Source organism: Flavobacterium sp. HTF, assembly GCF_003105115.1.
In the GTDB taxonomy this organism is placed as follows: Bacteria; Bacteroidota; Bacteroidia; order Flavobacteriales; family Flavobacteriaceae; genus Flavobacterium.
The window spans coordinates 1-44786 of sequence record NZ_QETH01000035.1 but is presented as its reverse complement, the minus strand read 5'-3'; the positions used below and the strand labels follow the sequence as shown (position 1 = coordinate 44786).

At 34.1% G+C, this 44786-nt stretch carries 38 protein-coding genes and 1 pseudogene; 16 read left to right on the top strand and 23 right to left on the bottom strand.

Annotation, left to right across the window (positions count from 1 at the left end; all coding sequences use genetic code 11):
* Nucleotides 1–78: 78 nt before the first annotated feature.
* From rpsJ to rpsL, 4 genes are all read right to left on the bottom strand, one after another.
* Nucleotides 79–384 carry a 30S ribosomal protein S10 gene (gene rpsJ / locus DCO46_RS12325; RefSeq protein WP_007803605.1) on the bottom strand — a complete coding sequence of 102 codons (306 nt, stop codon included), beginning with the start codon at nt 382–384 and terminating at the stop codon, nt 79–81.
* Nucleotides 385–395: 11 nt separating this feature from the next.
* Nucleotides 396–2552: an elongation factor G gene (gene fusA / locus DCO46_RS12320; protein WP_056245966.1), complete on the bottom strand. Its 2157-nt coding sequence runs from the start codon at nt 2550–2552 to the stop codon at nt 396–398.
* Nucleotides 2553–2562: 10 nt separating this feature from the next.
* Nucleotides 2563–3039 carry a 30S ribosomal protein S7 gene (rpsG, locus tag DCO46_RS12315; RefSeq protein WP_007803600.1) on the bottom strand — a complete coding sequence of 159 codons (477 nt, stop codon included), beginning with the start codon at nt 3037–3039 and terminating at the stop codon, nt 2563–2565.
* Between the two features lie 118 nt (nt 3040–3157).
* Complete coding sequence (gene rpsL, locus DCO46_RS12310) at nt 3158–3541, bottom strand: 30S ribosomal protein S12 (protein WP_007136570.1); 384 nt, start codon at nt 3539–3541, stop codon at nt 3158–3160.
* Between the two features lie 181 nt (nt 3542–3722).
* Between rpsL and DCO46_RS12305 the strand changes: the two genes are divergently transcribed.
* The 6 genes from DCO46_RS12305 (at nt 3723) to DCO46_RS12280 (ending at nt 13203) form a co-directional block, all read left to right on the top strand.
* Nucleotides 3723–5423 carry a hypothetical protein gene (locus tag DCO46_RS12305; RefSeq protein WP_243416304.1) on the top strand — a complete coding sequence of 567 codons (1701 nt, stop codon included), beginning with the start codon at nt 3723–3725 and terminating at the stop codon, nt 5421–5423.
* Between the two features lie 84 nt (nt 5424–5507).
* Nucleotides 5508–8765, top strand: a complete 3258-nt coding sequence (locus tag DCO46_RS12300; RefSeq protein WP_116752828.1) for a SusC/RagA family TonB-linked outer membrane protein — start codon at nt 5508–5510, stop codon at nt 8763–8765.
* Nucleotides 8766–8768: 3 nt separating this feature from the next.
* Complete coding sequence (locus DCO46_RS12295; protein WP_116752827.1) at nt 8769–10223, top strand: SusD/RagB family nutrient-binding outer membrane lipoprotein; 1455 nt, start codon at nt 8769–8771, stop codon at nt 10221–10223.
* 17 nt (nt 10224–10240) lie between these two features.
* Nucleotides 10241–11524, top strand: a complete 1284-nt coding sequence (locus DCO46_RS12290) for a hypothetical protein (protein WP_116752826.1) — start codon at nt 10241–10243, stop codon at nt 11522–11524.
* A gap of 91 nt (nt 11525–11615) precedes the next feature.
* Entirely contained in the window at nt 11616–12350 is a 735-nt protein-coding gene (gene rlmB / locus DCO46_RS12285) for a 23S rRNA (guanosine(2251)-2'-O)-methyltransferase RlmB (RefSeq protein WP_116752825.1), read from the top strand.
* Nucleotides 12351–12393: 43 nt separating this feature from the next.
* A complete protein-coding gene (locus DCO46_RS12280; RefSeq protein WP_116752824.1) occupies nt 12394–13203 on the top strand; it encodes a DUF2490 domain-containing protein in 810 nt (269 codons plus the stop codon).
* On the opposite strand, the gene DCO46_RS12275 is transcribed toward DCO46_RS12280, so the two are convergent.
* Both DCO46_RS12275 and DCO46_RS12270 read right to left on the bottom strand, forming a co-directional pair.
* Nucleotides 13204–13689 carry a hypothetical protein gene (locus DCO46_RS12275; protein WP_116752823.1) on the bottom strand — a complete coding sequence of 162 codons (486 nt, stop codon included), beginning with the start codon at nt 13687–13689 and terminating at the stop codon, nt 13204–13206. It lies immediately after the preceding gene.
* A 73-nt stretch (nt 13690–13762) separates the two neighbouring features.
* Entirely contained in the window at nt 13763–14533 is a 771-nt protein-coding gene (locus DCO46_RS12270) for a rhomboid family intramembrane serine protease (RefSeq protein ID WP_116752822.1), read from the bottom strand.
* 157 nt (nt 14534–14690) lie between these two features.
* Here DCO46_RS12270 and DCO46_RS12265 point away from each other — a divergent pair, with 157 nt between their 5' ends.
* Nucleotides 14691–15968 carry a replication-associated recombination protein A gene (locus tag DCO46_RS12265; RefSeq protein ID WP_116752821.1) on the top strand — a complete coding sequence of 426 codons (1278 nt, stop codon included), beginning with the start codon at nt 14691–14693 and terminating at the stop codon, nt 15966–15968.
* Nucleotides 15969–15983: 15 nt separating this feature from the next.
* On the opposite strand, the gene DCO46_RS12260 is transcribed toward DCO46_RS12265, so the two are convergent.
* The 10 genes from DCO46_RS12260 to DCO46_RS12215 all read right to left on the bottom strand — a co-directional run bounded on the left by DCO46_RS12260 (nt 15984) and on the right by DCO46_RS12215 (nt 26606).
* Complete coding sequence (locus tag DCO46_RS12260) at nt 15984–16724, bottom strand: hypothetical protein (RefSeq protein ID WP_116752820.1); 741 nt, start codon at nt 16722–16724, stop codon at nt 15984–15986.
* A 2-nt stretch (nt 16725–16726) separates the two neighbouring features.
* Nucleotides 16727–17413 carry a YjjG family noncanonical pyrimidine nucleotidase gene (locus DCO46_RS12255; protein ID WP_116752819.1) on the bottom strand — a complete coding sequence of 229 codons (687 nt, stop codon included), beginning with the start codon at nt 17411–17413 and terminating at the stop codon, nt 16727–16729.
* A 3-nt stretch (nt 17414–17416) separates the two neighbouring features.
* A complete protein-coding gene (gene radC, locus DCO46_RS12250) occupies nt 17417–18106 on the bottom strand; it encodes a RadC family protein (protein WP_116752818.1) in 690 nt (229 codons plus the stop codon).
* 141 nt (nt 18107–18247) lie between these two features.
* Nucleotides 18248–19603 carry a UDP-N-acetylmuramate--L-alanine ligase gene (locus DCO46_RS12245; RefSeq protein WP_116752817.1) on the bottom strand — a complete coding sequence of 452 codons (1356 nt, stop codon included), beginning with the start codon at nt 19601–19603 and terminating at the stop codon, nt 18248–18250.
* 66 nt (nt 19604–19669) lie between these two features.
* Nucleotides 19670–20359 carry a tetratricopeptide repeat protein gene (locus DCO46_RS12240; RefSeq protein WP_116752816.1) on the bottom strand — a complete coding sequence of 230 codons (690 nt, stop codon included), beginning with the start codon at nt 20357–20359 and terminating at the stop codon, nt 19670–19672.
* Nucleotides 20360–20502: 143 nt separating this feature from the next.
* Complete coding sequence (locus DCO46_RS12235) at nt 20503–22647, bottom strand: S46 family peptidase (protein WP_116752815.1); 2145 nt, start codon at nt 22645–22647, stop codon at nt 20503–20505.
* Nucleotides 22648–22824: 177 nt separating this feature from the next.
* Nucleotides 22825–23826, bottom strand: a complete 1002-nt coding sequence (obgE, locus tag DCO46_RS12230) for a GTPase ObgE (protein ID WP_116752814.1) — start codon at nt 23824–23826, stop codon at nt 22825–22827.
* A gap of 108 nt (nt 23827–23934) precedes the next feature.
* Complete coding sequence (locus DCO46_RS12225) at nt 23935–25209, bottom strand: hemolysin family protein (RefSeq protein ID WP_116752813.1); 1275 nt, start codon at nt 25207–25209, stop codon at nt 23935–23937.
* Nucleotides 25210–25425: 216 nt separating this feature from the next.
* Entirely contained in the window at nt 25426–25998 is a 573-nt protein-coding gene (locus DCO46_RS12220) for an adenylate kinase (RefSeq protein WP_116752812.1), read from the bottom strand.
* Between the two features lie 77 nt (nt 25999–26075).
* The gene (locus DCO46_RS12215) at nt 26076–26606 is read right to left on the bottom strand and encodes a phosphoribosyltransferase (protein ID WP_116752811.1); all 531 of its coding nucleotides are present in this window, start codon (nt 26604–26606) and stop codon (nt 26076–26078) included.
* A 184-nt stretch (nt 26607–26790) separates the two neighbouring features.
* On the opposite strand from DCO46_RS12215, the gene DCO46_RS12210 reads away from it, so the two are divergent.
* From DCO46_RS12210 to purE, 5 genes are all read left to right on the top strand, one after another.
* Nucleotides 26791–28062, top strand: a complete 1272-nt coding sequence (locus tag DCO46_RS12210; RefSeq protein ID WP_116752810.1) for a PQQ-dependent sugar dehydrogenase — start codon at nt 26791–26793, stop codon at nt 28060–28062.
* A 124-nt stretch (nt 28063–28186) separates the two neighbouring features.
* Entirely contained in the window at nt 28187–30292 is a 2106-nt protein-coding gene (locus DCO46_RS12205) for a TonB-dependent receptor (RefSeq protein WP_243416302.1), read from the top strand.
* A gap of 30 nt (nt 30293–30322) precedes the next feature.
* Nucleotides 30323–30874, top strand: coding sequence for a hypothetical protein (locus DCO46_RS12200; protein WP_116752829.1), 552 nt, complete (start codon nt 30323–30325; stop codon nt 30872–30874).
* Nucleotides 30875–30968: 94 nt separating this feature from the next.
* Nucleotides 30969–32123, top strand: a complete 1155-nt coding sequence (locus tag DCO46_RS12195) for a 5-(carboxyamino)imidazole ribonucleotide synthase (RefSeq protein WP_116752809.1) — start codon at nt 30969–30971, stop codon at nt 32121–32123.
* Nucleotides 32124–32193: 70 nt separating this feature from the next.
* Nucleotides 32194–32679, top strand: coding sequence for a 5-(carboxyamino)imidazole ribonucleotide mutase (purE, locus tag DCO46_RS12190; RefSeq protein WP_073418297.1), 486 nt, complete (start codon nt 32194–32196; stop codon nt 32677–32679).
* A gap of 72 nt (nt 32680–32751) precedes the next feature.
* Here the strand turns inward: purE and DCO46_RS12185 are convergent, their stop codons facing one another.
* Nucleotides 32752–33420: a hypothetical protein gene (locus DCO46_RS12185; RefSeq protein WP_116752808.1), complete on the bottom strand. Its 669-nt coding sequence runs from the start codon at nt 33418–33420 to the stop codon at nt 32752–32754.
* 223 nt (nt 33421–33643) lie between these two features.
* Here DCO46_RS12185 and DCO46_RS12180 point away from each other — a divergent pair, with 223 nt between their 5' ends.
* The 3 genes from DCO46_RS12180 to DCO46_RS12170 all read left to right on the top strand — a co-directional run bounded on the left by DCO46_RS12180 (nt 33644) and on the right by DCO46_RS12170 (nt 37656).
* Nucleotides 33644–35671 (top strand): M3 family metallopeptidase, encoded by a 2028-nt coding sequence (locus DCO46_RS12180; RefSeq protein ID WP_116752807.1) that lies wholly within the window; start codon nt 33644–33646, stop codon nt 35669–35671.
* A 184-nt stretch (nt 35672–35855) separates the two neighbouring features.
* Nucleotides 35856–36890 carry a hypothetical protein gene (locus DCO46_RS12175; protein WP_124019561.1) on the top strand — a complete coding sequence of 345 codons (1035 nt, stop codon included), beginning with the start codon at nt 35856–35858 and terminating at the stop codon, nt 36888–36890.
* Between the two features lie 106 nt (nt 36891–36996).
* Complete coding sequence (locus tag DCO46_RS12170) at nt 36997–37656, top strand: vancomycin high temperature exclusion protein (RefSeq protein WP_116752805.1); 660 nt, start codon at nt 36997–36999, stop codon at nt 37654–37656.
* 55 nt (nt 37657–37711) lie between these two features.
* On the opposite strand, the gene DCO46_RS12165 is transcribed toward DCO46_RS12170, so the two are convergent.
* The 6 genes from DCO46_RS12165 to DCO46_RS12140 form a co-directional block, all read right to left on the bottom strand.
* Nucleotides 37712–38974, bottom strand: coding sequence for a cation:proton antiporter (locus DCO46_RS12165; protein ID WP_116752804.1), 1263 nt, complete (start codon nt 38972–38974; stop codon nt 37712–37714).
* Nucleotides 38975–39142: 168 nt separating this feature from the next.
* A complete protein-coding gene (locus tag DCO46_RS12160) occupies nt 39143–40951 on the bottom strand; it encodes a hypothetical protein (protein WP_116752803.1) in 1809 nt (602 codons plus the stop codon).
* Between the two features lie 61 nt (nt 40952–41012).
* On the bottom strand, nt 41013–42635 hold the full coding sequence (locus DCO46_RS12155; protein ID WP_116752802.1) for a tyrosinase family protein: 1623 nt from the start codon (nt 42633–42635) through the stop codon (nt 41013–41015).
* A gap of 2 nt (nt 42636–42637) precedes the next feature.
* On the bottom strand, nt 42638–43123 hold the full coding sequence (locus DCO46_RS12150) for a hypothetical protein (RefSeq protein ID WP_116752801.1): 486 nt from the start codon (nt 43121–43123) through the stop codon (nt 42638–42640).
* Nucleotides 43124–43291: 168 nt separating this feature from the next.
* Nucleotides 43292–43687 carry a DUF1842 domain-containing protein gene (locus DCO46_RS12145; RefSeq protein WP_116752800.1) on the bottom strand — a complete coding sequence of 132 codons (396 nt, stop codon included), beginning with the start codon at nt 43685–43687 and terminating at the stop codon, nt 43292–43294.
* Between the two features lie 241 nt (nt 43688–43928).
* Entirely contained in the window at nt 43929–44258 is a 330-nt protein-coding gene (locus tag DCO46_RS12140; protein ID WP_116752799.1) for a hypothetical protein, read from the bottom strand.
* A 424-nt stretch (nt 44259–44682) separates the two neighbouring features.
* On the opposite strand from DCO46_RS12140, the pseudogene DCO46_RS23230 reads away from it, so the two are divergent.
* Nucleotides 44683–44786: pseudogene (locus DCO46_RS23230) on the top strand (transcriptional regulator); the annotation flags it as partial.

The following is a 44786-nucleotide window of genomic DNA, read 5'->3' as shown; positions in this document are numbered from 1 at the left end:
TAAAAAAAACATCTTCAACAAACAAAAAAAAGCGAGACATAAATGCCTCGCTTTTATATATAAAATATAATAAAAAAATTATACTTTGATCTCTACTTCAACTCCACTTGGCAATTCAAGTTTCATTAAAGCATCAATAGTTTTAGATGAAGATGAATAAATATCAATCAATCTCTTGTATGACATTACTTCAAATTGCTCTCTCGCTTTTTTGTTAACGTGCGGAGAACGTAGTACAGTGAAAAGTTTTTTGTGAGTTGGTAACGGAATTGGACCTGTTACAACTGCCCCAGTAGTTTTTACTGTTTTTACGATCTTTTCAGCAGATTTATCTACCAACATGTGATCGTAAGATTTTAGTTTTATTCTGATTTTTTGACTCATTTTCTTAAGAATTAAGCGTTACCTTTTGCTTTTTTAATTACAGCTTCTGAAATATTAGAAGGTGTTTCTGCATAGTGAGAAAACTCCATTGTTGAAGTTGCTCTACCAGAAGATAATGTTCTTAATGTTGTTACATATCCAAACATTTCTGATAAAGGCACATCAGCTTTAATAGTTTTAGCACCGTTTCTGTCACCCATGTCATTAACCTGACCTCTACGACGGTTGATATCACCTACGATATCTCCCATGTTTTCTTCAGGAGTAATAACTTCCATTTTCATGATTGGTTCAAGAATAATTGCCCCAGCAGCTTTAGCTACCTCTCTATAACCCATTCTTGCCGCTAATTCAAAAGAAAGAGCATCAGAATCGACAGGGTGGAAAGATCCGTCTGTCAAAGTTACTTTCAAACTATCCACTTGATAACCAGCCAAAGGACCAGTTTTCATAGCTTCACGGAAACCTTTTTCTACAGATGGAATATATTCTTTAGGAACGTTACCACCTTTTACTGCATTAATAAACTGCAATCCAACAGGAACTTTACCATCAACTTCGTCAGCTGGCTCAAGTGTAAATACGATATCACCGAATTTACCACGACCCCCTGATTGTTTCTTGTAAGTTTCTCTGTGCGTAGCAGTTCTTGTAAACGCTTCTTTATATTCAACTTGAGGCTCACCTTGGTTTACTTCAACTTTAAATTCACGTTTCATACGATCTACTAAGATATCTAAGTGAAGCTCACCCATACCTGAGATAATAGTTTGCCCTGAAGCCTCATCTGTTCTAACAGTAAATGTTGGATCTTCTTCAGCTAATTTAGCCAAAGCCATACCCATTTTATCAACGTCAGCTTTAGTTTTAGGCTCAATTGCAATACCGATTACCGGCGCAGGGAATTTCATAGACTCAAGAATAATCGGGTGTTTTTCATCACACAATGTATCTCCAGTTTTAATATCTTTAAATCCAACAGCAGCTCCAATATCTCCAGCCTCAATAAATTCGATTGGATTTTGTTTGTTAGCATGCATTTGGTAGATACGAGAAATTCTTTCTTTATTTCCTGAACGAGTGTTCAAAACATAAGAACCAGCATCTAAACGCCCAGAGTAAGCACGGAAGAAAGCTAAACGACCTACGAATGGGTCAGTAGCAATTTTAAACGCCAAAGCAGCGAATGGCTCTTTTACATCTGGTTTACGCAAAATTTTAGTTTGATCTTCTTCTAACAATTCAGCATCATCAGGATGAATTCCTTCGATACCTTCCTTGTCCATTGGAGAAGGCAAATATTTACAAACTGCATCTAACATGAACTGAACTCCTTTGTTTTTGAAAGAAGAACCAGCAATCATCGGGATGATAGCCATATCCATAGTAGCAGCTCTTAAAGCGTTGTTGATTTCTTCCTCTGTGATAGAGTTTTCATCTTCCATGAATTTCTCTAAAAGATTTTCATCGTAGTCAGCAACCGCCTCAATAAGAATAGATCTGTATTCTTTAACCTCTGCAACCATATCAGCAGGAATTTCAACAATATCAAAAGTTGCCCCTTGAGTTGCATCATGCCAAATGATAGCCTGGTTTTTAACTAAATCTACAACACCTTTGAAATCATTCTCTTCACCAATTGGCAAAGTGATCGCAACAGCATTTGATTTTAACATATCACGAACTTGTTGACAAACTGCCAAAAAGTTAGATCCCTGACGGTCCATTTTGTTTACGAATCCCATACGAGGAACTCTGTACTGATCAGCAAGTCTCCAGTTAGTTTCTGATTGAGGTTCAACACCGTCAACAGCACTAAATAAGAAAACTAAACCATCAAGTACACGTAAAGAACGGTTTACCTCTACAGTAAAGTCAACGTGTCCAGGAGTATCAATAATATTAAAGTGGTATGGCAATGATTCAGGCAAAAGCTTACCTTGTTCAGTTGGAAAATTCCACTCACAAGTTGTTGCAGCTGAAGTAATTGTAATACCTCTTTCTTGCTCTTGAGCCATCCAGTCCATTGTTGCAGCACCATCGTGCACTTCACCAATTTTATGTGACTTTCCAGTATAAAAAAGGATACGCTCAGTTGTTGTTGTTTTACCAGCATCAATATGAGCAGCAATTCCGATATTTCTTGTATATTTTAAATCTCTAGCCATTTCTTACGAATTAAAATCTAAAGTGAGAGAAAGCTTTATTAGCCTCTGCCATCTTGTGAGTATCCATTCTTTTTTTAACCGCAGCACCTTCTTCTTTAGCAGCAGCTAAACATTCTGACGCTAAACGTTGTGCCATAGATTTTTCATTTCTTCTTCTAGAATAAAGTATTAACCACTTCATTGCCATAGAAATTTTTCTGTCTGGTCTAATTTGCATTGGAATTTGAAATGTAGCTCCACCTACTCTACGACTACGTACTTCTACGTGAGGCATAACGTTTGTTAAAGCATCTTTCCAGATTTCCAATGAAGATTTTTCTGAATCTTGTTTCTTAGATTCGATGATGTCAATTGCATCATAAAATACTTTGAAAGCTGTAGATTTCTTACCATCCCACATTAAGTTGTTTACAAAACGTGTTACCAATTGGTCATTAAACCTTGGATCTGGTAAAAGTGGTCTTTTCTTTGCCGCTCTTTTTCTCATGTCTTTTTTTTAATAAAAAGTTATAGGTTATCCGTTAAATGTTATGTGCTACAGATCTACGACTTACGTTTTCAATCTCTCACCTTAACTCCTAACCTCCAACTCTTAACGTTTTAAATTACTTTTTTGCTTCTTTTGGGCGTTTAGCACCGTACTTAGATCTTCTTTGCGTTCTTCCTGCAACTCCTGACGTGTCAAGCGCTCCACGAACGATATGATATCTAACACCTGGTAAATCTTTTACCCTTCCACCTCTAACTAATACTATCGAGTGCTCTTGTAAATTGTGTCCTTCTCCAGGGATGTAAGCATTCACTTCATTACCATTTGTCAAACGTACACGCGCAACTTTACGCATTGCAGAGTTTGGTTTTTTTGGTGTAGTAGTGTAAACACGCGTACAAACCCCTCTTCTTTGAGGACAAGAATCTAAAGCAACCGATTTACTCTTCTTAGTTATCTGAGTTCTTCCTGTTCTTACTAATTGTTGAATTGTTGGCATAATTAATACTAAAAATTATTATGTTTATTAAATTCCCGCTTTTTACGGGGTTGCAAATGTATAAAATATTTTTCAGTATACAAACGTTAAATCATTAATTTTCAATAACATTATTTATACTTATGTTTTTACAAACAAACGATAGATATTTGCAATACTTTTAACAAATACCAAATTAGTCTTGAGACAATTCTTCATTATATTCATTTTCATAGTTGGCCTGAGCTGCAAAGCTCAGAATTTTTATTTAAAAATAAATGGAAACAATTTAATTGAAAACAAAACAATAGACTCTCTAAACTATATAATACAACATCAAAATATAAAATCACTTTTTAACGAAGTAAACAATACTTCACAAAAGCTAACTAAAAAAGGTTTTTTAGACAACACCATACTCAGCACAAACAAAATAAATGACAGCACCTATACATCAATAATCAGTATAAAAAACAGAACAAAAAACATACATATATATATAGGTAGAAATAATCCGTTTTTTAATTCATCAGAAACCAAAAACGACACCTTGGTTTTAGCCTACGAAAACACAGAAAAATATTTAAATCAAAAAATAATTGATGCAGAAAAACAAGGATTTGCCTTAAGCAAGATAAAATTAGAAAACATCCAAAGAAAGAATTTGATAATATATGCAGACTTAAGTTTTAAATCCGAAAAAAAACGCACTGTAAATTCAATTATCATGAATTACACAAATACCAACAATACCAATTTTTTCCCAAAAGGACACTTAAAACAACTTAACAAAAAATACATCAATAGAACTTTCAATCAAAACACAGTAAAAGAATTATACGAAGACATCAATAGTTTTGAATTCATAACACAAACAAAATATCCTGAAATTTTATTCACCAACGACTCAACAAAAGTATATGCGTATATTGAAAAAAGAAAAGCAAACACTTTTGATGGCTATATAGGATTTTCAAATGACGAGAACAAAAAGTTAAACCTGAATGGCTATCTGGACATAACACTACAAAACATACTTCATTCTGGAGAGCAATTTTCTTTATACTGGAAAAGTGACGGAAACCAACAAAAAACATTTAACACTAAATTAGAAATCCCTTATATTTTCAAAACATCACTTGGAATAAAAGCACAATTAAATATTTTCAAACAGGACAGCACATTTCAGAACACAAAAACAGCAATTGATTTAGGATACTACATTAATTACAATTCAAAAATATACCTCGGTTATCAATCCACTGAATCAAGTGATATTCAGAACACAAATAATTTAATGATCAGCGATTTCAACAATTCTTACTTCACTAGTACACTAGCATATAGAAAAAATGATAATTCCAACGATTTGTCTCCCCGAAAAGCATATTTAAACCTAACAGCCGGTTACGGGAAAAGAACCACCAATGATAATCCGGAAACAGCTGAATCAAGCAAGCAATTTTATATTAATCTTAACGGTTCTTATAATTTCGAACTTAACAAAAGAAATTATATTAACATAAATTCACAAAATTTTTATTTGAATAGTAAAAACTACATATCAAATGAATTATTTCGTTTTGGCGGAGTAAATTCTATCAGAGGTTTTTTAGAAAATAGTCTACAATCAAACTTTAATTCATTAATTCTTACAGAATACAGATATTTTGCTTCCAAAAACCTATATATTAATTCTATTATCGATTACGGGCTATATCAAGACCTGACGAGCACTTTTGAAAAAAATAAAATAAAAAAATTAATAGGAATAGGCATAGGTACAGGCATACAAACAAAAAATGGCTTACTAAAAATTACTCTTACAAATGGAGCGCAAAATACTGATGAATTACAATTATATAACACTATCATAAACATATGTTATAATGTTAAATTTTAATGTTTAACAAAAAAAGATTTTTATTTATTAGGATAGTTAACAAATTATTAAGAGTTTTGCGATACTAATTCAAAATATTTAAAAATGAAACTAAAGTTCAATGGATTCTTAGTGCTTTTATTAGTACTAGTGGCGCAACTAACTTTTGCGCAAGAAAGAGCTGTTTCGGGTATCGTTACCGATAATGCAGGTATGCCTTTGCCAGGTGTAAGTGTATTAGTAAAAGGAACGAAATCTGGTACGCAAACTGATTTTGATGGTAAATACTCTATCAAAGCCTCAACAAGCCAAGTTTTGGTATTTAGCTACATCGGGATGAAAACCCAGGAAATAGCTGCAAGTTCATCTGCTGTTAACGTAAAATTAGCTGGAGATGCACAAGAACTTGAAGGTGTTGTAGTAACAACAGCTTTAGGTGTTAAAAGAGAGAAAAAATCTCTTGGTTACGCAACACAGGAATTAAAAGGGGGAGATTTAAAATCTGGAACTTCAAGTGGAAACTTCTTAAACGAACTTTCTGGTAAAGTTGCAGGGGTTAACGTAAGAAGAAACACTAACTTTGGTGGTTCTACAAGTGCAATCTCTCGTGGTGTTAAAGCTATCAACCAAAGTAACGAGATGCTTATCGTTATTGACGGTATGCCAATTAACAATGCTAATAACACTAACGATGGTACTTCAGAACAATTAAGAGGTGCTCAGGGTTATGACTACGGAAATAACGGTATGGATATCAATCCAGAGGATATTGAAAGTGTGAACGTATTGAAAGGTGCTGCTGCATCTGCATTATATGGATACTTAGCTGGTAACGGGGTTTTAATGATTACTACTAAAAAAGGTCGAGCTAAAAAGGGCCTTGGAATTACTGTTTCTTCTGAAGTAGTAACTGGTACACCAGATAAAGATACTTTCGTTAAATATCAAAAACAATACGGAGCTGGATACGGTGGTTCTTTTGACACTTCTGGCGATATTGATGGCGATGGTGTAAATGACAGAGTAGTTTTCATGGGAGATGACTCTTCTACAGGAAATGCTTTTGATCCTTCATTGAATGTTTACCAATGGGACTCTTTTTCAGATTATCCTGGAAATCCTAATTTTGGTAAAAAATCTGCTTGGACAGCAGCAAAAAATGATCCTAATTCTTTCTTCAAAAACTCTTTATCTTTAGTAAATAGTATATCTTTTGAAGACGCTAACGACAAAACTAATTTGGTTTTCAACTATTCAAATACTAAACAAACAGGTATTTTACCGAATAGTGAATTAAACAAAAACAACTTCAGTTTAAAAGTAAATCACCAATTTTCTGACAGACTTTCACTTAGTGCTTTTGCTAACTTCTCAAATCAATCTACAATAGGTAGAAACATGACAGGATATAGCGACAACTTAGTATCAGGTTTCCGTCAATGGTGGCAAACTAACGTTGATATTAAACAACAAGAACAAGCTTACAATAATTCAGGTGGTCAAAACATTACTTGGAACAGACTTGGAGTTGATGATGGATTCCCTGCATATTGGAACAACCCTTATTTTGATCGTTACAAAAACTACCAAAATGATAGCAGAAACCGTTTTGTAGGTTACGCAAACTTTACTTATAAAATTGCTGAATGGGTATCTGCAACTGCAAAAATATCTACTGATACATATTCTGAAATTCGTGAAGAAAGATTAGCTGTAGGTTCTGTAGGAAAAACTTTCGGAGTAAATGCTTTTACTGAAATGTCAGGATACCAACGTTACAATGGAAACTTCTCTGAGCAAAACTACGATTTGTTACTTAACTTCAAAAAGAACTTCGGAGAAAACTGGAACTTAACAGGAGTTGCCGGTGGAACTGTAAGAAGAAATTATTTCAATCAAATTACTGCTTCAACTGAAGGTGGACTTATTATCCCAGGTCTTTATAGCTTAGATAACTCAGTTTCATCAAGCCCTTATCCTTACGAAAGAGAAACTAAAACTGGAGTAAACAGTTACTTCGTTTCTGCTTCTATTGGATTTATGGATCAATTCTTTATTGATGCAACATCTAGAAGAGATGCCTTCTCTCAATTACCAGAAGGAAATAACTCATTATTCAGTAACTCTATTTCTGGTAGCTGGGTGTTCACTAAACTTGTAAATGCAAGCTGGTTAACATTTGGTAAATTAAGAGGTGGTTATTCTGAAAGCCCACTTGGAACACCTACTTTAGCTTTAGTTGATACATATACTAAAATTAATGCTTTTAACGGACAACAACAATACTCTGTAAACGGAACAAAAAACAATTCTAATTTAGAGCCTATTAAAACTAAAACACAAGAGATTGGTCTTGAGATGCAATTCTTAAACAAAAGAGTTGGATTTGATGTGAGTGTTTACAAAAACGTTAACGAAGGTGAGGCTATTCCAGTTGAATATTCTCGTGCTACAGGATATAGCTTCCAGTACATAAATGCTGCAACTATTGAAAATAAAGGTATCGAGGTTCAATTTAATGCTACTCCAATCAAAACAAATAATTTTGCTTGGGATATTACAGTAAACTGGTCTAAAAACAAGAATATGGTAACTGCTCTTGCTCCAGGATTAGAGAACTTAGTAATTGGTGGTACTTACCCAGGAAGTGTTACATTAAATGCTGTAGCTGGAAAACCATTTGGAATTTTAAAAGGTACAGATTACGTTTATGCTGCTGACGGACAAAGAGTTGTTAATCCAGCAAATGGAACTTACTTACTTAACACAAGTGCAAACAACATTATTGGAGATATTAACCCTGATTGGATTGGTGGTCTTCGTAATAAATTCTCATACAAAAGCCTTTCATTAAGTTTCTTGATTGACATGAAAAAAGGTGGAGATATCTTCTCTACTGACCAATGGTATGGCCAAGGTACAGGTTTAACTGAAAATACAGTTGGTAATAATGATTTAGGATATCCTAAAAGAAATTCACTTGCTACTGGTGGTGGTGTAATCCTTCCAGGTGTTTACCCTGACGGTACTCCAAACACAACAAGAACTGCATATGTTACAGGTGGCGCTATTACAAACGCTTATGGAAATGGAGCTAGAAAAGATTATGTATATGATGCTGGCTTTATCAAATTAAGAGAAGTAAACATTACTTATACATTACCAACTTCATTAGTACAAAAGATAAAATTAGTTGATGCTAAAATATCTATTATCGGATCAAACTTATGGATAATTGATAAAGACCTTCCAGATGCAGACCCTGAAAGTGGTTTAGGATCTAACGTTGGATCTTCAGGTTTATCTATCGGATCTTTACCAACCACTAGAAACATTGGTTGTAACTTAACAATAAAATTCTAAGCTATGAAAAATAGACTTCTTATATTAATACCAATTTTATCCCTATTTGCATCATGTACTGATGACATTACAGGATTAAATACGGACACAAAACGTCCAACAACTACTGATGCTAGCTACTTATTTACTAACGCTGAACACGCATTAGTAGATCAGGTTACAAGTACTTCTGTGAACATTAATGTTTTTAGATTATATGCTCAACAGTGGACTGAAGTTCAATACCCACAAGAAAGTCAGTATGACTTTTCACGTAACATTCCTGATGCTCACTGGAACGTTTATTACCGTGACGTACTTAGAGACTTTAAAGAAGCAAAAGTTTTGTTAACGGATCTAAAAGCAGGCGCTAACGCTGAAGAAGCAGCTATTATTGATAATAAAATTGCTGTTATCGATATATTATCTGTGTATGCTTATAACACATTAGTAGACACGTTCGGAGATATTCCTTATAGTGAAGCATTAGATATTATTGGTCATCCGCTACCTAAATATGATGATGCTCAAACAATCTACAGAGATCTTTTAACAAAATTAACTACTGCATCTAATGCATTAGATACTAGTGTAGGAAGTTTTGGTGATGCAGATTTAATTTATGGTGGAAGTACTGGTAAATGGGCAAAATTTGCTAATTCATTACGTTTAAGAATGGCAATTAATATGCATGATGTTGATGCAACTTATGCTTCTGCACAAGCTTTAGCCGCTATTGGTGATGGTGTAATGACTTCAAGTGCAGATGGTACTTATATGACTTACGCTGCAACTCAACCAAATGCAAACCCATTATATGTTGATTTAGTTGCTTCAGGTCGTAATGACTTTTTGCCTGCTGACACTTTTGTGAATAAGTTAAATGCACTTGGAGATCCAAGAAGAGCTAAATATTTCACTTTATATGACGACGGAACATACAAAGGTGGAGTTTATGGAGCTCTTAATACTTACGGTGCTTTTTCTCACCTAACTGAAACTATTAAATCACCAACTTATCCTGGAGTATTATTTACTTATTCAGAAGTTGAATTTTTATTAGCTGAGGCTGCTGCAAGAGGAATTGCTGTTAGTGGAAGTGCTGCTTCTCACTACAACGCTGCTATCACTGCTTCTATGCAGGATTGGGGTGTAGCATCTGCTGATATTGTTGCTTATTTAGGAAAACCTGATGTAGCGTATGCTACTGCAGCTCCAACATGGCAACAAAAAATTGGTGAGCAAGCATGGATCGCTTATTTCAACAGAGGATTTGAAGCTTGGACATCTTACAGAAGATTAGATTACCCTGTATTGGCTGCACCAACTATTACTTTTAACAACCTGAAAGAGGTTCCAAAAAGTTATCCTTACCCAGTAAAAGAACAAACTATCAATGCTACAAATGTTCAGGCTGCGATAGCTAAATCTGGCGGAACTAACATTGGTATTACTAAAGTTTTCTGGGATAAAAAATAATAAAAAATAATAAAATTATGAAAAAATATATAAAAATTGCTGCTCTCGCGCTAGTGGTAGCCTTCGCTTCTTGCGATTCTGAAGCAGATGGGACGGACTTCGTAGAAGTAGGAGGTAATGCAGTGCCACAAGCGACAATTAGTCGTTTAGACAGAAACTTTAACTTGCCTATAGCACTTTTCACAAAAGAAGGTGTAACTGCAACTAAGGTTGAAATTTACCAAAACATTGCGACTACCACAGCAGATCCAATAAAACTTGGACCTAAAGTTGCTGATGCTACTATTGCTAATGGTACAGCTACATTTAATACTTCTACTTTAGGTAGTTTTGATGTGTTTCCAGTAACTCAAACTGATGGTACTGTGACATTAACTGGAAAAACTGGAGTTCTTGTATTAGCAATTCTTACAACATATTCTGACGGATCATCTACAAGAGCTCCTTACAGACTTACTGTTGCTAAAGGAATTGTTTGGAAAGCTGACGATCATGGTAGTGCAACAAATACAACTACTTCTACAAGTGGTGTAACAGCTGTATTATACAACAATCCTGCACCTGTTGTTATACATTATGCGACAGTAGCAGACAAAACAACCGTAATTGACAAGGTAGTAGGTGAATGGTCTATTAATGGCGGGGCTTATTCTGTAATTCCAGACTTGACATTCTCAACAAGCAAACAAACTATTGATGTAGCTGGTTTAGATTATATTGGTGCTGGTGTACAACCTGATGATGTCGTAACATTCAGATTTACAGTAACAGCTGGAACTCAAACTGATGCAATCACTACGAAAATCACATATGCTGATCAAGTATTTGATGGTGCTAAAGATGGTGTTCTATCTAATTCTGATACTACAAGCCAATTTAGTTTTCAAACTGGATTAAATTATGACGGAGCTGACACAGCTCATACTGAAGTTACATTTACAAGCCCATTTGGTTTCGTAAGATCTTCAGATGATGTTAGAATTCAATTCGTAAAAGCTAATGCATTGGATTTTGAAACTACTAACTTATTGCAAGCTGAAGCAGCATTTAACGCTGGTGTGAAAGTTGCAGGAGTAAGTAATTTAGTTCTTAACGATGTAGTTCTTTACAAAGTTACAAGAAATGTTAATTTAGGATCTGATGATGAGCCAGATTTCCAAGATGTAACTTACTACGGTTTAATTCAAGTTACTGACAGAGTAGCTGGTACTACAAGTCAAAAATTATCATTCTCTTATAAAGAAGGAGTATTATACCTGGAAGAAGCAACAACTCCTGTTGTTATCAATCCTGCTCCATAAAAAAATAGAAATATTCTTTTAATAGAAACTAAAACCACCGGCACACGTCGGTGGTTTTTTTTTATATAAACATTATACCTATATTTGCCCTATGGAAAAAGAACATCAAATATTTGGAATCAGAGCCATTATAGAGGCAATTCAGGCAGGAAAAGAAGTAGATAAAGTATTCATCCAAAAAGAGATTTCTGGTGAATTGATGAAAGATTTAATGAAGGTGATGAAACGCGCTAACATTAATTTCTCTTACGTTCCTGTAGAAAAACTGAACCGATTAACTCCAAATAATCACCAGGGTGCCGTAGCAACAATATCACCTATTGGTTTTATTGACCTTGAACATTTAGTTGAATCAACTATTGAATCTGGCTTAAAACCGTTATTCCTTATATTAGATCAGATTTCAGATGCAAGAAATTTTGGTGCCATTATTCGTACCGCTGAATGTACAGGAGTAAATGGCATTATAGTTCAGAAGGCCGGATCTGCTCCTGTAAATGGTGATACGGTTAAAACTTCGGCGGGTGCAGTTTTTAATGTGCCTATTTGTAAAGTTGAACATATTAAAGATGCAATATTTTATCTTCAGGGCTCTGGAATTAAAACTGTAGCAGCCACTGAAAAAACAGAGCAAAATATTTATGATGTAGCATTAAACGAACCGGTTGCAATTATAATGGGTTCTGAAGACCGTGGAATAAATCCATCTGTTCTGAAAATTGTTGATGAAAAAGCAAAACTACCAATGTTTGGTACTATTGGTTCATTAAACGTTTCTGTTGCATGTGGTGCTTTTTTATATGAAACTGTCCGTCAAAGAAGTTAACTTTTAATACGTTTAGACTGGTAATGAATAATTTTAAAAACAAATGCATTCATATTTACCTTCAAACATATCAATTAAAAAAAGTCTTTTACTTGTTTTCATAACAACTTATTCAAGCTTTTGTTATGGACAGGACACCGCATACAATCAATTCTGGAGTGAAGTTCAGTTTACCAAAACAATAAATGAAAAATGGTCTGCAGAATTAGATATAGCAAATTCATATAGCAGCACAGAATCATCTTCCAATATTTTTGAAAATAATGTTCAAAAATCATTTAGACTATGGGGGCATTATTACTTAAACCCAAGGTGGAAAACATCTGCTTTTTTAGCTTATTTTGATAATAAAGATGTGCCGGAAATTGGACAATTTAAATCCCCGGAATGGAGGTTTGCCTTACAGGGTATTTATTATTTTCATAAAGTTGGTTATACTTTAAGTACACGGTCCAGACTTGAAATAAGACATATAAGGAACGAAGATCAGGAGTATGAAAATGTTTTTCGCTACAGACAACAAATTAAATATTTAAAGCCAATAAACAGTAAAGTACTTCGCAAAGGGGTTATTTATGGAATAACATCTGATGAACTGTTCTTTAAGTCCGGAACAAAAGTAACAGGAGAAAGTTTCTTCGACCGCAATAGATTTAATATTGGTGCGGGATACTTATTTAGTGACGACATTCAGCTTGAAGTCACATATGTAAACGAAATTCTTCCCAGAAACAAAGGTACTCAAACTGTAAATGCCGCTTCTTTGACACTTACGTTTAATAATTTATTTGAAAATGTCAAAAACAAAGTCTTTCACAAGGAGACTTCAAAAACTACAACTGAAGATGAATAATTATTTTTCTTCTTTCAAGAAACAATTTAACTGATCCATTATTGCTTTTTTATGAAGTTTAAAAGCATAATTTTCACTAAACTCTGTACCATGCATATTTATATCAGCATTAACAGCTTCAAAGCTTGAAAACGATTTAATATCTTTTTTATCTATCATATAAAGAACCTCCATAACAGAATCACGCTTTAAATAACGTGTATCAAAATACTCTAGCTTATATTTATTAGTATCAGCAAGCTCAATAACTAAGTCGCCTTTAACTGTTTTATTCTCTTTTTTTGAAGGAAATGGTGACGGCTGCAAAGCAATAAAATAGTTTTCTTTATCGGTTACAATTCCAATTTTTAACGATTTTAGTTTTGTTGTATAAAAAGTGGCCGTTTTGATAAAATATAACATTGAACCATCGGGTTGCACTTTGCTTTTAATTTCGTACTGAGCAAAACTCTGCAAAGAAAACAAAAACACAATTATACTTTTCATAATCAAAATATTAAAAACAAAAAATTGCCTATACAAAAATACCTGTTTTTCTAATAACTTCAACAATAGCCATTTACAACTCTTCACCCTTTTCATTTGCTTTTCGAATAATATAATTAACCTGAGTATCCGAATTAAAATAATTAAAATTTGTTTCTGCATCTTCTTCCTCAGGTTTTTCGATATTAACAAAATTTCCTTTTTCATCAAAGTGTTTCATAAAAGCATCTTCCTGGGGATTAAAATCCGGCTTTTGCCATTCATATACAATTGGCTTAGCATAATCCGGGGTTTTATAAAACAAAGTAAGTACAAAGCCAGTTATAAATCCTGCCAAATGTCCTTCCCAGGAAATAGCATTATCAACCTCCGGAAAAACATACCAAATCATTCCACCATAAAGAAGAACAACACAAAAAGATAGCGCCACTAATCTGTAATAGCGTGTTTGAATTCCTTTAAAAAAAATAAAACTTACTAAAACATAAATCAGTCCACTTGCTCCAATATGATAGTTTTCCCTCCCTATTATCCATGTAATTAAACCTGAAAACAAAATTCCATAAGCAATAACAGGAAGAGTTTGTTTTGGATAAAAGAAGCGCAGTGCAGCCAACAATACCAAAAGTGGAATGGAGTTATTATATAAATGACTTAAATTTTCATGAATAAAAGGACTAAATAAAATTCCCTGCAGACCAGAAAAATCACGTGGATATATCCCGTTTTGATAAAAATCAAAATCAAAACGAATCTGAAACCAATATACTATCCACAGAAAAAGCACAGAAAAAACCGGAAGTCCCAATACAGAATTCGAAAATTTAAAGTCGTTATCATTCATAAACAAAATAATTAAGTCAAAAGGATAAACATCAAAAAACTATCCAAATACAATTTACTGATAATTTGTCAGCCATTACAAAAGCAATTCCCAAACTATGAAAGTTAATAAGATATAAAACTTGTTTAAATAAATCTGAAAATAGTAATTTTACAAAATGGAAGCACCTTTAGCAGAGCGTATTCGCCCACAAAAGTTAGAAGATTATATTAGTCAAAGTCATTTGGTTGGTCTAAGTGGTTCATTGACGCAGCAAATTTCGAAAGGAATTATTCCTTCTTTGATTTTTTGGGGTCCTCCGGGAACAGGAAAAACTACACTAGCACAAATCATTGCACAAGAATCAAAAAGGCCTTTTTATATTTTAAGCGCCATAAATTCCGGTGTAAAAGATATTCGTGATGTCATTGATAAGGCCAAACAAAGTGGCGGGCTTTTTACTGCCAAAAACCCTATTTTGTTTATTGATGAGATTCACAGATTTAGCAAATCACAACAGGATTCCCTTTTGGCTGCTGTAGAAAAAGGCTGGATTACACTAATTGGTGCCACAACAGAAAACCCTAGTTTTGAAGTTATTCCTGCATTATTATCCCGCTGTCAGGTTTATATTTTAAATGCTTTTACTAAAAGTGACCTTGAGGCTCTATTGCATCGCGCAATGAAAACAGACATCGAATTAGCATCAAAAAAAATTAACCTTAAGGAAACAGAAGCGTTAATAAGACTTTCTGGCGGAGATGGCAGAAAACTATTAAATATTTTTGAACTGGTTGTAAATGCTTCACCGGATGGTGAAATTATAATAACAAACGACCGTGTTTTGGAATTAGTACAGCAAAATACTGTTTTATATGACAAAACCGGAGAACAACATTATGATATTGTATCTGCCTTTATAAAATCAATTCGCGGAAGTGATCCGAATGGTGCAGTCTATTGGCTGGCAAGAATGATTGAAGGTGGTGAAGATGTAAAATTTATTGCAAGGAGAATGCTAATTTTGTCCAGTGAAGATATTGGAAATGCAAATCCTACTGCTTTTATAATGGCAAATAATACATTTCAGGCAGTTTCCACTATTGGTTACCCGGAAAGCAGGATTATATTAAGCCAGTGCGCAATTTATCTGGCAACTTCACCAAAAAGCAATGCTTCTTATATGGCAATCGGAAATGCTCAACAATTAGTTAAACAAACCGGTGATTTACCAGTTCCGATTCATTTAAGGAACGCTCCGACAAAACTTATGAAAGAATTAGGCTATGGTGAAGATTATAAATATTCACACGATTATGCCAATAATTTTGCAGAGCAGGAATTTTTGCCTGATGCGATAAAAGAAACGGTTCTTTATAATCCGGGGAGCAATTCCCGGGAGAATAGCAACCGCGAATTCCTAAAGAACCGTTGGAAAGGTAAATATGGTTATTAAACCAAATTTGTATTTTTAGAATTTAACTGATACTTTTTCAGATACCAATTTATCATTTTGATAATACTCAAAAAACCACTGATTATCTTTAGCATTTAAAGATCCCTGAATGCCATCTTTTATTGCAATAAAAGAATCAGGACGTGACGTTTTAAGAAGTTTCATTACAACTCTTGGTGTTTTATCTATTAATTGAAATCCGTTTTCTGTTGGTTGTGCGTATAATAAATTAGGATCCGAAATATCTGCTACTGGTGTTGCAGCAACATTATTGGAGGTAACAACCGCAGTAGAAACATTCGCAACAGCTTTAGTAGATCCTGAAACTGCATTTCCACTATATTTATAATGTAGTTTATTTACAGATACAAAAGCTAAATCAAGACTTTCTCTATAAGCAAGTTCATAATCTTTCTCTTTACTTTTTCCCATTTCAGAAGTATAGACTTCTTTCCCGTAACAATCTTTAAAAACAACAAAGAGTTTAGTAACTAAAAAACCATTATCTCTCTTCACATCAACATATAACAGCTGACAACGATCTGCATATTCTGCAGGAATCTCTTCATTTGTATAAAAAGCCTGAAAACCTGCTTTGATTAAATTAGATTTTGTCATTGTTGCTAATCTGTACTGGTTTTCTGTTTTCAAAAAATCATATTTCAGTGGAACAATAACTGCTTTATAATCATTGATAGTTTGTGAAAACCCGATAAACGAAACTAAAAGCGCAATCAATAAAAATTTAATTCTCATAATTATAAATATTTTTTAAGTTCTGATAAATGATTTATTTGTTTGTAATTGTTTGGTGCTTCAATCTTTCTCGCATTAAAAAAAATGGCGTCTAATCCGGCATTTAATGCTCCATATACATCTGCTTCAAGATCATCGCCGATCATAATGCTATTCTGTTTTGATGTCTGGGCTAAATTGACAGCATAATCAAAGATAATACTATTTGGCTTTTTCACACCAGCCATCTCAGAATTTGTTATGGTACTAAAATAACCTGAAAGTAAGGCATTGTTTATTTTTTTATCCTGAACAGCGGCAAAACCATTGGTGATAATGTGCAATTTATATTTTGGTTTCAAATATTCCAAAACTTCAATTGCTCCGTCAAAAAGGTAATTATTGTCTGTTAAAAATTCTATATAATCATTGGCAATCTGATCAATATTTTCATCTGTCATAGAATAATTCAAAGCATCAAAAGAAAGCTTTAATCTATTGTAACGCAATTCCTGATGGGTAATTTGATCGTTCTGGTATAGTCTCCAGCATTCCTGATTTATCGGAAGATATTTTTCAATAAAATCGTCAATTTTAATTGTCCCGAAATTATTTTTAAAAATACGATCGAAGGCCATTTGCGAATTTTTATCAAAGTCCCAAAGCGTGTGATCTAAGTCAAAAAAGATGTCTGTAATATTGGTGTTCATGTATTAAAAAATTCCTTCATCAACAAAACTATAATATTTTGATTCAGTTATAATCACATGATCTAAAATTTTAACATCTAATTTGCTTCCTGCCTCACGAATCTTTCTCGTAATTTGTTTATCTGCATCACTTGGAATCAAACTTCCTGAAGGATGATTATGACACAAAATCAAGGCTGTAGCACATTTCTCAAATGCTAATTTAAAAATCAATCTAACATCAACAGTTGTTCCGCCAATTCCTCCCTTACTCAATTGCGATTTAGAAATAACATTGTTAGAATTATTAAGAAAAAGCACCCAAAATTCTTCATGAGGTAAATCTCCAATTATAGGTTGCATAAGTTCAAAAGCCTTATTACTAGACGTTATTTTGGTCGTTTCAACAGCTTTCTCCGATCTTCTTCGTGCACATAATTCTAAAGCTGCTACAATTGTAACTGCCTTTGCCTCTCCTATTCCTTTAAATTTCATTAATTGGGCAATAGATAATTTCGCCAAGGAATTTAATCCGCCAACACTAGCTAAAATCCGCTGACTTAATGCAACAGCAGATTCATTACGGCTTCCGGAGCCAATTAATATAGCCAGTAATTCAGCATCACTCAAAACATCTTTTCCTTTGAGCATTAATTTCTCACGAGGTTTATCATCTTCTGACCAATTTTTTATAGCAAAATGAGATTTTTCCATAGTCATTTAGTTTTGAAAGCGAATATATACTAAAAAGAAGAAAAATCTTTCAAAAAAATATTAATTTAAAAACATAGACAAAAAAAATGCCAATCACTATTGCGATTGGCACGTTATCAAATTTTCTAATTGACTAATTATCTACTCGATCAATTGTTTTACTTCATCAAAATTTAATCCGCCATAATTTCCTGAACTCATTAATAAAAGTGCCGAATTGTCTAAATTTAAATTGAATAAATATTCTTTAAATTCAGCAGGATTGGTATAAATAATTAAATCTTTTCTATTAAATGCTATAGCAATCTGATCGTAAGTTACTTCTTCTAACTGCTTAATTTTTACTGCATCTGGAGAATAAAACACCACTGCAACATCTGCATATTCCAAAGCGCCTTCATATTCTTTTAAAAATTCAGCATTTAGACTGCTATATGTATGAAGTTCTAAACAAGCTACTAAAGTTCTGTTTGGATATTGTTCTTTTACCGCTTTTGTAGTCGCTGCAACCTTACTTGGTGAATGTGCAAAATCTTTATAAGCCACTTTTCCTTTTCCTTCGGCAATTTTCTCTAAACGTTTAGAAGCGCCTTTAAAACTTGCAATTGCTTCGTAAAAATCGGCTTCGTCAACCCCCATGTTTTGGCAAATCCATTTTGCACCGGCAAGGTTATTTAAATTATGTGCACCAAAAACTTCTATTGGCATATCACCTTCGGGAGTTTTTAACAAAGTAACACCATCACTAACGGTATATTCCGGTGTATTATAGGCTAATTTACGAATCGGGTTTGTTGCCGCTTCTGCAACTCTTTTTACTTCAGGATCATTTTCGTTATAGACTAAAATACCTCCGTTAGTTATTTTCTCTATAAAAATTTCAAACTGCTCAACGTAATTTTCATAAGTCGGAAACACATTGATATGATCCCATGCAATTCCGGAAATCAAGGCAATATTTGGATGATACAAGTGAAATTTTGGACGTCTGTCAATTGGAGATGATAGGTATTCATCACCCTCCAGAACCATAAAATCATTTTCTTCTGTAAGATGCACCATTGTATCAAAACCTTCTAACTGTGCCCCTACCATATAATCAACTTCAATATTATGATAATGCATTACGTGCAAAATCATCGAGGTTATTGTTGTTTTTCCGTGAGAGCCTCCAATTACAACACGCGTTTTATTCTTAGATTGCTCGTATAAAAATTCCGGATATGAATATATTTTTAAACCTAATTCCTGCGCTTTCAGCAACTCCGGATTATCAGCTTTTGCGTGCATTCCTAAAATTATCGCATCAAGATCCGCCGTGATTTTTTCCGGAAACCAACCCATTTCTACAGGAAGAATTCCTTTTTTATCTAATCTTGATTTTGATGGCTCAAAAATAGCATCGTCACTTCCTGTAACCTGATATCCTTTATTATGCAGTGCCAATGCTAAATTATGCATAGCACTTCCGCCAATGGCGATGAAATGTGTTTTCATTTAAATTTCAATTTTTTATAAATTCCAAAATCCAAAAGTCACTTAAGAGTAACATTTGGCATTTGGTTATGATGACTCAAATTTTTGTTTTAATTCATGCGCTTTTTTAGCGTCTTTTAATTTGTTCAAATATAAATTATATAATTTTTGAAATGTGGTTTTTGATTTACCAATTTCGTGTGCTTTCACATAATATTTTTCTGCCGAAGCATAACGGTCGAAATACTCTTCGATCTTGCCTCTCGACAAATAACCATCAACCTGAGACAACTTTAATAGTTCGTTTGAATAAAAAATTGCTTTAGATTCACTTCCGCCAAAAATACCCGGAAGATGAAGATAATATTCTACCAAACCCCAACGGGCCTGAATGTGTTTTGGATTCAATTCGATTGCTTTTTCAAATGATTTTCTGATTTCATCTGCCATTCCTAAAGCTTTGAACTTATTTACTTCGGATGCACGCATTCCTAAAGCCCCGCCATATTTAAAGTAATAATTGGCTTCTGAAGGTTTTAATTCTTTGAGCTTTTTATAATACTCAACCGCTTTCTGCCAGGATTTTTTATAAGAAGCAATATCTCCCAGATATTCAATGGCTTTCGCATCTGAAGGTTTCGTTTTTAAAACTTCTTCAAATAAAATCTGGGCTTCATCATACTTCTTAGCCTGTAATAACTTCTCCCCTTTTTCAAAGTTAGATTGTGACCAAATCATTATTGGGGCAAACAAAAAGAGGATTATTAGTTGTTTCATATTTCAAAAATAATGAAATATAGAATGCATAAATTATTTATAGTAAATAATATACAAAAAACCCGACAGGTTTAACAACCTGTCGGGTTTAGTTTTATAAATCAAATTCTAAGTTTTGAATTTATGCAATAATAAAAAGAGGATTATTTAGAAATCGTCAATTCGTCGATAATATTTTTTGCTCCGGCATATTTATCAATAATCCAAAGTACATAACGAATATCAACATTTATCGTTCTTTGTAATTTAGAATCAAAAATAACATCACCGGCCATAGCTTCAATATTTCCGTCAAAAGCAATTCCGATTAATTCTCCTTTTCCGTTAAGAACAGGCGAACCGGAATTTCCTCCTGTAATATCATTATCTGTTAAGAAATTAACTGGCATATATCCAGCTTTATCAGCATATTGTCCGTAATCTTTTGCCTTGTTTAATTCTAACAATCTTGCTGGTAAATCAAATTCCTGATCTCCTGCTTTATACTTTTTCACCATACTCTCCATGGTTGTATAATTGTTGATTTTAGCATCGTTACGAGGGTCTGCAGGCAAAGCACGAACTTTTCCGTAAGTCAGTCTCAAAGTAGAATTTGCGTCCGGATACTGAATCGAGTTTAATTTTGATTCTCTCAGGCCTTCTACTAATTTTCTGTAAGCAATTGAAAAACCATCGTCAGCTTTTGCCTGGTCATTTGTCTTTGCACGGTTTTTAGTCATTAAATCATTAGAAATAATATACAAAGGATCATGTACAATTGCCAATTGTTTTGGATCAGCCATAAAGGCTACTATTTTTTCTTTACTTGCAAAATAACTTACTTCAATCGCTTTTGCAACATCTTCAGTAAAATCACCATTATTTACTGATTTCATTTTTGCTATTTGTGTCGCTAAACCATATTCTGCAGCTTTAGCAGCATATAAATTTAACTGAGCCGTTAACACATCTTTTTCAAGAGGAACATAAAAATTGCCATAAATATTATCAATCATTGTGTTGATTTTAGGCAACATTTCTGCTCTTTTTGCTTCGTTCTCGTTATAGTAAGCAATTAAAGCATTTCCTAGATTTGCAGGTCCCGTTGCATAAGCCGAAGTACGCATAACTTGCGTTAAGTAATTATCGTGACGTGCTTTTAAGTTTGTTTCTCTGTAGAAATCGTTAATAGTCGGAATTACGTTTTCATACTTGTCCTTATTTGCAGGTTTGCTTGCCCACTCGTAGAATTTGTCTTCCTGTTCAGCTTTAGCATCTACAGTTCCTGCTTTTGTCAAAGCATCTATCATTCCCTGACGGTTTTTCCAGTAATTGGCTGTCGAAGCATATTTAGAAGCATATTGTAAACGTACAGTAGCATCTTTATCCATATACTTTTTCATTTGATCCATTCCGGTTTTTGCACCTTCAACCCATGCAGGATAAGCATACTTAATATTTTGCTCGATTCCACCGGCCGGCATCCAACGGTTTGTTCTTCCCGGATAACCTAAAATCATGGCAAAATCATTTTCTTTTACTCCTTTAATGCTCACAGGCAAATAATGCTTTGGCTGCAAAGGCACATTATCTTTAGAATATGCTGCAGGATTTCCGTTTTTATCCGCATACACCCTGAACATTGAGAAATCTCCTGTTTGGCGTGGCCATTCCCAGTTGTCGGTATCTCCTCCAAATTTACCTACACTTTCAGGTGGTGTCCCAACTAAACGAACGTCTGTATAATCCTGGTAAACAAAATAGTAATACTCATTTCCCTGAAAGAAAGGGCGAACAGAAACGGTATATTTACCACCTTCACTATTTTCACTTTCAATTAAACTGATTTCCTGCTGAATGATTTTATTTCTTTCCGTTTCTGTCATTGTATCATTTACTTTTGACAAAATTCTTTTAGAAACATCATCCATACGAACAAAAAAACGAACGTATAAAGACTTAGGTTTCATCTCTGCACTTTTATCTTTTGCCCAAAAACCATTTTTTAAATAATTTTGTTCAGCAGTAGAAAGTTCTGCAATAGCATTATATCCGCAATGGTGATTGGTTAAAACCAAACCTTCTTTAGAAACAATCTCTGCTGTACAACCTCCGTTGAACTGCACAATTGCATCTTTTAAACTATGGTGGTTAATACTGTAAATTTCTTCAGCTGTTAACTGCAGTCCCATTTTTTCCATATCTCTATGGTTCAATCTTTCGATAAACATCAAAAACCACATTCCTTCATCTGCTCTTACAGGAAAAGCCATTAGACACATGGTCAAGAATAAAACTATTTTTTTCATATTATTTTATTTTAAGTCCTGCGAATATAGTTCATTTTCACAATTATTTAATCTGTTAGGCTCTTAAAATTATATATCCTAATGTATTTTTAATGATTTTTTACGAATTTAACATTATTAAAATCAAAAAAGGTGTCCAGTTACCTGAACACCTTTTAAAAAGATTTTTCTTATTTTTTATTCATTCAGCATTTTCCACAGTTTATCTTTCAGATCTGTTAAACCTTGTTGCGCAACAGATGAAATAAACATGTATGGAATATCCTTGAAAGAAACATCTAATTCTGCTTTCAATTCTGCCTTAAGTTCGTCATCAAGCATATCACATTTTGAGATTACCAAAAGACGTTCTTTGTCCAGCATTTCCGGATTGTACTTTGTTAATTCATTAACCAAAATATCATATTCGGCTTTGATATCTGCAGTATCAACAGGTACTAAGAATAATAAGGTCGAATTACGCTCGATATGGCGCAGGAAATAATGTCCTAAACCTTTTCCTTCTGCAGCCCCTTCAATAATTCCCGGAATATCAGCGATTACAAAAGATTGAAAATCTCTGTAAGCAACAATTCCTAAGTTTGGTTTTAAGGTTGTAAAAGGATAGTCAGCAATTTTTGGTTTTGCCGAAGTTAAAACAGACAATAACGTTGATTTACCCGCATTCGGAAATCCTACTAAACCAACATCTGCCAAAACTTTAAGTTCCAGAATAACGTCCATTTCTGCTCCCGGTAAACCAGGTTGTGCATATCTAGGCGTTTGATTTGTTGAACTTCTAAAATGCCAGTTACCTAAACCTCCTTTTCCTCCTTTAGACAGAATTCTTTTTTCTCCATCATCAGTGATTTCAAATAAAGTTTCTCCTGTTTCTTTATCTTTTACAACAGTTCCTAAAGGTACTTCGATGTATTTATCTTCTCCGTCAGCACCTGTACTACGGTCTCCTCCGCCATCTCCACCGTGACCCGCTTTAATATGACGCGCAAACTTTAAATGAAACAAAGTCCAAAGTCCTTTATTACCAACTAAATATACGTGTCCACCGCGACCGCCATCACCTCCGTCCGGGCCTCCTTTTTCAATAAATTTCTCTCTGTGCAAATGTGTAGATCCCTTTCCTCCCTTTCCGGAAGAAACATATATCTTAACATAATCTACAAAATTTCCTTCTGTCATTTTCTTTTTGTTTATGTATAGTTTAAAGTTTAAAGTTTCAGGTTTCAGGTTGGCGCAATGCACTTAACCTGAAACCTGAAACATAATAAAACCTGAAACAAATTCTCTTTATTCTTTAAGTGCTTTTACAAGCACTTTGTCAATCTTTACGCCATCCATATCCAGGACTTCCAGCACAAATTTTTGCCAGATTAGCTTTTCACCTTCTTTTGGAATATGAGAAAGCTCTGTCATGATCATTCCGCTTACCGTATTTACTTCGTAGTCATTTGTCAATTCGTCAAGTTCAAAATACGTTAAGAAATCATGCAGTGAATAATGTCCGTCAACTAACCATGAACCATCTTCTCTCTCTATAAGCTGAAATTCGTCTTTATAAAAATCTGATGCATCACCCACCAAAGCTTCCAATATATCATTTAAGGTAATAATACCCTGAAAAACGCCATATTCATCTGAAACAAGAGCATAATGAATTCCGGTTTTTTTGAAATTTTCAAGCGCTTTGTATGCGGTTGTCTGTTCCATTAAATAAGGGGCATCTATCATTATTGCAGACAGATCAAAATGATCACTTTCAATATTGGCAAAGATGTTTTTTAAAGTTACAATTCCGACAATATCATCGTAATTATCACTGTAAACCGGATAAACTGTATGCAGATCATGCAAAACCAATTCCTTAATTTTAGCTTTATCTGCATTTAACGGTAACATATCAACCGATTTTCGGTGTGTCATTAACGAACTCACCTTTCTGTCACCAATATGAAAAACACGTTCTACGATATCTTGTTCAATTTCCTGAACCTCACCTACTTCTGTTCCTTCTTTTATAATAGCTTTAATCTCTTCTTCTGTCACTTTTCCGTCTGCGGTTGGTTTTATCTGAAGGATTTTCAATAAAAACTCTGTCGAAGTCGTCAACAGCCAGATAAACGGAGCCGTAATGATAGAAATAACTTTCATTGGCATTGCTACCATTTTGGCAATTGATTCGGGATAATTTAATCCGATTCGTTTTGGGAGTAATTCTCCTAAAACCAAAGAGAAAAAAGTTAAAACAACAACAACAATTCCAACTGCAACCGAATGTGCGTATGGCTTTAATACTTCAAATCCGCTCACAAATGTTTCAACATCTATTGTAATCTTATCCCCTGAATAAATACCGGTCAAAATTCCGATTAAGGTAATCCCGATTTGTACTGTTGATAAAAATTTATTCGGTGAATTCGCTAAGTCCAGTGCTGTTTTGGCACTCTTGTTTCCTTTTTTGGCAGCTGTTTCCAATCTGTTTTTCCTGGCTGAAATCAGCGCTATTTCAGACATAGAGAAAACTCCGTTTAATAGTATCAGAAAAAATATTATTAGTATTTCCAATTTGTAATTGATTCGTTATTGAATAGTTCGTTAAATATAATTTGTAACCTAAAATGTATTCTAATTGACACGTCCGGGATGCCGGGTTCTAAAAAAACTAATTTTTCCTGCCAGAAAACTGCGCTCCCAAAGCCCCGGGATAAGCTCGTTTTATGGTGTGGAAAAATAGTTTTTGTATCCCGGTAAACGGGATGAAACGACAGCTCGAAAAAGTTTCTACAAATTATCTATAACTGACGTTAATCTCTCTGTAATTTCTTCGATAGTTCCAATACCGTTTACTGCATAGAACTTATTTTGTTCTTTATAATACCCAATCAGCGGAGCTGTTTTCTCATTATATTCCTGATATCTTACACGAATCTTTTCTTCATCCTGATCATCAGCTCTTCCGCTTGTTTTTCCTCTTTCTAATAAACGCGCTACCAGGATTTCATCATCTGCTTCTAACGCAATTGTTGCTGTAACACTTGAACCAATTGTTGGCAAAAATTTGTCTAAAGCCTCTGCCTGGTCCAAAGTTCTTGGATAACCGTCAAATAAAAATCCTGCTGTATCAGGATGTTTTTTCACTTCATCAATTAACATTGCAGTTGTTACTTCACAAGGAACCAATTCTCCGTTGTCCATAAAAACTCTTGCTTTTTTTCCTAGTTCTGTATCATTTTTCAAATTAAAACGAAAAATATCTCCTGTTGAAAGATGTGTTAATTTGTATTTTTCTTTTAAAAATTCTGCCTGAGTTCCTTTTCCTGCCCCTGGCTTTCCAAATAAAACAATGTTAATCATAATACGAGTGAGTGTTGTTACTTCTTAAATTTTCAAAGAAGTTTAAAATGAATATATAGTTGTGTGTGTTTCTTAAATTATTCTGCCAGTTTATATACTTCGGTCAGGTTTCTTCCTAATCCATCATAATCTAAACCGTAACCAACAATAAATTTATTTGGAATCCTGATGCCGATATAATCAATCTTAATGTCTTTTGTATACGCTTCCGGTTTAAAAAATAGTGTAGCAATTTTAAAATGCTTTACATTTTGTGCTTTAAACATTGCCTTCAATTCTTCGATTGTATTTCCGGTATCAATGATATCTTCAATAATTACTACAGTTCTGCCTGCCAGATCCTGATTTATCCCTATTAATTCTTTTACAGAATTTGTAGATTCCGTTCCTTCATAAGATGCCATTTTGATGAATGAAACCTCACATGGTTTTTTATATTTTTTCAGGAAATCAGAAACAACCATAAAAGCACCATTTAAAACCCCAATAAAAATAGGCGTATCATCTCCAAAATCATCTTCTACTTGTGCAACTATTTTCGTTAAAGCAAAATCAATTTCTTTTGCCGAAATAAACGGAACAAATTGTTTATCGTGAAGTTGTATCATTATTTTTATGTTTAAAATAATGCGCAAAGATACAGAATTACAACCAAACTGTGATTAACAAATTATATAGTAACTTCAATTTTTTATTAATGTTAAATATCAGTTAATGTTTACATTTTAATAATTTAATTATTTCTGGAATTCAGTAAATTGTTGTCTATAAAACTTTTAACTCCAAACCATGATGAGAGCAATTTCACAAATATTTTCCGGATCACTATTGATATTACTTACTGCCTGCAACGGACAGGTAAAAAAAGATGAAAAAGAGTCTCTGGCCAAACAACCTGATAATGTTGTAAAAACCGCAATTGGCGAAATTACCTTACCTCCTCCTTATGCAACCGAATCTAAAACTAACAATAGTAAAGTTATTGGCTGGCCACAAGGCAAAACACCTACAGCTCCACAGGGTTTTGTGGTAACCAAATTTGCTGACGGGCTTGTAAATCCACGTTGGACTTATATTGCGCCAAATAATGATATTTTTGTTGTTGAAAGCGGTACCAGAGCAAGTAAAAATCAGATTACGGTTTTTCGTGATGCTGATAAAGATGGAAAATTTGAAACCCGAAATGTATTTATTTCAAACCTCAACAAACCTTTTGGAATGCTTGTTCTGAAAGATTTTTTCTATATAGCAAATACAGATGGACTTTATCGCTATCCCTATAAAAACAATCCTCTGAAATTAGAAACACAGGGAACAAAGATACTGGAGCTTCCTGTGGGAGGCTACAACAACCACTGGACAAGAAATTTGCTTGCCAGCAAAGACGGATCAAAAATTTACGTTTCGGTCGGATCAGGAAGTAATAATGCTGAACATGGTATTGATAAGGAACTTCGAAGAGCCGATATTTTAGAAATTAATCCTGACGGAACAGGTGAAAAAATTTATGCTGCCGGACTTAGAAATCCTGTTGGTATGGATTGGAATCCGGCAAATGGCGAACTCTGGACAGCTGTTAACGAACGTGATGAACTGGGAGACGAACTGGTTCCAGATTATGTAACAAGTGTCAAAAGAGATGGTTTCTACGGCTGGCCTTATTCTTATTATGGAAATATTCCCGATCCGAGAATGAAAGGAGAACGTAAAGATCTTGTTGAAAAAGCAATTGTTCCGGATATTCCGGTTGGTGCGCATACAGCTTCTTTGGGTTTGGCTTTTTATACTAAAGATAAATTTCCGGCAAAATACAAAAACGGACTATTTATTGGTCAGCACGGTTCCTGGAACCGTTCAAAAATATCAGGTTATAAAGTTCTCTTTGTGCCTTTTGCAAACGGAAAACCTTCCGGAAAACCTGAAGATTTTTTAACCGGTTTTATTTCAAATGAAGAAAAAGCAGAAGTATACGGCCGTCCGGTTGCGGTTACAGTGATGAATGACGGATCACTTCTTGTAAACGATGACAGCGGAAATATAATTTGGAAAATTACCGCTCAATAAAACTTCTAATTCTGCAGAACAATCTTAAACACACAGAAACATAGGCTTTGGTTTTTTAATATAAAAACCTAGTGAAACACCTTTTTTGCCTCTCCGAATTCTATGTTTCTGTGTGTTAAAAATTATGTCCAACAATTTTATGGCTTTAAAAAAATATTGTTTTCCTTATTTTCTACTGATTCTTTTTCAGACTGTTCAGGCGCAAAATAAAGAGAGCAAAACTATTGACTCTTCTAAAACAGAAAAGCTCCAGGAAGTTGTAATCAGCTCCTTTCACATCAATCAGGATATTCAAAATACGCCTGCTTCTATTGGGCTTTTATCCAAAAAACAACTTTTACAAAACAATACTACAGACATCAGTACCGTAATCAATACGATTCCGGGGGTTTTTATGCAGTCTGCAAACTTTACCACAAGCCGGATTTCGATCCGTGGTATTGGGGCAAGGACACCATATGGAACCAATAAAATCAGGGCTTTTTATGGCAGTATTCCTTTGACCTCAGGAAACAGCGAAACTGTTATTGACGATATTGATTTGGAAAACCTGAGCCAGATTGAAATTATTAAAGGACCGCTTTCGAGTGTTTATGGAGCCGGATTGGGCGGTGCTATTTTAATTTCACCTCAACTTTCAAAGACAAACGGGCAAAGCGGCGGAATAAGTACTGTGGTTGGTTCTTTCGGATTATTAAAAAACACACTGAATTATAGTTTGAACGAAAAAACAGGAAGTCTCAACCTGAATTACCACAAAATGGAAACAAATGGCTGGAGGGAAAACAGCGACTACAACCGTGAAGGCATTACACTTGCCGGCGAATTATTTAGAAAGAAAAACAGCAAACTGACTTATCTTTCAAATTATACTTACCTGAAATCTTATATTCCGAGTTCAATTAATAAAACCATGTTTGAAAACAGTCCCAAATCGGGTGCGCCGACCTGGGTTGCAGCAAAAGGTTATAAAGAATATAAATCGACACTTGCCGGATTGGCTTATGATTTTAAGATTAATGAAAATCTGGATAATTCGACTTCCGTATTTATTAATTACAAAGACAGCAACGAACCGCGACCTTTTGATATTCTTCGCCAATACACTTTTTCTGCCGGAGCACGAACTCAGTTTTCGGGTAAATTTAAAATTAAGGAAACTGAAAATCAATTTATTGCCGGAATAGAATATTTTTCAGATCATTATAAAGGTAATACGTTCGAAAACTTATATCAGCAAAATAATGGTCAGGGAAGTCTACAGGGAAATCAATTAACGGAAAGTGGTCAGAAAAGGAATTTTTATAATATTTTTTCACAAATCAGAACTTTACTCTCTAAACAATTTGAGATTCAGGCCGGGATAAATTACAACAAAACAAAATTTGAATTAGAAAATTACAATCTTAATTATACTCAGCAATACAGTTATGATGGTATTTTTTCACCTCAATTATCTTTGTTATACAAACCAAACCCGCAGCAAACGATCTATTTTTCTGCCAGCCGCGGATTCTCATTACCGGCAACAGAAGAAACACTCACAAGCGACGGAACTATTAATCCTGATATAAAACCCGAAAATGGTTATAATTTTGAGGCTGGAGGAAAACTATACTTTTTCAACAAAAACCTTTATACACAATTCAGTATTTATCGAATGGAAATTAAAGATTTATTGGTAGCCAAAAGGGTGGGTGATGATCAATATGTAGGGATAAACGCCGGCAAAACATTTCATGAAGGAATCGAAATCTCAATAAACCACAATTGGCCAATTGACTCATTTTTAACTTTGAGTTCCTATATTTCCGGTTCTTTTGGAAATTATGAATTTAAGGAGTTTGTGGATAACGGAAATGATTACTCAGGAAATAAATTAACAGGAGTTGCAGCAAACAAAGCAAACGCCGGATTACTTCTAAATACCCGTTTGGGAATTTATCTTTCTGCAGATTACCAATTTGTAGATGAAATTCCGCTAAACGATGCCAATTCAGCCTATTCAGATTCTTATTCCCTTATAAATTTAAAAACAGGTTATCGTTTTGAAATCCTTCCTCAATTAAACACGCATTTTGCTGTCGGAGTAAATAATGTAACAAATGAAAAGTATGCTACACTAATTTTACCAAATGCAGTTGCAGTCGGGAATGCATCTCCAAGATATTATTATCCGGGTCTTCCTGTAAATTATTATGGTACTGTTTCATTAAATTATTTATTTTAGATGCTGTATACAAAATCAAAACCAAAAAGAATGTGTTCTGAACTTCATTCAAAACTAGACTATGTAAATGCGTATAGAGAAAATCGCCTTAAAGTCGCGCAGGAAATTTTAGAAAACAGATCTCTGTTTGATGAATTGGTTTCGGTTTGTTTTTTGCCTTTAAACAAAAACAATCATAAGGCTTGCTGGATTCTGGAATTTGTCTGCTACGAAGAATTAAACTGGCTTCAGCCACACCTTGATTTTTTCTGTTCAAATCTTAAAATCCTAAAAGACGAAAGCGCCATCCGTCCCATTGCAAAAGTGGTTCAGCTTTTAATAAAGTCACATTATAAAAAAGATGAAAACAGTGTTTCCTTAACAGAAGAAAATTTACAAAACTGTATCGAAACTTCTTTTGACTGGCTGATAAATGATGTCAAAGTAGCTACAAAAGCCTATTCTATAAGAACTTTATATATTTTAGGAAACCATTATGACTGGATTCATCCTGAACTTAAAGTGATTATCGACAAAGATTACGGAGATCATTCGGCTGCTTACAAAGCCGTAGCCAAAGAAGTTTTGAAAAAAATAAAATAATTTTTGTTTGCCACGAATCCTTTTTATCTCTGACAAAAAACTAAATTTTGGCTAAAAAAGATTAAAAGGTATCTTTGCAAAAACACAACACAAAATGAATTATTTTTCTTCTGATTTTAAATTAGGAATTCTGGGCGGCGGACAATTAGGCAAAATGTTATTGTCTGACACCCGAAAATTTGATATACAAACGTATGTTTTAGATCCGAGTGACGAAGCACCCAGTAAAATTGCCTGCAATAAATTCTTCAAAGGTGATTTGATGGATTACGAAACGGTTTACAACTTCGGAAAACAAGTCGATGTTTTAACTTTCGAAATTGAATTGGTTAATCTTGAAGCTTTAACACAATTAGAAAATGAAGGCTTAAAAGTATATCCGTCTCCAAAAACCTTAAGAGGAATTCAGAATAAAGGAACTCAAAAAGATTTTTATACCGAAAGTAATATTCCGACAGCTGCTTACTTGCGATTTGATAATCACGAGCATTTGTCAAAATCTGTTGGGGATAATGAAATCACGATTCCGTTTGTATGGAAGTGTACCGAATTTGGTTATGACGGAAACGGTGTAAAAGTAATTCGTCAGATTTCTGATCTGGATGATCTTCCAAATGTGGAATGTATTGCAGAAACAATGGTTCCGTTCAAAAATGAATTGGCGGTTATTGTGGTAAGAAATCCATCCGGAGAAATTAAAACATATCCGGTCGTTGAAATGGAGTTTCACCCGGAAGCCAATCAGGTTGAATATGTAATCTGCCCGGCAAGGATAGATGAAAAAGTAGCAGAAAAAGCCAGAGCAATTGCTTTGAATGTTTCTGAAAAATTCAATCATGTTGGACTTTTGGCAGTCGAAATGTTTCAGACCAATGAAGATGAAATTTTGGTAAATGAAGTGGCACCCCGCCCGCACAATTCAGGACATTATTCTATAGAAGCCAGTTATACTTCACAATTCGAAAATCATTTACGCGCTATCTTAGATCTTCCGTTAGGAAATACAGACAGTAAAGTTGCCGGAGTTATGGTAAATTTAGTTGGTGCAGAAGGTTTTTCCGGTGACGTAGTTTACGAAAACATCGAAACCATCTTAGGCTGGAATGGTGTTACTCCTCATATTTACGGTAAAAAACAAACCCGTCCTTTCAGAAAAATGGGTCACGTAACCATTGTAAATGAAGATATGCAGGAAGCAAGACGAATTGCAGAGGATGTTAAGAATACTATTAGAGTAATTAGTGATTAGTCGTAGTTTATTACAGTTTCCAAAAACCTGAAACTTTAAACCTGAAACAAAACACAACAAAAATAAAACCATGAGCAAAGTAGCCATAATAATGGGAAGCATCTCAGACATGCCAGTGATGCAGGATGCAATCGACATATTAAAACAATTTAATGTAGAAGTTGAAGTAGATATCGTTTCGGCACACAGAACGCCGGAAAAATTATTCGATTTCAGCAAAAATGCACACAATCGCGGCATTTCGGTAATTATTGCCGGAGCTGGCGGTGCGGCACATTTACCAGGAATGGTGGCTTCAATGTCTCCTCTTCCTGTAATTGGAGTTCCGGTAAAATCAAGCAATTCTATTGATGGCTGGGATTCTGTTTTATCAATCCTTCAGATGCCGGGTGGCGTTCCTGTTGCAACAGTTGCCCTAAACGGAGCAAAAAACGCCGGTATTTTAGCAGCGCAAATCATCGGAAGCCACGATAAAAAAGTTTTAGATACAATTATTTCTTATAAAGAAGAATTAAAAGCAGCGGTTAATAAAGCGGCTGAAGGTTTGAAGAAATAAAAACACACATAAATAAAAAGGCTTCACATTACGCGAAGCCTTTTTTATTTTATACTATTTTATTGCCAGAAATTAAGCTTCATTTTCAATTTCTTCCAAAACAGATTCAAATTCATATTCCGTTATATCTTCCTTATTTATCCAATTTTCCGAAGTAACCAGATTATAATTGATATCATCTGCTGTTGTCAATTCCCAAACAATACCTTCCGCTTCTGGAAATGGAATATTTTGAGACATTTGATTCTCAAACAATCTCTTAATAAGATTTCTGTCAGACAATCCGTTATTCAGTAATTTCAGCACGTTTTCGGCTGTTAACTTTTGTACTTCACTATCAGTTGGTGTTATCGAAAAATGCACAACAGATGCTTTTGCATTTGGAAATTTACCATTGTAGGCTTTAAAAAGCAATTGATTCACATGAAACAGCGTTCCCTGCATTCCAATTACGGGATATTCTTCACAAACCTTATCAATTAACATATTGTTTGCTATTTGCTCAATTTGTCCATCGCCTAATTGATCTCCCAATTTGTATTTCAATACGATTTCTGCTGCTTCATTAGGCTCATAATCAGAAATAGCCATTTCTAATAGTTCGGGCAAACTACTCTTTTCTGCGGTTGCTCCGTCCGGATAGTTGAATTTTTCTAATAACTGAATAAAATCTTCATCAGACCAATATCCTTCTACTTCATTCACTGTATCAATATTCTTTATTACAACTTGATTATTCATTATTTTCTTTTTAAATTATGATTAGCATTTTATAATTCTAATCGCATTTTCTCAATTTACGCTTTTAAAACCGCTAAACGAAAAAAATAACATATCTATAACACATTTCGTCTCAGATTTTTTGTCGAGAATCCATCTTGTTTAGGTGGCTTGATTTTTTATAAATTGCTATCTTTGGAATTCAAAAAATTTCGACTTCAATAAATAAAATAATTATATTATAATGAGTGTTTTACTTTCAAAATTTACTACCAAACATAATACAGCGCCTTTTTCGCAAATTAAAATCGAAGATTATTTTCCTGCTTTTCAGGAAGGGATTGCTTTGGCAAAAGCAGAAATTGATACAATCGTAAATAATCCGGAAACACCGACTTTTGAGAACACTATTCTGGCAATGGAATATGCTGGTGATATTCTGGACCGTCTTTCAAGTATTTTCTTCAATTTAAATTCGGCTGAAACCAATGACGAAATGCAAAAAATCGCTCAGGAAGTTTCGCCTTTATTGGCAGAATTCGGAAATGACATTACGCTTAACGCTGAATTATTTTCTAAAATAAAAGCGGTTTACAATCAAAAAGAAAGTCTGAACCTGAATCCGGAACAAACTACGCTTTTAGACAAAAAATACAAAAGTTTCTCCAGAAACGGAGCCAATCTTGCTGAAGACAAAAAAGACCGTCTACGCGAAATTGACAAAGAATTATCAAAACTGAGTTTACAATTTGGAGAAAATGTTCTGGCAGAAACAAATGCTTTCGAATTACATTTAACAAACGAGAGCGATTTGGCAGGTTTACCTGAAGGAACTATTGAAGCTGCAAGGTTATTGGCCAAAAGTCAGGAAAAAGAAGGCTGGATTTTTACTTTGGACCATCCAAGTTATATTCCGTTTTTGACTTATGCGGATAATCGTGAATTACGCAAAAAAATGGCAATTGCTTTTGGCGCAAAAGCTTTTCAGAATAACGAATTTGACAATCAGGAAAATGTACTCAAAATAGCCAAATTACGTTTCGAAAGAGCCAATTTATTAGGTTATAAAACACACGCTCATTTTGTTCTGGAAGAAAGAATGGCCGAAAGCCCGGATAAAGTTTTTACTTTTTTAAATGATTTACTGGCAAAAGCGAAACCTGCAGCACAAAAAGAATTTGCAGAATTAACCGCTTTCGCTAAAAAATTAGACGGAATAGAACAACTTGAGAAATGGGACGGTGCTTATTATTCAGAGAAATTAAAACAGCAGCTTTTTAATTTAGACGATGAAAAACTAAAGCCTTATTTTCAGCTGGAAAAAGTTTTAGACGGAGCATTTACTGTTGCAAAAAAACTATACGGATTAACTTTTACGGAAGTTTTTGACATTGATAAATACCATGAAGAAGTTACTACTTATGAAGTGAGAGATGCTGAAAACAATTTAGTTTCTATTTTTTACGCTGATTTCTTTCCAAGAAAAGGAAAAAGAAACGGTGCATGGATGACTTCATTCAAATCACAATATGTAAAAGACGGCGTAAACGAAAGACCACATATTTCAAACGTTTGTAATTTTACAAAACCAACTGAAACAAAACCTTCATTATTGACTTTTAATGAAGTGACTACTTTATTCCATGAATTTGGTCACGGTTTACACGGAATGTTAGCGAACACCACATATCCGAGTTTATCCGGAACTTCTGTTTTCTGGGATTTTGTAGAATTACCAAGTCAGATTATGGAAAACTGGTGTTACGAACCGGAGGCTTTGGCTTTGTTTGCAAATCATTATGAAACGGGAGAAATTATTCCGATAGAATATGTTCAGAAAATTAAAGAAAGTGCCAGTTTTCAGGAAGGTTTGGCTACGTTACGCCAGCTAAGTTTTGGATTGTTAGATATGGCATGGCACGGACAAGATCCAACGAACATTACAAATCTGAAAACTTTCGAAACAGAGCAATTTGCTAATACTCAATTGTATCCGGATGTAAAAGAAAATGCCATGAGTACGGCGTTTTCACACATTTTCCAAGGCGGTTATTCTTCTGGTTATTACAGTTACAAATGGGCTGAAGTTCTGGATGCGGATGCTTTTGAATTTTTCCAGGAAAAAGGAATTTTTAACGAAGAAGTAGCAAAGAAATTCAAAGACAACGTACTTTCAAAAGGAGGAACAGAACATCCGATGACTTTGTACAAACGTTTCAGAGGACAGGAACCAAAACCGGAAGCTTTATTGAAAAGAGCGGGATTACTATAAATTTAGATTTCAGATATAAGATTTTAGATTAAAACCGAAGCAGAAACGCTTCGGTTTTTTATTAGATAAAATCTAAAATTTTCATATAAAGTTTTATAAAGTATATTTAAACAATAAATATTTATTAGGTTTGATTCTTTAACAAAAAAATCATATCTCAAATTAGTTACAAATTAAAAGAATAATGCTAAAACTTTTTACTACACTTTTTTTTCTATTGACTTTATATGGATTTTCTCAAGAAAACAAAAACCGAAAAAAGTATAATATCACTTTTGAAAGTAATGAAGAAATTAATCATTTAAATTTTGACAATTATCTATATGGTAAAATCCATAAAATTCAATACGAAAAATTCATTTATGAAATTGCAGATAAAAAAAACACATTAACACTCAATGATTTCAGAATAAGTTATTATGATTTAAAAGGAGGGTTAAGGAAAATTGAATTATATAATAATGAGCGTAAATTACTTTATACAAAAATTGAATTTGGTAAAGGTTTTACCTTTGACTTAAGACCCGTAGATAAGAAAATTAAAATTGATAGTCTTGCAAAAATAATTGAATATTCAGATCCTGAAAACGGCAATAAAACAATCACTTATTTGTTGGATAACGACTTTAAAGTTAAGTCTATAAATACTGTTATTAAAGATAGTCTTAATATGTATTATTTCAATATCTATGACAAAAATCAATTAATACGTGTAAATTCTCGTATGGATACACGATTTTATAAATGGGATAATTTAGGTAGACTACAACATTTAGAACAAATCGAAAATGAAAAAAATTTCATAGCAAATCATAAAAAGTCTCCAAATTTCATTTTAGATTTTAAGTACAATAACGATACAATAATTACCAATAAAAAATCAAATAATGAGGCAATTTTTTATAAATCAGTAAACAAAAATGACGGTGTAATTCTCCCAATTTTTGAAAACAATCCGATAGAAACGATAACATATTTTTACAATGAAGATTATTCTCTTTATAAAATGGTTTATTTTTTCAAGAAAGCAAAAAGTAAGGTCATTTATAAATATGAATTAGATAAATATGGAAACTGGTTAAAAAGATTTGATAACAATAAAATAAGCTACTTCCGAAAACTAACTTACGATAAATTTGGGAATTGGATTATTGAGGAACAATTCGAAAATGGAAATAAGATTAGTGAAACACATAGAAAAATAACTTATTACCAATAATACTTTGTCTAAAAAACTCTGTTTTTTTATTCATTTAGATTAAAATACTAATACTTATTTTACTTATCTTTCACGGCTTTTCAATTTTAACTTAATAAATTTCGATTTGAAAAAATATCTAAAAATCTTCCTTTACCTTATAATCATTGGACTAATTGCCATTATTTCTGTAAATTATTACGTAAAATCTTCAACCAAAACCCGCATTTATTATTCGGTAAAAAAATTCCTGAAAAATGATGTCGGAATTATCTTTGGTGCAGGAATTAATGGAAATCAGCCCAGTAAATATTTAAAAGACCGTCTTGACGCCGGGATTTTATTATACAAAATGAAACGCATCAATAAAATTTTGCTTTCCGGTGATAATGGACGTGACGAATATGATGAATTAACGGTTATGAAAAATTACTGTTATACGCATGGCGTTGACACTAGCAAAATATTTGTTGATTATGCCGGTTTCGATACTTATTCAACCATGTATCGTGCGAAACATATTTTCAAAATTAAACGAGCCACTTTAATTTCTCAGAAATACCATCTGAACCGTGCGATTTATATCGGAAATAAACTAGGTGTAAAATCAGTTGGTTTCTCTGCTAATAATGGGGAGTATTTGGGATATAATTATGTTTGTTTCAGAGAATATGGCTCCATTTTCAAATCTTTTTTTGATGTGTTACGAAATCGTGAACCTCGTTTCTTAGGCAATGAAATCAATATTCATGGAGAATCAAATTATTCTAAAGAAGATAAAAGATAAAAAAACCTGCAGGAATATCCTGCAGGTTTTTTTAAATAATCTAAAAGTAAAATCTTTATTCTTTCTCTAAAACTTTTTTTGCCAGTTTTCCAACAGTAAGTCCCTGAACAACGATTGAAAATAGAACGACAATATACGTTACTTCCAGCAACAGGTTTTTATATTCTCCTTCCGGCATAGAAAGTACCAGTGCAATAGAAACTCCGCCACGGATTCCGCCCCAGACCAAAACCATCAGGGAACCTTTATTATATGCCGATTTAATCCCGAAAAATTTAAATATATCAAAGAATTTCCATGGTAAAACGATAGAGGCAATTCTGGAAAATAATACTATAAAAATAGCCACAAAACCAGTTACCAATTGTTTGTTTAAATCGGGCAGCAATAATAATTCGAAGCCAATAAATAAGAATAAAATAGCATTTAATATTTCATCGACAAGTTCCCAAAACTTCTCTAAATAATCTTTGGTCACTTCGCTCATAGCGACTTTTTTACCGTAGTTCCCAATAATCAATCCGGCAACAACCATAGCCAATGGACTTGAAACGTGCAGACTCTGGGCAATTAAAAATCCTCCCATTACGATAGAAAGTGTTATCAGTACGGAAACTTTATAATCGTCAATTTTCTTCATAACGTTTGATGCTGAAAATCCTAAAATAGCTCCTAATAAAAGTCCACCTATTCCTTCTTTGGCAAAAAGCCAGGCAATTGAACCAAAACTCATGTCAAATGTCGGGTCAGTTGCCATTTTCAGCACAACAGCAAACATTACTACCGCTACCCCATCATTAAACAACGATTCGCCAACGATTTTGGTTTCTATTCTTTTAGGGACTTTAGCCTGTTTCAAAACTCCTAACACTACAATCGGATCGGTTGGAGAAATTAATGTTCCGAAAACCAAACAATAGATGTAAGGAATATTAATTCCGAAAAAAGGGACGATATAATAAAACAACAGTGAAATAATCAATGCTGACAATACCACACTGACTGTAGAATAAATCATAATTGGAACTTTTTGCTCCTTTAAATCTGCCATATTCACATGCAGGGCACCCGCGAACAAAAGAAAGTTCAGCATTGCTCCCATTAAGATTTCATTGAAATCAAATTCCTTTATTAATTCAAAAAAATGTTTTGTAGTTGCAGGAAAATAAGAATCACCCAGAAGACGAATACCTACTGAAACCAACATGGCAATAATCATGATTCCGATAGTTCCGGGCAATTTTAAAAATCTTAAATTTAAATAGGCGAAGAAAGAAGCCAATACAATTAGTATTGAAAAGGTGTAGTATAATTCCATAAAATGTGATTTTTACAAAAATATCTTTCCAATACTTAATATAAAATTTCAGCTGTTGAATTAACATAACTTTATTATTCTGAAAACAGGCAACATTTTGACATCAATTAAAAAATCCAGGACTTAAGAATAAGTTCTGGATTTTTTTCATTAACAATTTTCTAATTATTATTTTAAAATTCTCTTGGTTTGTGTATTTGGAGGCAAAGATATAATGTCTTCAAAAACGTGGCTCAAATCTCCTGGTTTCACACCATTATTATTATTGTGACATGAGAAACACGAAATGGCAGTTTGTTCTGTAGAGGCTGATGATGAAGACTGAACATAAGTTTCCATTGTACTATTTGACAATTGGCCTGTTCCAATTGCATCACCATGAGGAATCGAATCATTAACTGCTCCATAAGGATAAACGTTTCCATTTGGTCCCGCACCACCAAAAGTCCAGGTTGCGCCTATTAGTAAATAATTTTTTCTCACATCGTTACCTACCAGCATATTGCGAATGTCATTATTTATAGAAATTACTTCGCTGTTCGAATCTGCAGGAGTTTTATCTTCTCCGTTCGGAACCGTATTTGAAGCAACTCCCCACGCCATAATTCTTCGGGCAGTCGGGCTCAACAGTGACGGATTTTTAATCAAAATCGTATCTCCGCTTACCGTCATATTCTGAATGTTCTGCGCTCCGGTTGTATCATTGGCATTCGCATTAAAAAGCCATCCTTTTCCTGTATCTGCCGGAACATGTTTGACATTATTATTTTTATCTACATAAGAGTATGCTGTATTTGGAGAATTTTTTTCATGCTCGTATGTTGCCCAGATCATTTCGGGATGTCCGGCCACACTTCCTACAATGTGCATTCCAACTAAAGCCAGTTTTGCAGTTCGCTGCCCGTTTTCTACCCATTTATTTGGGTTCGATTTATCATAAGTCGGAATTATGGCTTTGATCGTAACATAAGTATTGGCATTTGGAAGATCTGTAACCTCAACCCAGGAAGTTTTTAATTCCATTGCCAGCGCATTAGGGTCAGGCGGAGCAGCCCATCCTTTTGTTTTTGCATAGGCAACAATGCTGTCTCTGGCACTTGCGGTAGTAGGAAATTGATTTCCGTTTAATTTACCTTCATTTACTCCGGTTAAAAAGTATGCATATACATCATTAACCATTGTAATATAATATACCAGGGATTTATTTTCTCCCATTAAAACTCCGTCTGATCCTGCCTGTCCTTGTTCTGACTGAACCTCATTTCCTTTGGAATCCAGAAAGATAGATTTCTTACCTACTTTGAATTCCTGTACAACTTCTGACGGATTAATTTCGCTTTCAATAACTGGTTTTGGGCTTTTGATAATTGTTCCTTTTACATCAAAAAAAGTATGCACCCCGTTTGCATTTGCTGCTACGCGACCAACCTGAACCAGTTTGTTTGCTTCATTTTTAACTTTCTCATCACTTTTTTGAGCTTCAACCTCAAACATTTTTCCGGATTTATCTATAATAACAGGAAGTCTGTTCGGTCCATCCTGAGTGATACTTCCGGTAGCACGAAGCAAAACATTAGGTTTATGAGCTTCCAGTGTTCGCTTTTTAGTAATCGGATCCTGAGGGGAAACATTATAAAATACCGGAGATTCTAAGATGGTTCCCTTATTTCCATACTCGCCTGAAGCCGGCGAAGTAATCCATAAAAACATTTGTTGGGACCATTTGTAGAAATCACAATTGTTATTATGAGGAAAGGTAACACTGTTCGCGGGTTCCACTAATCCGTTCTCGGTTACTTTTCCTGATTTGAACCAGGAATTAAATTCTGTTTCAGAAACGGTACAGGATTGTTTTACATCCTGTGGAAGGTATTCTGAATCTGCTGTCGCTAATAAATCATTCTTTTTGCATCCCAAAAAGATAATTATTAAAGCTCCCATAAGCAGAGCTGTGGTTTTTATATTCAATTTTTTCATGATAGGGTTGTTTTTGGGTTTTATTTATCTAAATGAATTATTTGATTTTAAATAGTAGATGTTATACAATCTCTACATGGAAAGTTATCGGTGGTTTTCCGCTTTTTAATACTGCTGCTTTCTTAAGATTTCCATCATTATTCTCATTATCACTTCCTCCTAAAACACCGTCACGTCCGTGTATTTCTATTTCTACACTATTCAAAGATGCCTTTAAAGCATCTTTTGAAGTTTCCTCCAGAACCGGTAATTTAAAAAATGCTTTTACTTCGAGATGCGTCTGACAGTTCGCACAATATTGGGAGTTCCAGCGGCTCAGGACAGCTTCTGTTCCTAAATGCTGTTTTTTTCCTTCGATTGTAGCAAAAGCAGAAATCATAAAAGAGCCTCTTATGGGAGCCTTATTAATTCTGGATACTTTAATCACTTTTGCATCTTCATTTTCTGCTTTTAAAAGTTTTGCTTCAGAAAACTGATCCAGTGACCCTTTGCTGTACGTTATCCCGAGTTGTTTTTCGATGTTAATGCAGTCCAAAGAATTATACGGTCTCTCCTTCCCTTTTTCTGTTATTTTAAACGGATTAAGCGGACTTTCTAAATCAAGCCATGAATTAGGCGCCATTCCAGGAGTTGGCCCCTGATTATCAACTGTATTTGTACCCGGATATTCCGGAAAAATTTCAAGATGATCCGTAAAACCATGTTTTTTCTGCCAAATCCAGAATACGCGGTCAATATTACAATGATGGAAGTAAAAAATAGGATCTAATCCTGCCGTATCATTTTCTCCCATATCTCCATTTGCACCTGGAATAGGCGAACGATCATAGGTAGGCAAATCGCAGCCCCCTACAGCAAGATGAATACTATTGTGAGGAGATTCCAGGGATACCACCGGAAGACTGCCTTCTTCTAAGTTTATATTCCATTCAGAAGCAGAAGTAGTGTTTGAAAATACAGTGTAATTAGGTGCTTCCAGACAGTCTTTAAACTTTTGATTTACATTCGTTTCAATTTTCTTCTTTTTAACGATGATATACGAATTAAGCCAATTTAAAATATTGTTGTTCAGTATTTTTACATTGTTATTATAATCCGGAAATTGCGCATTATGCTTTGCCGTATTTTTTCTGTCTTCGTCTGATCCTACCAAACCGGATAATGGATAACGAACCGTTTCATACCCTTTTGGTTTATTATAAAGATTATTATCTCCCTGAACATTATCGACAATATTTTTTGGAAAGACGAAAGAACGCAGCGGATTTGCTATTTTTTTTCCATCCAGTTCAAAAAACTCATCTGTTAAACAAGACGGAATACCTTTTTGCAATGATTCTTCATCCGTTTCATCCCAATAAGGCAGCATTACGGTTTCGCATCCTTTTATACTTTGCAGTGCTTCTTCGATTTTTAAAATATAAATACGGTGCCAGGTCGGAAACAATACATTTCCGTGATTGCAATATCCTCCCCAATACGCAGAGCTGCCCCATCCGGCGCCTCTGAAAGGCTCTCCATGAAAACCGCCCAACTTAAAAAAAGAATGGGGATCATCGGCCGGAAGTTCTTTTATTCCTTTCCATGCGCGCATTAAATCTTCCAGTTCTTTTTTATTTCCGTTTTCGTAATCTCTTTGTATTACCGAAATTGATTTTCTAACTTTTAATTGTGTAACAGACATAATTATATATTTTTGAGGTTATCGTGTTTTGGTGTAAATAAGTGAAGCCGGATAGCCGGAAACTGACTTAATAATGATCCTGAAATAAGACAGATCATACCCGTTATAAGCAGCCATTTTTCGTTATTAAAAGAAAATCTCGCTACAACAATTATAACAGCTCCGGTCAGGCTCAGCACAAAGGGTGCATAACTATCAGATGCCGATTTTTTGTAAATCATAAATAAATGAAGGGCAAGAAAAAACAGCAATACAGGAAGTAGCCATCCCATATAAGGCAAACGCGCCAGACCAAGGCTCCCAAACATGCTCATATAAACCGCCCAGCAAACCGGGCATTTAGGAAAAAAAGCGATAAAAACACTCAATAACATTGATGGGATAGCCCTAAGTGTTTTACGGGTCCTGGATATTGGTTTTACTTCAGTCTGTTTTTGTTCTTTGGCAGAACAACAGCAACTTCTGGTTTCCGGAATCAAATCATTCATAAGTACAGATGTTAAGTATTAATTAGGTTTGGAATATTAAATTTCAGGTTTACCGATACTAAAAAAAGACCGCCTTGGCCGGGCGGTCTTCAACAAAAAATTAGATATGAGCCAGGAATATTGCACATATTTAATATCCCTTTGATAAATTGTTTTTAGAGTTTTACTCTATACCAATTCCTCTTTTAATTTTTTTATCGCCTCAACTGGTACATTTTCAATCTGGTTTTTATAAAAGGAAAATCCTCCCGTTCCGTTCCATTCATCATCAACAACAAAATGCGCATCAAAATCGGCTAAGAAAGCCCCAAATGTATCAGAAGAAAAAGACTGGTCGTATTGCCCGTGCAGACTCACCACTTTTGTGAAATTGCCAAATCCCGTAGCATGTATTTTGCCTTCAACCTTGATTTCTATATCGCTATCAGTTTTATTCAGTGACTGCTGAATTAAAACTCTGCCCGATACGGCATTTTTTGATGGCATTACTACTAAACTAAATCTTGCTACTGGCGCACCTGGCGTTCCTAAATCCCCGATTGTGCCTTCTGATAAATTTTCCATGATCTTAGCTTTATTTTTTCTCTGCTTTAGAGTGTCTTTTTCTTTATCAAAACTAGATCAGATGTATAGTTTTAAGTAAAAAAATGTCATAAGACGGGAATTCCATGTTATGAAAGCGGAAAAAAATGTCATGAAAAATAATTTTAGTTTGTTGAGATTCCTTCAATAAAAAAAGTCCGATTAAAAAAGAAACACTGATAACTTAAAATAGTTATCAGTGTTTTTTAAAAGTTTAAATGGTTTAATTTACTCCGTCAAGAGATAAATGATTTGCTAATGTTGTACCTGAAGAGGTATATTCTGCAACCGCCGAATTACCTGACTGGTAAATAAATGCCTGAGATGCCTGATTATCATATCCAGCCATAACCCATATTTTCATCCAAAGCATAGAACCATCCGGTACACCAAGACTACCAGGATCTGTTGTATAAGATTGTCCTAAAAGTTCGTTATCTGTCTGAGAAGAATGTTTTAGCTGACCGTTTGGATCCACATACACAAATTCTGTTCTGCAAACGTATCCACCTTCCTGATTTAATTTAAATTTTCCAACTGTTTGAATTGCCATGATAATAATTTTTAAAATTTTATAACCTACTCTATTTCTGCTTTTCGGTTTCCGCAGCTATTATTTCTGTTGTAGCAGATTTTATTTTTCTAAAATCATATCTACTCTGGAAATCATCATTTGTTTTTAAATCAGAAATTATAAGAATAGTGTATGGGAATTTTATGCTATTCATCTAAAAATCCAGCTTAAAACAAATACTGAAAACAATTTTGCCGGTCTTTTTTATTTTCAATGTCAAAACTATCCCAGATAATAGTGTTGTAATTAAAAAATGTCACAGAGAGAAAATTCTTAGCTATAAAGAAGTAAAATTGTGATATGAAAAGATTTAGATAAAGCCAAAAATCTATTTTTACATTTTCTAAAAAATAAACTTTCATTTATTTTTGAAAGTTTAAAAACTTTTGTATACATTTGTATCATGGAATTCAGAGAAGCAAAAAATAAATTCGTACAGACCTGGGGAGCATTAGGTTCTCAATGGGGAATTAATAAAACCATGGCACAAATCCATGCATTATTAAT

Excerpts from the sequence above, each read along its gene's own strand:
- rpsJ (WP_007803605.1), bottom strand. The coding sequence starts at position 384 with ATGAGTCAAAAAATCAGAATAAAACTAAAATCTTACGATCACATGTTG.
- fusA (WP_056245966.1), bottom strand. The coding sequence starts at position 2,552 with ATGGCTAGAGATTTAAAATATACAAGAAATATCGGAATTGCTGCTCAT.
- rpsG (WP_007803600.1), bottom strand. The coding sequence starts at position 3,039 with ATGAGAAAAAGAGCGGCAAAGAAAAGACCACTTTTACCAGATCCAAGG.
- rpsL (WP_007136570.1), bottom strand. The coding sequence starts at position 3,541 with ATGCCAACAATTCAACAATTAGTAAGAACAGGAAGAACTCAGATAACT.
- DCO46_RS12300 (WP_116752828.1), top strand. The coding sequence starts at position 5,508 with ATGAAACTAAAGTTCAATGGATTCTTAGTGCTTTTATTAGTACTAGTG.
- DCO46_RS12295 (WP_116752827.1), top strand. The coding sequence starts at position 8,769 with ATGAAAAATAGACTTCTTATATTAATACCAATTTTATCCCTATTTGCA.
- DCO46_RS12290 (WP_116752826.1), top strand. The coding sequence starts at position 10,241 with ATGAAAAAATATATAAAAATTGCTGCTCTCGCGCTAGTGGTAGCCTTC.
- rlmB (WP_116752825.1), top strand. The coding sequence starts at position 11,616 with ATGGAAAAAGAACATCAAATATTTGGAATCAGAGCCATTATAGAGGCA.
- DCO46_RS12280 (WP_116752824.1), top strand. The coding sequence starts at position 12,394 with ATGCATTCATATTTACCTTCAAACATATCAATTAAAAAAAGTCTTTTA.
- DCO46_RS12275 (WP_116752823.1), bottom strand. The coding sequence starts at position 13,689 with ATGAAAAGTATAATTGTGTTTTTGTTTTCTTTGCAGAGTTTTGCTCAG.
- DCO46_RS12270 (WP_116752822.1), bottom strand. The coding sequence starts at position 14,533 with ATGAATGATAACGACTTTAAATTTTCGAATTCTGTATTGGGACTTCCG.
- DCO46_RS12265 (WP_116752821.1), top strand. The coding sequence starts at position 14,691 with ATGGAAGCACCTTTAGCAGAGCGTATTCGCCCACAAAAGTTAGAAGAT.
- DCO46_RS12260 (WP_116752820.1), bottom strand. The coding sequence starts at position 16,724 with ATGAGAATTAAATTTTTATTGATTGCGCTTTTAGTTTCGTTTATCGGG.
- DCO46_RS12255 (WP_116752819.1), bottom strand. The coding sequence starts at position 17,413 with ATGAACACCAATATTACAGACATCTTTTTTGACTTAGATCACACGCTT.
- radC (WP_116752818.1), bottom strand. The coding sequence starts at position 18,106 with ATGGAAAAATCTCATTTTGCTATAAAAAATTGGTCAGAAGATGATAAA.
- DCO46_RS12245 (WP_116752817.1), bottom strand. The coding sequence starts at position 19,603 with ATGAAAACACATTTCATCGCCATTGGCGGAAGTGCTATGCATAATTTA.
- DCO46_RS12240 (WP_116752816.1), bottom strand. The coding sequence starts at position 20,359 with ATGAAACAACTAATAATCCTCTTTTTGTTTGCCCCAATAATGATTTGG.
- DCO46_RS12235 (WP_116752815.1), bottom strand. The coding sequence starts at position 22,647 with ATGAAAAAAATAGTTTTATTCTTGACCATGTGTCTAATGGCTTTTCCT.
- obgE (WP_116752814.1), bottom strand. The coding sequence starts at position 23,826 with ATGACAGAAGGAAATTTTGTAGATTATGTTAAGATATATGTTTCTTCC.
- DCO46_RS12220 (WP_116752812.1), bottom strand. The coding sequence starts at position 25,998 with ATGATTAACATTGTTTTATTTGGAAAGCCAGGGGCAGGAAAAGGAACT.
- DCO46_RS12215 (WP_116752811.1), bottom strand. The coding sequence starts at position 26,606 with ATGATACAACTTCACGATAAACAATTTGTTCCGTTTATTTCGGCAAAA.
- DCO46_RS12210 (WP_116752810.1), top strand. The coding sequence starts at position 26,791 with ATGAGAGCAATTTCACAAATATTTTCCGGATCACTATTGATATTACTT.
- DCO46_RS12205 (WP_243416302.1), top strand. The coding sequence starts at position 28,187 with ATGTCCAACAATTTTATGGCTTTAAAAAAATATTGTTTTCCTTATTTT.
- DCO46_RS12200 (WP_116752829.1), top strand. The coding sequence starts at position 30,323 with ATGTGTTCTGAACTTCATTCAAAACTAGACTATGTAAATGCGTATAGA.
- DCO46_RS12195 (WP_116752809.1), top strand. The coding sequence starts at position 30,969 with ATGAATTATTTTTCTTCTGATTTTAAATTAGGAATTCTGGGCGGCGGA.
- purE (WP_073418297.1), top strand. The coding sequence starts at position 32,194 with ATGAGCAAAGTAGCCATAATAATGGGAAGCATCTCAGACATGCCAGTG.
- DCO46_RS12185 (WP_116752808.1), bottom strand. The coding sequence starts at position 33,420 with ATGAATAATCAAGTTGTAATAAAGAATATTGATACAGTGAATGAAGTA.
- DCO46_RS12180 (WP_116752807.1), top strand. The coding sequence starts at position 33,644 with ATGAGTGTTTTACTTTCAAAATTTACTACCAAACATAATACAGCGCCT.
- DCO46_RS12175 (WP_124019561.1), top strand. The coding sequence starts at position 35,856 with ATGCTAAAACTTTTTACTACACTTTTTTTTCTATTGACTTTATATGGA.
- DCO46_RS12165 (WP_116752804.1), bottom strand. The coding sequence starts at position 38,974 with ATGGAATTATACTACACCTTTTCAATACTAATTGTATTGGCTTCTTTC.
- DCO46_RS12160 (WP_116752803.1), bottom strand. The coding sequence starts at position 40,951 with ATGAAAAAATTGAATATAAAAACCACAGCTCTGCTTATGGGAGCTTTA.
- DCO46_RS12155 (WP_116752802.1), bottom strand. The coding sequence starts at position 42,635 with ATGTCTGTTACACAATTAAAAGTTAGAAAATCAATTTCGGTAATACAA.
- DCO46_RS12150 (WP_116752801.1), bottom strand. The coding sequence starts at position 43,123 with ATGAATGATTTGATTCCGGAAACCAGAAGTTGCTGTTGTTCTGCCAAA.
- DCO46_RS12145 (WP_116752800.1), bottom strand. The coding sequence starts at position 43,687 with ATGGAAAATTTATCAGAAGGCACAATCGGGGATTTAGGAACGCCAGGT.
- DCO46_RS12140 (WP_116752799.1), bottom strand. The coding sequence starts at position 44,258 with ATGGCAATTCAAACAGTTGGAAAATTTAAATTAAATCAGGAAGGTGGA.